The sequence below is a fragment of the Bathymodiolus heckerae thiotrophic gill symbiont genome (assembly GCF_900128515.1).
Lineage (GTDB): Bacteria > Pseudomonadota > Gammaproteobacteria > PS1 > Pseudothioglobaceae > Thioglobus_A.
The window spans coordinates 1-53,416 of the sequence record NZ_FQTP01000003.1 but is presented as its reverse complement, the minus strand read 5'-3'; the positions used below and the strand labels follow the sequence as shown (position 1 = coordinate 53,416).

Here is a 53,416-nt window from a genome sequence, read left to right as displayed (position 1 = left end):
ACAACATTTACGCTCATTTTAGCATCTGTCACAAAAAAGCCAAAATACCTAGAAACAATGTGAATTTTACCAACAACATTCTCAACAGAGAGTTCAGTGCTGCAACACCCAACAGCAAATGGGTCAGTGATACCACCTTTGTTCATACCAAACAAGGCTGGCTGTATTTAGCCACTGTGATTGATTTGTATTCTCGTAGAGTTGTTGGCTGGTCAATGAATCAGAACAACAATACAAAATTAATCATTGACGCATTATCAATGGCAATCAAAAACAAACCAAAACAACAAAAAGTGCTACTACACTCTGACCAAGGCTCAACCTACAGAGCTTATGAATACCTTAAGTTATTCAAAGCAAATAACATCACCCAAAGCATGAGCAGAAAAGGTGAATGCCATGATAACGCAGTCGCTGAGAGTTTTTTTTAACACCCTAAAAACAGAGTTAATCAATCAGAAAATTTATCAAACTAGGAAACAAGCAAGCAGTGCTATCTTTGAATATATTGAAGTGTTTTATAACAAAATTAGGCGACATTCAACGATTGATTATTACTCGCCTAATGATTATGAAAAGAGGTTTTATCGCAACAATATTCCCTAACTTAACATTAAGCCTTTAAGGCTTAAGTTAGGGCTTGGAACAAGTTCCAAGTTGGGGCTTTGCTCCTTCGTAGCCTGACCTTGGGTGCAAACCTCAAAAAAGATTATTGATACAGAAAAATAATGCGTAAAATATTAGTTTGGTGTCCAGTCAAGTGGGGGAGCTTCAGTTTTGAAAAGGGGTGTAAAAAACGCAACTTCGATATCAGTAAAAAAGCCGAAGAATTTAAAAAAGTGACTGAAAAATACCAAAAGCGAAAAACTGATGATTTATTGGATGCTAGTTATAAAATGAGCAAAACTTTTGGTAAAAATTGCTGTGTGAATAGACTGTTTTATTTTGAATTTTATGCAGTAGAAATTTTTGGAAAAACTAAAATGGGGCAAAAGTTATTGTATGCAAAATAAGGTGAAGATAGGACAAAGATGAAAGAAATTGCCACCTCTATCAAACCAGCAATTATCAACCTGATCAAAAGCCAAAATATTGATTCGGTGGTTTTTGTGCCACCAACTGTACCAAGGCAAATTCAATTTATGAAAATACTAGAATTTGAGTTGGCGCTTAGTCTTGCAAAGGTTGATGTTCTTAAGGTTATTGGCGATGTTAGAGTGCCACAAAAAACCTTAAAAAAAATCGAAGATAGAATAGAAAATGCACAAAATACTTTTGTTGTTAAAAATAAAGCAAAATTTGAAACAACACTAATTATCGATGATGCGGTTGGCTCTGGCGCCAGTATCAATCAAATTGCTTGTAAATTAACACAAGCAAAGCACACGCAAAGCGTTGTTGGTTTTGCGGTTACAGGTAGTTTGAATGATTTTGAAGTTATTTCTGAAGTTTAGACTTGCCTAGAAGTTAACAATATTTCTAAAGATTTATAAAATCTAAGCACTTTTCAAGATTCGCCGCTTCAAGTCTTAATCCTTCTGTCTCATTTCTAAGCCAAGTACTTTGGCGTTTGCATAGTTGACGAGTGGCAATGATTGAGCGTTTAATCATTTCTGGCTCGTCTATTTCTCCATTTAAGAATTGCCACGCCTGACGATAGCCAACGCAGCGAATTGAGGGTAAATCTTGATGAAGATTTTTATTTTCTTTTAGGGCTTTAACTTCATTTATAAACCCTTGATCTATCATGACGTGAAAGCGAGCTTCTATGCGTTGATGAAGCAAAGCGCGATCAGGCATAAGAATGATTTTTTTAATATGACAATTAAGCCCGCCTTGTTTTTTCCCTTGTAGTTCGGTTAAAGTTTTACCGCCAATGTTAAATACTTCTAAAGCGCGCGTTATCCGTTGGGCATCATTTGGATGAATTCTTTTAGCGACCACTGGGTCAATTTTTTCAAGCTCTTGATGTAATACCTCTGACCCTTTTTCTTTAAGTAGCTGATTAAATTTCTCTCTAGATTCTGTGGTTGATTCAGGTAAGTCAGATAAGCCGTGCTCTAAGGCATTAAAGTAAAATGAAGTGCCACCAACTAAAATAGGTAGCTCATTATTAGCAAAGGCCAGATCAATTTGTTTATTGGCATCGTTAACAAAATTTTGTGCTGAGTATGAATCTTTAGGATTGCAAATATTAATCAAATGATGCGGATGATCAAGTAATGTTTGAGTATCGGGCTTTGCCGTGCCAATATCCATTTGTTTATAAATTAAGGCAGAATCAACACTGATTAATCTGGCGTTAATATGCTGACTAATTTCAATGGCTAAATCAGTCTTTCCAGAGGCGGTAGGACCCATTAAAAAAAGTACAGTATTGGCAGGGGGGTTTGACACAAAGATCCTTGTATTAGTAAGCATTTATCATAACTACCTAGATTATAATGTCAACATTCAAAATAGTTAGAAAATAAAGTCATGTTTATAGTAGAAAATCAAGCAAGCGGCAGCCACTTTAAAATTGAAGAGGGTGAGACCATCTTAGATGGTGCTATGAGTAATGGTATTGGCTTTCCATATGGATGTCGAAATGGGTTTTGTGGCAAATGTAAGGCTACCTTAATAGAGGGTGAAGTCGCCTATGAAGAAGGTGTCCCACCAGGATTAAGCGCCGAAGAAGCTGCTGATAATATGATCCTTCCTTGTAAGTGCTTTGCTAAGACGGATTTGTCAATTGTAGTGACTGAGTTGGAGAGTGTTGCTGATATTGAAGTTAAAACATTACCTTGCAAAGTGAGTAAGATTGAGCATCTTAATGCAGATGTTGCTAAAGTTATTTTAAAGATTCCTGGTAGTGAGTCAATGCAGTATTTGGCAGGACAATATCTTGATTTAATTCATCCTGATTTTGAGCCAAGGGCATTCTCTATTGCTAACGCACCACATAATACTGGCATTATCGAGCTTCATGTGCGTTTAATTTCTGGTGGTAAATTCACAAATTTTGTCTTTAATGAATTACAAGAAAAATCTTTGCTAAAAATAGAAGGCCCTAAGGGTAGTTTTTATTTAAGAGAAAGTAGTGACAAGCCCATGATTATGGTGGCTGGTGGCACAGGATTCGGCCCAGTTAAGGCAATGGTTGAACATGCGCTTGAATCTGACAGTCAAAGAAAAATCCACATTTATTGGGGTGTTAGAAGTGAGCAAGATTTATATATGAACTTACCAAATGAATGGGCTGAAGAATTTGATCATATAGGTTTTACACCGGTATTATCAATACCAGATGATACTTGGAAGGGTCGAACAGGCTATGTTCATGAAGCTGTTTTAGCGGATTTTAAAACGCTAACGAATTATGAAGTGTATGCTTGTGGCCCTCCACAAATGGTAAGATCAGCCGCTAATACTTTTGTTAAAAAAGGTATGTTTGAAAATAATTTTTACAACGATAGTTTTGATTTTGCCTATCAAGCGAGTGAATCATGAGTACACCATCCTCAATGCAACAACATTTAACTGAACAGCTTGAAGTGGCGTTATCACCAAGTTATCTGGAAGTTATTAATGAATCTGCTAATCATTCTGGTCCTGCAATAGAGTCTCACTTTAAGTTGATTGTAGTGAGTGATTATTTCAATGATTTAGCCTTAATTGCAAGGCATCGTTTTATTAACCAGTTATTTAAGGAAGAGTTGAGTCATATTCATGCTTTAGCAATGCATACGTATACAGTTGATGAATGGAGGGCTAAAGGCGGGGTGCCAGCTTCTCCTCAATGTGCAGGCGGATCAAAATCTTAAGATTTAGCAAGTACTTATTCTTTTCTATTTTTTTGCTGCTAGGCGCTTGTAGCACTCAAAGTAATGCCAACTCTTTCCAGTTAAAAGATACTAATCATCAGTCATCATCATTCAAACCGACAGCTGAAATTGAGAAAGATCTATGGCGTTATATTGTTAATCGATCAAGATTAAGCGCCACTAATGACAAGCAGTTATATTGGCATATAGACTGGTTTAAAAAGCATCCTGATTATTTAACGCGTATTACAAAGCGCGCTGATCCGTATCTGTATTTAGTGGTTCAAGAGGTTGAGCGCGCAGGACTGCCATTGGAAATAGCACTGCTACCTATCGTTGAATCGGCATATTATCCCTTCTCTTATTCGCATGGTACTGCTTCAGGGCTCTGGCAATTTATCCCTTCAACCGGAAAGCTTTATGGCTTAAGGGATAATTGGTGGTATGACGGGCGTCGAGATGTATTGGCATCAACTAAGGCGGCTGTTAAGTATCTTAAAAATTTAAATAAGTTATTTAAGGGTGATTGGTTGCTCGCCATTGCTGCCTATAATTCTGGCCCTAGCCGTGTTCAAAAAGCAATTAAAGCCAATAAAGCCCAAGGCAAGCCAACAGATTTTTGGCATTTAAAACTACCAAAAGAAACCAAGGGTTATGTACCAAGATTGTTGGCAGTCACTGAACTAATTCGAAATCCAGAAAAATATGGTCAAAAAATTACCCCAGTGGCTAGTCAACTTTCTGTTAAGTCAATTAAGCTAAAAACTCAGTTTGATCTTGCACTAATTGCTGAATGGTCTGAGCTTGAAATAGAAAAATTATATACTTTGAATCCAGGTTTGAAACGCTGGGCTACCCCTAGTCAGGGTTCGTATACAATGCTTTTGCCGAATAAAAATATGGCTTTATTTAAGCAGGCAATGAAAGATAACCCAAATATTGAAAGACTTAAGTGGGTTCGTTATCAAGTTAAATCTGGCGATAGCTTAAGTTTGATTGCACAAAAACATGCGACTATTGCTAGTCAAATTAGTAGCGTTAATCATCTTGATGATAATTTGATTAAAGTGGGCGATTATTTGATTGTGCCTATTGCACAAAAGAACAGTAATGAATATTCATTGTCAGAATCTCAACGTGAAAAATCACGCCTCAATTCAAATCGATCAGATCGTAAGGTTATCCATAGTGTGATATCTGGTGATAGCTTATGGTTAATAGCTAGAAACTATCAAGTGAGTATTAATAGCTTAGTTAAATGGAACCACTTAAAGCGCTCAGAGTCTTTAAAGCTTGGCAAGAAATTGGTTATATGGCAGCCTAAAGCTAAAGCGACTAAAGATTTGTCATTGATAACAACACTGGGTATTAATATTGATAGAAAAGTTTCTTACCGAGTAAGAAGTGGCGATAATTTGTCCGTTATTGCTGCGAAGTTTGGCGTTAGTGTGTTGCAAATTAAACAATGGAATAAACTCACTAATAAGACGCTACAGTCTGGGCAAAAATTAACCATTATGGTTAACGTTATGAATATAAATATGAAATAAATCTTATGAATGCACTCCCTATTAATAAAATAATTTTAGCAAGCTTTGCTTTTGCACTTACTCACTGGAAAAAAATTGTCGAAATTTCAATTCTTCCAATAGCAGTATCATTGCCATTTTTATTTATCCTTCCACAGGTGTTTGAATTGATGGAGGTTGTATATAAAGGTGGTCAGGTGGCTGATATCGTTTTGCCAGAAAGTATGCTTCTTTATTTAGTATTGTTTTTGTATGGCTATTTAAGCTTGTCAATCAACTTGTACCGTTTGGTGATTTTGGGCGATCAAAGTGTTTCTATCAAAACCCCTATTTTTAATCTAAATCAGATTGGCCGCTTTATTGGATTAACTTTGATTGTGGGCTTTGTAACAACAGTTCCGGTAATGGTAACCGGTATTGGTTTCTTGCAATTAATTGCTTATTTTTTAATCATTCCAGTTACCTTGAATTTTGTTAATATCGCCATTCAACAACCTTCTAAATATAGATGGAATTTAAATTTTGTTACTCAGGCTAATTTATTTTTATTGCAAGCTATTATTCCCGCCTTAATCGGCATGATAGTTACAGTCTTATTTAGTGCAATTGGCTTGCCTGATTTCTTTGTATGGGCAGTAAAAGTTATTGTGTTTTACTGGAGCTTGGTTAATTTAGCTATGTGTTATCAGTTAATCACAGCTAATACTTCAGAGTAAATCCCTTTGAATAGCGCATATCGTAGCTAGCTTTATTAAGTTTGTTAAGTGAGATTTTCTTTCTTAGTTTGGCATAAATTTTTATAAAATTATTCAAACGTTGCTGCTGTTGGTTGTAGCCTAATATCACGCTAATATTGGGATCAATAATTAAGCTATCAATATTACTCCTGATAAATTTTCGGATTTTCATTTTGTTTAGTGTTTGCTGGTAAGTCAGATAATCATTGAATAATAAATTACTTTCGTTTGGCTTGTAAGCAGAGTGCAGCTCGACAGCGCTAGAGCCTGTTTGATTTTGCTGATGATAAAACAAGTTACTTGGTGTAATTAGTATTCCTTGTGTGGTGATATAGCCTTGACAATTATTATTTGACTGATTTTTTTCACAAGCAATATTTTGCCAATGAGTGGCAACTTTATGAGTGCTAATATTGATATCAATCGTGTCCCAAAATAAGCGTTTAACTTGAACCTTTTTAACCCAAGAATGACTTTCTAATTCATTTTTAATATTGCGTAAATCCAATTGGTGTAGTTTATTGACCATTGGTTTAATTTGCTCTTCTAAGGTTTTTTGATCAACCAATAGGGTGTTGTCAATTGTCCAATTTACTGAAACTTTGAGCAATTCACTAGGGTTGTAATGATAAACATTCCAGCCGATAATTGAAAGTGCAAGTAGTAGTGAAAACGGCTTAAACCAGCGCTTTATTTGTTGGGCGGTAGAGAGTTTTCGTTTGTTTACTTTTTTAAATTTCATCAATAATGCACTTAACCAGTTGGTCAAAATTTATACCATTACTCTTCGCTGCCATTGGTACTAGAGAGTGAGCAGTCATGCCTGGAACAGTATTAATTTCCAATAAATAAGGCTGATTATCTTCACCCACAATAAAATCAATTCGCCCCCATCCATTTGCGTTAATAGCATTAAAAGCCTTAAGTGCTATTTCCTGTAAGTGCAACTCTTTAGGTATGCTTAAGCCACACGGGCACAGATATTGAGTGGTGTTAGAATGATATTTAGATTCATAGTTATAGAAATCTTGGTCAGTAACAATTTTAATAACAGACAAAGGCGTGTCACCCAAAATAGTAACTGTATATTCATCTCCTTCTATCCATTGCTCAACTAATACCTGATCGTCATACTTCCAGGCTAATTCTAATGCCTGATTTAAATCAGAAGCTTGAGTGACTTTACTAATGCCAATACTAGAGCCTTCGCAAACTGGCTTTACCGCCCAAGGTAGGGCGAAGTTTATAATTGGTGTGGGCGCTTTAGTAGCTATCAATACAGAAGGAGCCAGTGGGAGTTTGGAATTTTTCCAAATCTCCTTGCTTAGGTATTTATTCATACCATTAGCACTTGAATGAGAATTAGAGCCTGTGTAGGCTATATTTCGAGCCTCAAGTTGCTTTTGAATAGTGCCATCTTCACCACCACGACCATGTAATACAATAAAGGCTAAGTCAAATGTTTTATCCCAAAGTTCAGTTAGGTTTTCGCCTTGCCAGTCAAATTTAAAACAATCAATTTTTTGTTTTATTAGCGATTGATAAACGGCTTCACCACTAATTAAAGAGACTTCTCGTTCAGCGGAGTTACCTCCCATTAGTACAGCAATCATATAATTTTAAGTTCGGTTTCTAAATTAATATTTGAATTTGATTTTACGACTTGTTGAATGTGTAGAATCAAATTTTCAATATCACTAGCGCTAGCATGATTATGATTGATAATAAAATTAGCATGTTTTTTAGAAATACAAGCGCCCCCAATACAAAAACCTTTAAGATTCGATTGCTCAATTAACTCAGCTGCATAATGCTTTTCTGGATTTTTAAAAACACTGCCACAGCTTGGTAATCCAATGGGTTGGGTGGCATTCCTTGCGCTTAATAATTGCTGGATATCTTGGTTTGATGAGGTGCTATTGAATCTTAGTTTTACTGAAAGGAAGTATTCATCAGCATGTTTGGCTATGACTTTTCGATAGCTAATATCAAAATCTTGGGCTTGGCGCTCAAAAATTTCTCCTGTGCTATTAATGGTTTTTACGCTATCAACAAACTGCCAGAATTCAGAACCAAAAGCACCAGCATTCATTGCTAAAGCACCACCAACAGTGCCCGGAATGGCGCTTAAAAATTCTGCACCATGAAGGTTATTTTTTAGCGAAAGTCTTGATAGTTTTGCTAGTGTTGCACCTGCATCTACGTTAATACCTCTATCCTCTATAACTATAGAGTTGATCTGAGTGAGCTTAATGACAACACCCTTAAATCCTTGATCTCGAATTAAGAGGTTACTCCCCAATCCAATAAATAAAATAGACAGCTCGTTTTTCGTTAAAAATTCAGTAAGATCTTTAATACTATTAGGTATGAAAAAAACCTGTGCTAAGCCTCCAGCTCGTAAAGAACAGTGTGAGGACATTGACTCGTTATGGCTTAACATGTTGGTTGTTAGCGATAATGAGTTTTTAACAGCTCAGGCAATACATGAATATCACCTGCACCTAAAGTTAATAACACATCGTCTTGATTAATCAAGTTCGGCAGTACGTTTAATATCTCTTGCGTATCTTTGATAACAACTGGATTTAAAGTTGATCTTTTTCTAATGGCTTCTGCCAAAGTTGAGCTGCTAATTTGTGCAATGGGTTGTTCACTAGCAGGATAGATGTCCAATAAAATTAAGCTATCTACGCCGGACAAGGCTCGAGCAAAATCATCAAAAAGATCACGAGTTCGTGAATAACGATGTGGCTGAAAAACAACCACTAAACGCTTGTTGGGATAGGTATTTCTAAGTGAGTCGAAAATAGCAGAAATTTCAACAGGGTGATGTCCATAATCATCAAATAATTCAACTGATTGATTGTTAATGGTTAGCTGTTGATGGTAATCAAGCCTTCTAGCCACGCCTGAAAAATCATTTAGTGCTGACTGAATAATATCGATATTAATATCTAATTCACAGCAAATACCAATTGCTGCTAAGGTATTGAGAATATTGTGTCGACCAATTAGGTTTAATTGAATTTTAAAGGGTTGGCTGTACTTGCTTTTATTATGTGAGCAAGTCACCTCGAAGTGCATTTGCATACCCGTTTGTTTAACATTGATAGCACGTATGTCAGCTTTCGAATTAAATCCATAGCTAACAACTGGTCGATGAATATCATTCACAAGTTCATTTACACCTGCATCATCTGTACAAAGAATACAGGCACCATAAAAAGGCAGGTTGGAAGTAAAACTAACAAAAGCATCTTTTAATTGTTGGTGGTCATTGTTGTAGGTGGCCATGTGATCTTCGTCAACATTGGTGATGACGCTAAGCATGGGTTGCAAATGTAGGAATGATGCATCTGACTCATCCGCTTCAGCAATTAAATAATCACTTTCACCAAGTTTTGCATTAACACCATTTGAATTTAAAATGCCACCAATAATATAGGTTGGATCAAGCTTTGCCTGATTAAGAATGTGGGCAATAATGCTGGTAGTTGTTGTTTTTCCATGGGTGCCAGCAATGGCGATACCAAAACGAAAACGCATAATTTCTGCTAGCATTTCGGCTCTTGGAACAATCGGTAGGTGTAGTTGTTTGGCCTTAACAAGTTCTACATTAAGCGGACCAATGGCACTTGAAACAACCACAGCCTGTGCATTTTTAATATTATCTTGATGGTGTTGAAGGTTTATTTCACAGCCCATTTTTGATAGTCTATCAGTAGCGCCACTTTGACTAACGTCTGAACCTGAAATTTGATAACCCAAGTTGTGCAAGACTTCAGCAATACCACTCATGCCAGATCCGCCAATACCAATAAAATGAATTTTACTAATTCTAGATTTGGAAACTTGCCTTAAATTTTTCATGATTGGGTTGCGCTGATAATGCACAATACTTGAATGCCCTCACCTCTACCAAAAGCAGTCAATCCTTCGCCTGTTGTAGCGGTAATGCCAATATCACTATTTGATACATTTAATAGCGAAGCAAGGTTATTTTTCATATTCTCAATTTTTGGAGATATTTTTGGCACTAAGCACTCAATGGAAATAGCCACATGCTGTATGTCCCAGTCTTGCAATTCTGCCAAGGCTAGTTTTAAATATTCACGGCTATCGGTGACGCCTTGTTGGCATAATTCATCTGCCTTGGCGCCTAATATATTAACCCCGGTGAGTGAAGATATTGCATTAGTTAATGCATGTAACAGTACATCGCCATCACTATTTGCCCCAAGACCCTGTGTATAATTGAAATCAATTCCTGCTAATAATAACGGTTTTTTATTATTTTCAAAAGCGTGAGAGTCTTGCCCTAGTCCGGTTTTAAATTTCATGTGAGTTGGTAGTTAGGTAAAAGTTTGCCAGTGCTAAATCTTCTGGATTGGTAATTTTAAGATTGCGCCTGGAAGATTCAACCAATAATGATTGTAAACCTATGTGTTCAATTGCACTAGCTTCATCGGTTATATTGATTTTATGCTCGCAAGCTGATGTTAATGCATTTAATAATACACCAAATCGATACATTTGCGGTGTTTGTGCTTGCCATAAGTTACTTCTATCAATAGTTGCAGTGGTCAATGTATCATCAGCTTGTTTAATGGTGTCTACAACTCTGGTGGCTAATAGTCCACCAGTCGGGCTATCTTTAAGTTGTTGAATTAGTTGGTTAACATCAGCGGGGTCAATACAAGGGCGTGCAGCATCGTGTATCAAAACCCAATCAGAGTCTTTAGCAAAAGGCTTTAAGGTGTTTAAAGCATTAATTACAGAATGATATCGCTCTTGACCGCCAATAGCAAGCGCCAATAGTTTTTGATGTTGAGAAAATTGAGAGTCTTTAAAATGTGAATCATGCTTGGATAATGCGATAACACAGCCTTTTATTTTCTCAATATTGAGTAACGTTTTTAAAGTTTGATCTAGTACGGTTAGGCCATTATCAAGTGCTAAATATTGCTTGGGAGTGTCTGCTTTCATGCGTGATCCAATACCACTAGCAGGTACAATAAGATAGCAATAATCAGTTGACATAAGGCTTAATAATTAGATAGATTGGTTTTATTATACCAAGCTTAAGGCGCGCTAAAAATGCTCAATAATAAGATGGTTAGTTTTGTTCAGAAACACGGATTTGATAATATTTTTCACCTGCTTTGATCAGTCCAAATTTTTGTCTCGCCATGGATTCTAAAATTTCTAATTTTTGATCAGACTTGGCCGCTAGCTCTAATTTTAGGTGCTGGTTTCCTTGATTAAGCTGTCGGTTTTCAGTAATATTTTGCTGAAGTAAAGCTTGTTTGTTATAAATATCAATAGGGAAGTTGTTGCTAATAAAATTTTGACGAATTAAACTTGTTAAGATAATAATCAAAACAATACCAATCCAATAGCGATAAAAAAAGCCAAATAAATTATTTGGCTTTTTGTTACGCTTGTTAGATAAGCGTAAATAAGATTGTATATTCAAGCTATAAATTAACCATCAGCAAGATTTTTACCGTCTTTGACATCTTGAGAAAACATCCAAATTGAGCCACCAATAATGTAGATTGTTGATGCGATTACACCAAAAGCAGCAATATATTCAGCAGTTCCAGAAATCATACCGATATAAGAAAGGATAATTAAAGCAAGTGGCGCTACTAGACTGATAGCTAAAGTGCTGATCATTAAAATATTACCTTTTACACCGCTGTTATTAACTGTTGAACTCATACCACTCTCCCACACTCATAAAATTTATTAAAAATATTATATCACAGATTTTTTTTACTTTATTGACGTAAATCAATTTTTTATCAATAAGGTATTTGAAAGTTTATCGTGCCAGGAGAGCTTATCCTTATTAAATAATTGAGTTAAGAATCCTAATCCAAAAAATATAAAAGAAATCAATCCAAAACTGGCTCGAATAAAAGCTTGCTGATAAGTAATATTTTTTTGATTATGCTGAATTACTTGAAACTTCCAAGCTTTCATGCCGATGGTTTGACGACCTTTTACCCAAGAGACAATAAAATATAAATAAACACTAGGTAGAGTGATTAGATAGAAAAAAGCATCACCCATATTTTCAAATAAAGCATTGGCCGCTAGGCCAGCAAAAAATGCTACCGAAAAAGCGATAAAAATATCATAAACAACAGCGCCTAATCGACGCACTAAAGAGACGTTAGATGTCATAATTTTAGAGTGCCCTTGATTAAAATATTTGGGTTGATAACGGTTTGATTAAGATATACACCAAAATGTAGATGCGGCCCTGTAGCTCTACCAGTTTGGCCAATAGTGCCGATAATATCACCCTGTTTAACAATTTGTCCAAGCTTTGCTATGCGTTCATTCATATGAATATAAACACTAATTAATCCTTGTCCATGGTCGATAAAAATAGCGTTACCATTAAAGAAAAATTCATCACTGACAATCACCTTTCCAGTAGCAGAAGCTTGAATAACTGTACCAATTTTTCCAGCATAGTCTAGACCGGTATGAGGGCGTCTTGGCTCGCCATTGTAAAATCGTTTAAAGCCAAAAGGACTAGTGGTAATCCCAGAAATGGGGCGAATAAAACTTTGGTTGTTAAATTCTTGAGTTGAAAAAGTTCTGCGTGCTATGGATAAAATTGGACGCTCGCGTTTAATTCTATCCATATGTGCAAGATTTGGATTGACGTATTTTTTCTTATTGCCGGTTAGGGTGATGTGCTGCTCTTGGTAAGTGTAGTCTTTGACAGTAAAGTCTATTTTTCGTTCGGAAAAATCTTTAATTATTATTTGCTTCTTGCCAATCTTTGCCAATAGTGGAATACCTACCAAGGCCTGCCAATGAGAGTCTTTGATGCGTTGTGTATACACCGGAACATTGCCATAAGAAGCTTTTGGATTGGCATGATTTGTATGAAAATCAATCACTGCAATACCACCAGGAATGGCAATATTACTAACACTAAGGCTGGCTAGCGCAGGAAATGTTAAAAATAGCAATACTAATAAATTAATTTTTTTCAATTTTTTCTACCTTGGAATGAATAATACCGCCATTCAAACGAGTGCTAATTATCTGATTTGTTTTTATCTTATCGATTGATGATAATACTTGATTCTTGACATTTGTGGTAATGCTATAACCTCTAGAAAGGGTATTTAGTGGTGATAAAAGATTAAGTGTGTTAGCACGCACGCCCAGTGTATTTTGATATTGAACAATCATTTGTACACTTGCATTTTTTAGTCGAGCGTTGAGTAAATTTAGCACATCGGTATTATGGCTAATAACACTATGTATGTGCTGATAAAGTCGATCAACAGAAAGTTTATTCAACTCAATTGAATGTTGAATATGTTCTTTAGGTGAATGTTGTTTTAAAGTTGCATGTAAAGTTGTTAGTGCTGACTTGTAATTTATCACTTGTTGGTTGGCACTCAAAGCAAGTCGGTGTGATAAATAATCCAACTGCTGGGAAAGTATATTAATGGTTTTGTTCGGTGTTGATATTCTCAGTTTTAACTGATCAAGTCGCGCTTGTTTTTGTTGCTGATTTTGTTGCGTGTATTGCTGCAACAATCCAAATAGTTTTTTTAAGTTCGATAACAATTCTAATCGATCAGGTGTTACCAACATCGCAGCAGCACTTGGCGTTGGTGCACGAGCATCAGCGACAAAATCTGCAATAGTGGTATCTGTCTCATGGCCAATTGCACTAATAATAGGTGTTTTGGTGTTAAAAATAACTCGAGCTAAAGACTCTTCGTTAAAAGCCCACAAATCCTCTATGGAGCCACCACCACGTGCCAAAATTAACACATCACAACGATTAGATCGATCAGCTGCTTCAATAGCATGAGCAAGTTTTATAGCTGATCCTTCACCCTGAACCACAGAGTCAAATAATAATATTTCAGCAAAAGGATAGCGCTTATATAGAACTCTAATAATATCTTGAATAACCGCACCCGAGGATGAAGAGATAACACCAATAGTATTAACCACTGATGGCAAAAGTTTTTTATGTTCAGTGTCAAACAGGCCTTCATCAGATAATTTATTTTTTAGCTGTTCAAAGGCTAAATTAAGATTACCAACGCCAACGGGTTCAATATGTTGAATGATTAATTGAAAATCACCCCGCGCTTCATATAGTGTTGGCGCAGCACGGACTAATATTTCCATGCCATTTTCTAGTGTAAATTTAATATTGCGTTGATTCAGCCTAAACAGTGCGCAGCGTATTTGACCGCGATTATCCTTAAGTGAAAAATACCAATGTCCAGAAGTGGGGCGAGCTAAATTAGAGATTTCACCCTGGAGCCAACAGCTAGGAATATTATCCTCAACGGTTTTATTGCACAGTGACAAAAAATCAGAGACTGTGTAGATTTCATCTAAATTAAACATTGATTATTGCTTGAGTAGGGCGAACACAGCGCCTGTGCCGCCGTCTTTATCAGGGCAAGAATTAAATGCCATCACTTGCGGGTGTTGGCTTAAAAAACTAACCACTTGAGTTTTTAAAATACTCATACTATTGTCAGAGTGATAACCCTTGCCATGAATAATATGAATAAATTCCTCATGTTGGTGATGATACATAAACTGACTCATAGATTCGCAAGCCTCCACTACAGTCTGGCCATGAAGATCAAGTGTTGGCGCAAAATCAATAGTACCATGTTTCATTTTTTTAATCAGCTTAGGAGAAAGGCCATTTTTAGCATGAGCAACTATTTTAGATCCACTTAAGCGCGCTTCAGTGATGTAACTATAGGCGGTAAATGCTGCTCGACTAATTCTTTGGTTGGTTTGCTGTTGACCATCTTTATCGATTGGCGCGCTAGTATCAACGCTATCTCTAAATAGCCGTTTATCTTCGTCGTTGATCATGATTGTTTGTGCATTAAAAAAGCCCTCAAAAGAGGGCTTAATTATAGCAATGTTAACTAAAAGTTTTACAGAGCTTTGATTTGTGCGTTTAAACGAGATTTCTTTCTAGCAGCTTGATTCTTATTCATTAAGCCTTTGCTTACTGACTGGTCCATCATTTTTTGCATCACTGCAAAACCACCTTGCGCCTCTTCTTTGTTGCCAGTTTCTAATGCGTAAGTTACCTTCTTGATAAACGTACGAACTTTAGCACGAATTTGTGAGTTATGCTTGTTACGTTTTGTTGATTGTCTTGCGCGTTTTTTTGAACCTGCTGAATTAGCCATCTTGATTTTAAGAGTTAAATTATTAAAGGCGTAATTATAAAGTCTTAGTTGCTAAAAGTCTAGGGGTAATTTGAAATTTAAATTAGCCATTGACACAATCCAATGCATCGATTGCATTTAATATTTTGCGTTTATTGAAAATCAAGTGCCAAGTTTTACCGCCTTGGGATTTCCACAGTGAAACGGCGCGTATACCTGATAGTAAAAGAGCTCTAATATGATTAGCAGTACGATGATTAGATAAATGTAGTTGTTCGCCTTTAACCATAATTCTTGGATTTAGTTTGCCCAGCGTGGTTTTGTAAAGCTCACCTAGTCTAGCAATTGAATTACTATGAGTTATTTCAAAGAATTCTTGTTTGTTTAAAGCGTTAATTTCAGCAGTAATGGTATCTAGCAAGGCTGGATTTTTCATTAACTTTTTCTCAAGGTTAATTAATGATAAAGCGTAAAAAACCACAGTCTGAATAGACTTAGTTTGTTTTCCCAGTGCAATTCGTAAAGCAGCCATGCCAATAGATAATTTCGCATGAGAATCAAACACCTCAGAGACGTTAACGCTTGAAGATACAATGCTTTTTAAGCTTGCTGTTGAACAATCTGTATCACAATCGCCATTTGAAGCAAGTTGATCAACTAGTGTGGCGCTTTGTAAAACGCCAGTAAGTGCTAGAGTTTGGTTGTTTATTTTATTCATTACTTCGTTTTTCAATAATTGCACCACCTAGACAAATATCATTTTGATAGAAAACAATGGATTGCCCTGGGGTAACAGCCCTTTGTGATTTGGTAAAAATAATCTTAATACTATCACCATCCTTAGTGATTTTACAATCTTGAGAGGCTTGTCGATAGCGAATTTTGGCTTGGCAATCTAATGGGAAATCTGGCTCGTTACCGATCCAGTGATTATTTGAGGTGCTTAAACTATTGTGATATAGTAGTGGATGATCGCCTTGTACAACTAGTAGCTCGTTACTATCAATTCTTTTATCGGCAACAAACCAAGGCTCTGGAAAATCGCTAAAACCACCACCAATCTCCAGGCCTTTTCTTTGACCAATAGTATAAAAAGCCAAGCCTTGATGATGTTTAATGAACTGACCTTGTTCATCAATAATATCACCTTGATTTTTTGGTAAATAGGTTTCTAAAAATTCAGAGAAATTACGCTCGCCAATAAAGCAAATGCCAGTTGAGTCTTTTTTATCGGCAGTGATTAAGTCGTACTGATTGGCAATTTCTCTAACGCGAGTTTTGCTAATATTACCAAGTGGGAATAGACTTTTACTCAGTTGGTATTGACCCAGCAAATACAAAAAATAACTCTGATCTTTATCGTTGTCTAAACCAGTTTTTAGCTGATACTGGTTGTTATTATGTGTAATTCTGGCATAGTGGCCAGTGGCAATTTTGTCGGCGCCAAGCGAAAGTGCATATTCAAGAAACACTTTAAATTTGATTTTTTGATTGCATAGAACATCTGGATTTGGAGTCCTGCCTTTTTTATGCTCTTGTAAGAAATCTTCAAAAACATCTTCCCAATAATCTGCTGAGAAGTTTTTAGTGTGTAACTTAACACCTAATTTATCAGCAACTTTTTGCGCATCTGTAAGATCTTGTTCTGCAGTGCAATAGCCATCATTATCGTCTTCATCCCAGTTTTTCATAAACAGGGCTTCCACTTCATAGCCTTGTTCTAATAGCATCAAGGTTGCAACGGATGAGTCAACACCTCCTGACAATCCGACGATTATTTTTTCTGACTTATTCAAAGATTTCGTACGCTTGAACGATACGCTGAACTAATTTGTGTCGAACCACATCTCTAGAATGAAAATGACAGAATGAAATTTTTGGCTCGTTTTCTAACACTTTCATCGCATGCAGCAAGCCTGATTGACTTGGTCGTGCTAAATCAATTTGGGTGACGTCACCAGTAATTACCATTTTTGAGCTAAAACCCAGTCGCGTTAAGAACATTTTCATTTGTTCGGTGGTAGTGTTTTGCGCTTCATCTAGAATGATAAATGCTTCGTTTAAGGTTCGACCACGCATAAAAGCAAGCGGCGCTACTTCAATGACATTTTTATCAAGTAATTTTGTGACTTTGTCAAAGCCCATCATTTCATATAAAGCATCATAAATTGGACGTAAATAAGGGTCTATTTTTTCACTAAGATCACCTGGTAAAAAACCAAGTTTTTCACCGGCTTCAACCGCAGGTCGAACTAATACAATACGACGTACATCAGATTTTTCTAGCGCTTCAACAGCGCGCGCTACTGCAAGGTAGGTTTTTCCTGTACCTGCAGGGCCAATCCCAAACGTACAATCTTGATCTTTAATGGCTTTTACGTAAAGTTGTTGGTTGAGTGAACGTACATGGATAAACTTACGTTTAGTTTTAATATTAACTGATTCATTTGGTTGGTCATCCTGGGTATAGGCTTTAATGCTCATTTCTACATCGTGAATACTTATAGATTGAGACCTAGCGAGAACGCATAAATCTTTAAGTATTCGTGCAGCCAGATGTTGGCTTTCACCACGAATAACAAATTCCTCAGCTTTGTTATTAATCTCTACATCTAAACTTCTAGCAATAACCTCTAGGTTTCGATCAAAAGAGCCACAAATGCATGCTAACTGATCAGAGCTATCTATCTCTAAGGTTAATTGCATCAGCGTTAATTAATATTTGTAAAATGAAGTTCACCCATAAGCGAATTGCCACGTGCAGCTGTAATTTTGACATCAACAATTTGACCAATTAGTAATTCGTCACCCTTGAAGTGAGTATTGCGCATATTCTCTGTACGACCAAACATATTGTCGTCTTTTCTGGCTTTATTTTCTACCAGTACTTTTTGAATACTACCTACCATGGACTTTGAAATTATCTCAGTAGAAGTGTTAATAGTTTCTTGAACGCACTTTAATCGTTGTTTTTTAGTTGCCATACTGACATCGTCTGGATAGCTAGAAGCAGGTGTACCAGGACGTGCTGAATAGATAAAGCTAAAAGATTTATCAAATCCAATATTATTAATTAGGCTCATGGTATCTTCAAAATCTTGATCAGTTTCACCTGGAAAACCAATGATAAAATCAGACGATATAGAAATATCAGGGCGAATTTTACGTAATTTTCTAATCTTAGATTTATACTCAATAGCCATATGGCCACGCTTCATTAGGCCTAGGATTTTGTCAGAACCGCTTTGAATAGGTAAGTGTAAATGTGACACCAGTTCGGGTACCTCAGCATAAGCTTGAATTAAGCTGTCTGAAAATTCAACTGGATGAGAAGTGGTGTAACGAATGCGATCAATGCCATCAATTTGTGCAACAATATTAATTAATAAAGCTAAATCAGCATGTTCACCATCATCCATTAGCCCTAGATAAGCGTTTACATTTTGACCCAATAAATTAACCTCGCGAACGCCTTGGCTTGCCAAAATTTCTACTTCTTTAATAACATCATTAAATGGTCGAGAAACTTCTTCACCGCGCGTATATGGAACTACGCAGAATGTACAGTACTTACTACAACCTTCCATAATAGAAACAAAGGCGCTAACACCATTTGACTCAGGCGCTGGCAGGTGGTCGAATTTTTCAATTTCAGGAAAAGAAATATCAATACTGGTTTTTTTATCACCCAATACCTCATTAACCATAGTGGGTAAGCGATGCAAAGTTTGTGGGCCAAAAATAATATCTACATAGGGGGCGCGTTTAAGAATAAGCTCGCCTTCTTGTGAAGCGACACAACCGCCAACGCCAATAATTAATTTTGGATTTTTTTCTTTGAGTTTGCGCCAACGACCTAATTGATGAAACAATTTTTCTTGTGCTTTTTCACGAATAGAGCAGGTATTGAGTAATAATACGTCAGCCTCTTCCGGCTTGTCAGTTAAAGACAGATTGTGAGAATGCTTAAGCACATTAACCATTTGGTCGGAATCGTACTTATTCATTTGACAACCGAAAGTGCGGATGTGTAATTTATTCATAATGGAGTTTTTGACTATTAAGATTCAGCGGTTTTCTGAATGTGCAATGTTTGTGTTGGGAAGGCTATTTCAGCATTATGCTTATCAATAATATTAGCCACTTCAAGTAAGATTTCTTGCTTTATTTTTTGATACTCGCCTTTTCCAGTGGTATTGGTAAAAGCATAAATATTGAAATCAATCGATGAAGCGTTAAAGTAATTAAAGTACACACGTAGAGCTTGAGTTTTATCAATATCCTTATGTGTTTTAAGCATGCTTTCAACGTCAGCAACAATCTCCGGCATTTGCTTAATATCATCATAACGAATGCCAACCACTTCTTTAATGCGACGATTGGTCATGCGCGATGGGGTTTCAATTGGAATAGAGGCAAAGATTGAATTTGGGATGTAAACCGGATTTTTACTAAAGGTGCGAATGCGAGTCATGCGCCAGCCGATCTTCTCAACTGTTCCTTCAAACTCACTTGAACGAATCCAATCACCTGTTGAAAAAGGCTTATCCATTTGAATCATCAGTCCACCAAAAATATTTGAGAGCATGTCTTTAGCGGCAAAGCCCATCACAATACCACCTACACCACCAAAGGTGAGCAAGCTTGAAATTGAAAATCCTAGATGTTGTGCAATGCCTAGTAAAATGGCTACAACTACTAGGATTTTAAAGAGTCGTGTGAATAGGCGTACAGAGTCGTTATTTACACTATTATCTGCCTCAACCAAATAGTTTTCAACACCTGATATAACGCGCACTACACCCCAGGTGATGATAAATATTGGCGTAATATCAATGTATTCTACAACGGTTGTAAGTGCGGTAATTTGATCTTTAAAAGCACTGATAGAAAAATACAACCAACCAAACCAAATCAGTACTTTTAGCGGTGCAGAGATGGCTTTGACTAAGTGGTCATCTAGTTGATTTTTGGTTTTTCCAGCGTGCTTGGCAACTTGACTTATGATAAACCCTAAGACAATATGAGCAACTAGCGCTACGGCAAATAAAATACCAGCAGCCTGGTAAGGAGTCATGTTCTGTAAAAATTCATTCATAATCAATATTTTAGCGCTTATTTAAGATATTTGAGTGGATTAATTGCTTGATTAAATTTCTTCATTTCAAAGTAAAAAGGCTGGCTAGTTGTACTGGCAATTACTTCACCTTTTTTAACCTGATCGCCTAAGTTAACTCGAAGAGCCTGAGTTTGAGTGTAAGTTGAGTTAAATCCTAGTGGATGACGCATAATAATCATTTGACCGTAGCTTTTCATTTTGTCACCAATATAGATAATTTTTCCGTCCCGAATAGCGCGAATTTCTTGTCCATTATGGGTGTTAAACGCCAAACCAGAGTGCTTTTTAGAGTAAGTTTGACTTACCTTTGCATTAACTGGAATATGCCAATTTGAGGATTTTTTTTGACTTTTAGCGCTTGGCTTTCTAGATTTTTGACTAGTTTTTGCAACTGTACTGTCAGTCACTCGTCGACTTTTGTGCGTAATTGTAGATTTATTATTTAAGCGTTGATGGTTAATATTTTCGAGATGAGAGGATTTTTCAATCACAATCACGGCTTGTTTGGGTGATTGAGAATAACAACCTGTTAATGACAAAATAACAGTAATACTGAGAAATTTAACCCACATACCAAACTCCAAAAATAACCATAACAATAAGTCCGTAACCCAAGCGATCAATATATTTTTTCAACCATTGGTCGCAAGCACCACCATAAGCCTTAACCAGTCCAGCAACTAAATAATACCTTGCGCCACGAGCAATCAGGGAGATAGCAATAAAAGGCAATAACGGCATCGCCATACTACCTGCGCTAATGGTGGCCAGTTTGTACGGAATAGGGCTAAAGGCAGCAATACCAACAACCCAAATACCATACTCATCAAAAAAACCTTTAATCAAATCAATAGATTCTGGCTTTAAAAGCTCATAGCTCAGTAAGAAGTTTAATAAAATATCGCCGAGTAAATAGCCAGACAATCCACCCAATACAGAAAAAACCGTAGCAATTAAGGCGAATGAATAAGCTTTATCGGGTTGTTTTAACGCCATTGGCGCTAATAAAATATCGGGTGGTGGATAAGGTAGTACGCTAGATTCCAAAAAACTTACCCCAGATAGCCAGTAAACAGCAAATTTACTTTGCGCCCAATCTAGTGTTTTTTGGTAGATCTTGGAAAAAATTTGCATGCAGGATTAACTATCTTTTAACATTGGGAAGCCTAGTGCCTCGCGTGAGTCAAGATAAATTTTTGCTACTTTTTGACTCATACCGCGTACGCGTCGAATAAAACGAGCTCGATCAGTCACACTAATGGCGTGGCGTGCATCGAGTAAGTTAAATAAATGCGAGGCTTTCATGACTTGTTCATAAGCTGGATAAGGCAAGGCTTTTTCAATTAATTGTTCATTCATAGCTTCAGCTTCATCAAACTGTTTGAATAGTACATAGGTATCAGCAATTTCAAAGTTATATTTTGACTGCTCCACTTCATTTTGATGAAATACATCGCCATAACTCACACCCTGCGTCCAAACCAAATCAAACACACTGTCCACGCCTTGTAAGTACATGGCTAAACGCTCAAGACCATACGTTAGTTCACCGGCAACTGGTTTGCAAGCTAGACCGCCAACTTGTTGGAAATAAGTAAATTGTGATACTTCCATACCGTTTAGCCAAATCTCCCAACCCAAGCCCCAAGCACCTAAAGTCGGTGACTCCCAGTTGTCTTCAACAAAGCGTACATCATGCTTGGTTAAATCAATACCAATTTCGGTTAAAGACTCTAAGTATAAATCTTGAATATTCTTAGGCGAAGGTTTTAGGATTACCTGAAATTGATAATAATGTTGCAGGCGGTTTGGGTTTTCACCATAGCGACCATCAGTAGGGCGGCGTGAGGGCTGAACGTAGGCTGCATTCCAAGGCTCAGGGCCAATGGCTCGCAAGAAGGTGGCAGGGTGGAAGGTTCCAGCACCCATTTCCATGTCAAACGGCTGTAATAATGTACAGCCCTTGGAGGCCCAAAAAGTTTGTAATTTTAAAATTAAATTTTGAAAAGATGCTGTGGCGTCTAAGTCTGAAATTGACATATTTAATCAATACAAATGAAATAAATTTTACCTTTATTTCATTTGTACAAGCCCTGCATTATTAGAGTATTTTTAATCAACAAAATTATTATCTACTAAAAACTTCCTGCCTTTATTTGTTAGAGTATATGGTGCCGACCAGTATATCATTTGAATGTATTTGTTATTTTCTAATTTTTCTATATAAACCTTAGCTTTGGTTTTTGAATTGATTGGGAGTTTTTCGAGAATTTTAGAAATTAACGGTTCTTCTTCAATTTTTCCATATTTTGAAATAATGAGTAAAACATCAATTAAATCCTTCTCTAATCCTAACTCTTCATCCGTTTCTTTAATTTTTTTTATTTTCGTCTTCTGTTTATTATTTTTATTTAATAATGCTTTAAGATCTTCTATTTCAGCATCTTTTCCCTCTAAATCACTTTCATACTCAAATTTTACTTCTTTAATATTTCTTCTAATATTGATAGATTGTTCTTTTGTTAGCAAGGTGTTGTTTTCAATTTCTTGTTTAAGGTTTACTAATTCTTCTTGCCTCTTTTTGTGAAATTTATAAACAGGAGTTGAGAGATAAGGCAATATAAAAATGACACCAAGTGTTGTCAAAAGAGGAAAGACAAGTGTCGAATCCCAATACCAATTATTTTGAAAAAAAGTTTTATCAATGTAAATGATTTTTTCACCAATCTTCATTGACGAGAAAACCACTAAAATAAATTGATAATTCCATGCACACCATGAAACAAAGAAGTAGCCAAATAAAGGACTGGTCGCTTTGTCGTAAAGGTTTAATTTAATGGAGTTTATTAATTCATTCATATTTTTTAGTTTTTAAATTATTCAAGACAATGTTACTTATGTTTGGTTATATTAGTCTGTATTATTTTTGTATAAATTTGGCAATTAATCAAAATGACACAAAAAATGCGAGATAAATCTCGCATTTTTAATCTTAACTTAAAGTTGGTTAGTACTTATAAGACTCTGGCTTATATGGGCCTTCTTTCGGTACATTGATGTATTTAGCTTGTACGTCTGTTAGTGTTGTTAATACACCGCCAAAACCGCCAACCATTCCAGCTGCAACTTCTTCATCAAGTTTTTTAGGTAGAACCTCTACGTAAATATCGCCACCGTTGTCAGCAAATTTTTCATCAAATAAATGCATTTGTGCTAATACTTGGTTAGCAAATGATCCATCCATAATACGACTTGGATGTCCCGTTGCATTGCCTAAGTTAACTAAACGACCTTCAGATAATAAGATTAAATAATCAGATTTGTCATCACTTCTAAAGACGCGGTGAACTTGCGGCTTAACCTCGTCCCAACGCCAGTTGTCACGCATAAATTGTGTATCGATTTCATTGTCAAAGTGGCCGATATTACAAACCACTGAACCTTTTTTCAGCATTTGTAGCATGGCAGAATCACAAACGTTAAAGTTACCTGTAGTGGTGACGATAAGATCAGTAGTAGCTAATAAGCGCTGATTAATATCAGTGGTTTTTCCTGTATTAAAGCCTTTTTTGTAAGGAGAAACAATCTCAAACCCATCCATGCAAGCTTGCATGGCGCAGATTGGATCAATTTCAGAGATTTTAACAATCATGCCTTCTTGACGAAGTGATTGAGCAGAGCCTTTGCCCACATCACCGTAACCAATAACCAATGCTTTTTTGCCCGACATTAGCATGTCAGTACCACGCTTAATTGCATCGTTTAATGAGTGACGACAACCATATTTGTTGTCATTTTTTGACTTGGTTACTGAGTCATTAACGTTGATTGCAGGTACTTTCAACGTGCCTTCTTCCATCATTTCAAGTAGGCGGTGAACACCAGTTGTGGTCTCTTCACTAATGCCATGAATATCGTTTAACATTTCAGGGTATTTTTCATGCAGCATTTGGGTTAAATCACCACCATCATCAAGCACCATGTTGGCATTCCAAGGCTTGCCATTGTCTAAAATAGTCTGCTCAATACACCATAAGAATTCTTCTTCAGTCTCACCTTTCCAGGCAAATGTTGGAATGTCTGCTGCAACCATTGCTGCTGCTGCATGATCTTGTGTTGAGAAAATATTACAACTTGACCAGCGAACTTGTGCACCTAAATCAACCAATGTTTCCATTAGTACTGCCGTTTGAATAGTCATGTGAATACAACCCAAGATGCGTGCATCTTTAAGTGGTTGCTCGTTGCGGTATTTGTCACGCAGTGTCATTAGTGCTGGCATTTCAGCTTCTGCTAACTCTACTTCTTTACGGCCAAATTCAGCCAAATTCATATCAGCTACTTTATAGTCGTTGTTATCAATTGTCGGATTACTCATTTTTTCTCCTTTAGAAAATTTAAAAAAATGAGCGTCGTTTTGTTTTGATAGCCAAGCCTGATGGATATCAAATCCATGCAACGCTCCTTGGCAGTTTGGCTATTATACCAAACTTGATTTATATAATTTTATTTCAATAAATGCACTCGGTCAGTTTTTTCCCAAGTGATGTCAGCTTCGGTACGACCAAAATGTCCGTAACTTGCAGTTTTTTGATAAATTGGACGCTTAAGATCAAGCATTGCGATTAAACCTTTAGGGCGCAAGTCAAAATGCTCACGTACAAGCGCTTCAATTGCTTCAATTGAAATTGTACCAGTGCCGAAAGTTTCTACACTAATTGAAGTTGGCTCAGCCACACCAATGGCGTAAGACACTTGCACTTCACAACGTTGCGCCAAACCTGCAGCAACAATATTTTTAGCCACATAGCGAGTTGCGTACGCAGCAGAGCGATCAACTTTTGAAGGATCTTTGCCTGAAAAAGCACCGCCACCATGACGCGCCATGCCGCCATAAGTATCAACAATAATTTTTCGACCAGTAAGACCTGCATCACCCACAGGGCCACCAATCACAAAATTACCTGTTGGATTGATGTGAAATTTGGTTGAATCTGTTAGCCATTTGCTAGGCAATACTGGCTTAATAACCTCTTCTAAAATCGCCTCGCGTAAATCATCTAAAGAAATATCTTCATCATGCTGAGTTGATAATACCACTGCATCAATGCCGACGATTTTATGACCTTCATAAATACAAGATACTTGAGATTTTGCATCTGGGCGTAACCAAGGTAATGCGCCGTTTTTCATTAGTTCTGCTTGTTTGGCAACCAAACGATGAGCGTATAAAATTGGTGCAGGCATGTAAACATCAGTAGCGTTACACGCATAACCAAACATCAGACCTTGATCACCCGCACCTTGTTCGTGGTTTGTAAATTCATCAACACCCATAGCGATGTCTTGTGATTGCTCACCCAGAAGGTTGATTAAATCGCAAGTATGGCCATTAAAGCCGTATTCTTCTTTGTCGTAGCCAATGCCAATAATGGTTTCACGTACGATTTTTTCATAATCAATCTTAGCACCCGTGGTGATTTCACCGGCTAATACAACGTGATTATCTTTAACTAAAGTTTCAACAGCAACGCGAGAGTTTTTGTCTTGCGTTAGTGCAGCATCTAAAATTGCATCAGAAATTTGATCGCAAACTTTATCAGGATGTCCTGCTGAAACAGATTCGGAAGTAAATATCATTTTTTGCTCTCCTTGTGAATGTTAAAAACCATTTTTAAGAAGGGTTTCCAGTGAAGGAGGACGCCTACTTTAGCTTAATTTAACTACTCTAGGTAGTAACGCTAGCAATCGGGATAAATCAGCGTTTGACGGTATTATAACAAAAGTTAGTATTTATTCTAGACTTATTTTTAGAGCAATGGCGCTGACGAATGGCGCACTTATTAAGCTCAAGACTAAAAACATGGCTAGAAAATATAGCTGCCCATCAATCGTTAAACCGAATTGCGCCTGAGATACAGCACTTGAAGCGAAGATTAAAATCGGGATATAAAGGGGCAAAATTAATAATGACAATAGCATGCCGGAGTTTTTAATACCGACAACAAGTGAAGCGCCAATACTACCAATAAGACTCAAACTTGGGGTTGCAAGCAGTAAGGTGATCATCAATATTTTAATGCCTTCATCATCCAAAAATAGAAAAAGCCCTAATAAAGGTGATAGCAAAATAATTGGGATGCCAGTCAGTAACCAATGTGCAAAGATTTTGGATAATATTAGTAAGGGTAGTGAATGATGTGATGTGATCATTTGCTCCAGTATGCCATTTTCAAAATCATGATGAAATAATGCGTTAAGCGACAATAACACCGCAAGCATGCTTGCTACCCAAATAATTCCTGCTGCAATTTGTGATAATACAGCCGCTTCTGGACTGATAGCTAAAGGGAATAAGGAAACAGAAATGATAAAAAATAATAAAGGATTAAGTACGCTAGAAGGGTTGCGCAGGGCAACGCGTAGATCACGCTTGAGTGTTTGTAGGTAAATATTCATAATGCCAACACTCGTTGATTAGCCAAAGCTGAATCTTGATGGGTGGTAAATAAGCACAAGCCGCCATTATTACAGTGCTTTTCAATGCGACTTTCTACGATTTTTACGCCAGTAGGGTCAAGTGCAGTAAAAGGCTCGTCTAATAGCCATATCTTAGCCTTGGAAACGAATAATCCAGCCAAAATGACGCGACGCTTTTGCCCCGCAGAAAGATTGGCGCAGTATTCATCTTTATAACCTTTAAGACCGATATCACCCAATGCTTGAATCAGCTGCTGTTGATCAGTACTTTTATTTAAAGCGCTTAGAAATTCTAAATTTTCAAGGCTACTAAGCTCGCCACTAAGGGCTGCTTGATGGCCTAGATAAAAAACCTCTTGTCGGTATTCTTCGGATTTAACTGAGTGCTGATTCCAGCTAATTTCACCATGTTCACGAGCGCTAACGCCAGCTAGAATTTTTAATAATGATGTTTTGCCACTGCCGTTAGTGCCAGTAATATGCAGCACTTCACCGACATTTACCTGGAAAGATAAGTTGCTAAAGAGTTGGTTGTAGCCTCTTTGGCAACTTAAGTCATTAATAACAAGTGATGACATGATCGGTTAATGTCTACCAGAATTTGTACCAAGGACTATCTGTCTCTGCAGACACTTCTTTGGTAGCTGGTTGAGTTTTTTGAACAGGCTCTTTTATTTTAATTTCTTGAGAATTGACTGATTTGATAGTACTTTTTTGATCAGCTTTTTGTTGTTTGGCTTGTACTAGTTCAATCTTTTTTTTTAACGCATCAGCTTGAGCCTTTTCTGCAGCAATTTTTTCATTGGCAATTCTTTGCTCTTCTGCAGCCTGTGCTTTTTCTTTGGCTTGCTTGACCGCTTCTATTGAGGCTTTTTCTTCGGCGATGCGTTTATCTTCTAATTCTTTTTCTTTATCGGTTAACGCAGGCAAGCTATCAATTCCTGAGGTTTTAATATCAGCCAGCTTATTATTGTTAAACGTTAGTGCTAGGCGATAGTGAATATCATCTTTTTCATGTAGCGTTGAATGATTGATATAGTCCCACTGATTATTATGAAACGGATCAACGATACTTGGTGAACCGATTAAATCTTTTACTTGTGCTTGAGACATGCCAACTTTAAGTTGATTAATTTTAAAGCGATCTAAAACTGAGCCTTGATTAATATCATCCTTATAAAATGTCGGTAATAATAAATCGGGAAGGATATCTGGCATGTCTGGAAGTTCAGGCATGCTAGGCATAGAAGGCGAACATGCAGATATAAATGGTAATGAGAATGAGAATACAATCAAAGTTAGTTTGTTCATTTGTAATTAATTGGTTAAAATGATTAAGAATTATTTAACTGATTTTACCTCAAGGATGAGAATATGGATGCTCAAGATTTAAAAACTGCAGGCCTGAAAGTAACCCTGCCTAGACTTAAAATTTTAGAGATTTTAGAGAAGGCTGAAAAACACCATATGAGTGCTGAAGATATTTACCGAGCACTGGTAATGCAAGGTGAAGAGGTTGGTGTAGCAACAATTTATCGAGTATTAACTCAGTTTGAAGAAGCAGGTATGATCAATAAGCTTAATTTTGATAACGGTCAAAGTGTGTATGAGTTGTCGAATGCAGAACACCATGATCATTTATTGTGTATTAAATGTGGCAAGATTGATGAATTTAATGATGAAGTGATTGAGCAGCATCAGCATGACATTGCAACAAAATACGGCTATCAATTAACAGATCATTGCTTATATTTATATGGCCTGTGTAAAGATTGTCAATAATTAAACAGTACTAATCATGGATGATTTTATTGTTAGAGCGCTGATTGCAGCGCTCGGAATTTCCGTTATTGCGGGCTCGTTGGGTTGTTTTGTGATTTGGAAGCGTATGAGTTATTTTTCTGAGTCTATTTCCCATTCAGCTTTGTTGGGTGTTTCTTTAGGATTGGCAACTGGCTTAGGTATTCATACTGGCTTAGTGGTTATTGGTGTAATTTTTGCAGGACTAATTGTTGTTTTACAGCAAAGAAAAATCTTATCAAATGATGCTATATTGGGTATATTTTCTCATCTAGCATTATCACTAGGTATTGTAGTCTTGAGCATTGTAGGTGGCGCGAATACAGATTATTTCTCGCTGTTATTTGGTGATATTTTATCAATCACCAATCTAGATATTATTTGGATTTATACCGTGTTGATTATTGTAGTAGGTTTGTTGATGGTATTTTGGCAGCGCTTATTATTGCTTACATTGAACGAAGAATTAGCCGTTTCTCAAGGGCTTAATCGTACAGCTTATCAGTTATTATTTATGTTGATGATCGCACTAACTGTATCGGTTTCTGTACAAATTGTTGGTGTGTTGTTAATTACTTCGTTGTTAATTATCCCACCAGCAGTTGCTAGAATGTTTGCACACACACCAACAAGTATGGCTCTACAGTCAATTGGTATCTCTATTGCGGCCGTACTAATGGGTTTGAGTGCGTCAATATTTTATGATTTGGCCACAGGCCCAATGATTGTTATTGCCTTGGGCGTATTATTTGTAATCTCGCAATTACTACCAAGAAGAGTAAGCTAATTAAGCCAATGCATCGTTTAGTTCAGTTAGCTGGTTGGTTTGCTGCTCGACAACCAGTGGTTCGATAATTGCTTCTAAATCACCTTCCATAATTTCTGCCAACTTATACAAAGTTAGATTGATTCGATGGTCAGTAATGCGTCCTTGCGGATAATTATAAGTACGAATCCTTTGAGAGCGGTCACCACTACCAACAAGCTCTTTACGGGTTGATGCTTGTTCTTTATGTTGGATTTGTTGCTGTGCATCCAAAATTCTGGATGCAAGTACAGACATTGCCTGAGCCTTATTTTTGTGTTGTGAACGACCATCTTGACACTCAACTACTGTACCCGTAGGAATATGGGTAACACGAACGGCAGAGTCGGTTTTATTAACGTGCTGACCACCTGCGCCACTAGCTCTAAAAGTATCAACACGAACGTCACTCATATTAATATTAACTTCTTCAATATTTTCAACTTCTGGCATTACTGCAACTGTGCAAGCTGAAGTATGTACACGACCTTGAGATTCAGTTTCTGGTACACGTTGAACTCGGTGAGCGCCTGATTCAAATTTTAGTTTTGAATAAACATCGGTACCACTAATGCGTGCAATAATCTCTTTGTAACCACCATGATCACCCGCATTTGAACTCATGATTTCCACCCGCCATTTTTGTTTTTCTACGTAGCGAGAATACATTCTAAACAAGTCACCAGAAAAAATAGAGGCCTCATCACCACCGGCACCTGCACGTATTTCGACAATAATATTGCGTGAGTCATTAGGGTCTTTAGGTAGTAAAGATTTTTTAAGATCAAGATCTAGACGCTCTAAATTTTGTTTAGCATCGCCAATCTCTTCTTTAGCCATTGCCTTAATTTCAGCATCATCCTCTTCAAGCATCATCTTGGCATCTTCAAGATTCTCTACCGTTAACAAGTATTCTTGATACTGGTCATTGACTGGTGTTAGTTGTGAATATTCAATAGATAGCTCTCTAAATTTTTTTGCATCACTAGCAACATCTGGATCACTGAGCATGGCGCCAACTTCCTCAAGACGCATGGACATTTGTTCTAATTTGGTAAGAATGGATTCGTTCATTATTTTTTAATATTTGGAATACAGCCTTTGCACTGGTCTAAATCAGTGTGAGAAGTTTGTTTAATGTTTTTAAAAGTAGTATGAAGTATTTTATTGGTTAATTGATCGCCTAATTTCTTAATAATTTGCTCGCTGTCACCACCATTTTTAAGACGTTTTAAAGCATCTTCTACTGCATCTTCTTTAATCTGATTGGCGTTACTTCGATAACTCTGAACCAGCTGCTCATTTGGCAAAATAGACAGCCATTTGTTAAAAACTTGCGATTGTTTAATGATAATCTCTTGTGCTAACACTTTCTCTTTTTCGCGCGAGCCAATATTGTCGCTCACTACTTGCTCTAAGTCGTCAATAGTATAAAGATAAACATCATTCAGCTGACCAACTTCAGGCTCGATGTCTCTTGGGATGGCAATATCAAGTATAAACATTGGTTTATGCTTGCGCTGCTTGAGTGCGCTTTCAATTAAGCCTTTGCCAATAATGGGTACCGACGCAGCTGTTGATGAAATAATAATATCGGCCTGGTGAATAACGCTTGAAAATTGCTTGAGACTGACTGACTGTGCTCCGTACTGTTCGGCAATTTTTTTGGCATTTTCAATGGTTCTATTGGCAACGATCATATTTCGAACACCTTTTTGATTGAGGTGTTGAGCACAGAGCTCAATCATTTCTCCGGCACCAATTAGTAGAACTGTTTGTTCTGATAAATCAGAAAAAATCTTTTCACTAAGTTTGACAGCGCAATAGGCAATAGACACAGGTGACAATCCAATTTGAGTATCTGTACGAACTTTTTTAGCAGTTGAAAAAGCATGTTGAAATAGCTTTTCTAATTTTTTATTCAAAGTTCCAGCTTGTTTGGCAGCGTGGTATGCGTCTTTTAATTGGCCTAAAATTTGTGGCTCACCTAGTACTAATGAGTCTAATCCACAAGCAACATTGCAGATATGTGATAACGCATCATCTGTTTCAAAATAAACCAAATAAGGGTCGACTTCTGCTCTAGGAATATCGTGTGTTTTTGCAAGGTAGTTGCTTAAAATTTCTTTAGCATTGTCATCATTGACAACTGTATAAATTTCTGAACGATTACAAGTAGACAAAATAACGCAAGCTTCAATACCATCGATGGTATTTAATTTTTGTAACTCTTCGGTTAGTCGGTTGGGTGAAAATGCGACACGCTCACGCACTGCAACTGGCGCTTTTGCGTGGTTAACACTTAAAATAGCAATGCGTGACATAAACCCAAATAACAAATATAAATAAGCGCTTGATTATACCTAAGTAGAGCTTTTTTAGGCACTAGCTATTGAGCTTAATGTTAGAATGTGTCCACTTATGAAACGGCTTTTAACACTATTTTTTTTACTCATTCTACAAGGTTGTGCTACCCAGCCAATTTACCCACAACAGGTGATAATATCTAGCGATATTCCTAGTGAGTGGCAGCTAAAGGGTCGTATCGGTGTTGTTACACAGGACAAGGCTCAAAATTTTAGTTTTAAAATTAAGTTTCAACAACAGGCGTTTGATTTAGCGTTAACTGGAGCTTTGGGCTTAGGTCAGGTTAATATTATTTCACAAGTGGGTGGCTTGTACATTGATGGAAATATATCATCATTGAGTTTAAAGCAATGGATGGATCAAGAACTAGGCTGGCACTTCCCTTTACAAAAACTTGCAGATATAGTATTTCTGCATCAGCTAAATATTGACGATAACTGGCAGGTTATTATTAGTAAATATGGGCCATATAGAGAAACAAGTGTGGCTAAAGTAGTTAGGTTGACACATCAAAGAAAACCCATAAAAGTCAAACTCTTATTGAAAGAAATAACCCCTATTTTGGATTAACCCTTAAGTTAAAATGATTGAAAAATTCATTAAATTAGCATGATAGAAGAAGATTCTTTAGTAGGCGGAACAGATCAGGGTAGCGAAGATATTGTTATAACTTCTGTTCGTCCGGATACCTTGTCTGAATATATTGGACAAGACGATGTCAAATCTCAAATGGCACTTTTTATTGAGGCGGCTAAAAAGCGTGGTGATGCACTTGACCATTGCTTAATTTACGGTCCGCCAGGGCTTGGAAAAACCACGCTAGCCAATGTTATTGCCAATCAAATGGGTGCAGGATTAAAACAGACATCTGGCCCAGTTCTAGAGCGTTCGGGTGATTTAGCCGCAATTTTAACGAAATTAGAGCCTTATGATGTCTTGTTTATTGATGAAATTCATCGTCTTAATCCAGTGGTTGAAGAGATTCTTTACCCAGCTTTAGAAGATTTTAAGCTTGATATTATGGTTGGAGAGGGTGTAGCTGCACACTCAGTTCAACTTAAGCTTCCACCCTTTACTTTGATTGGTGCAACTACGCGCGCCGGCATGCTAACCTCACCACTGCGTGATCGTTTTGGCATTGTTCAGCGTTTGGAATTTTATAATAATAAAGACTTGCAAGTGATTGTTGAGCGCTCTGCCAAAATATTAAGCATTGAAATTGAATCAAGTGGTGCGTACGAGATAGCCAGGCGTTCACGTGGCACCCCAAGAATTGCCAACCGTTTGTTGCGTCGTGTTAGAGATTTTGCTGATATAAAAACAGATGGCATTATTCATCAGCAAATTGCCAATGAAGCATTGAGTATTTTGAAGGTGGATGCACTAGGATTAGAGCAACTTGATCGTGATTATTTGTCAATTATGATTCATAAATTTTCAGGTGGACCTGTTGGTCTTGATACTTTGGCGACTGCCATTGGTGAAGAACGAGGCACTTTAGAAGATATGGTTGAGTCATATTTAATTCAGCAGGGCTTTATACATCGCACCCCTCGTGGGCGAAGTGCAACTAAGTTGGCTTATGAGCATTTAGGTGTAGCAACATCCTCTAATCACCAAGATTTGTTTTAATGAGTGATTTACAGGTTAGGATTTATTACGAAGATACCGATAGTGGTGGCGTGGTTTATTATGCCAATTATCTAAAATTTATTGAGCGTGGTCGAAGTGAGTTTTTACGCGAGATGGGCTTTGAACAGGACCAATTAATCATTCAGCAAAATATTATTTTTGCGGTTAAATCTATTCAGGCAGATTACTTATCACCTGCTCGTTTTAACGATTTAATTAGTATTCATACCGAAGTGGAAAAAACTCGACATGCTAGCTTGATTTTTTCGCAGAAAATCAAGGATCTTAAGCAAAATAAGGTATTATTTAAAGCACAAATTACCGTTGCCTGTTTGAATGCACAAAGTTTTAAGCCAAGTGCAATTCCAAGCAACATTCTGGAGAAAATAAATGGACAATAGTTTATCAATTTTAAGCCTAATTCTTAGCGCTGGTTTTGTCGTGCAAGTGGTTATGTTTATCCTAGTGTTAATGAGTATCTATTCTTGGACGATTATCATGTCTAAAAAGAAGGTGCTGATGGATGCTAATAAAGATGTTAAGCGTTTTCATAATAACTTTTTAGCAGATACAGATCTGGCTTTATTACATGGTCAAATTCCTGATCAAGTGTCTAATCACACCCCTATGGAGCATATTTTTGACGCCGGTTATGGTGAATTCACCCACTCCACTTCGGCTTCAAATCAAGCTTTGGTAATGAACTCTGAGCGTGCTTATCGTTCAATGAACACAGCGGTTAATAATGAAGTAGATCGCTTGGATCATGGTTTAAGTGTGCTAGCAATGATTGCTTCATCAAGTCCTTATATCGGTTTGTTTGGTACAGTATGGGGAATCATGCATTCTTTTATTGGCCTTGCTTCTGTTAAGCAAGCAACGATTTCAATTGTAGCGCCGGGTATTGCTGAAGCACTGATTGCTACAGCATTTGGTCTATTTGCAGCGATTCCAGCAACCATTGCTTACAATCGATTAATTACACAAGTGGGCGAGATTAATAACAAATACACGTCTTTTGTGGAAGAGTTGTTTGTTACTTTCCAAAGACAAAAATAAGCTTGACTCATGATTGAATTACCACAACGTCGCCGACCTAGTGTTGATGCAAGCATCAACATTGTGCCGTATATCGATGTCATGTTGGTATTGTTAGTTATCTTTATGATGACAACGCCAATTATTGAACAAGGTATTGAAGTGGATTTACCAACGGCAGATGCCCAAATGGTTGATTTTACTGAACAGCAGCCAACCATTATCACCATCAACAAAGATGGTGAATATTTTATTAATTCACTAAATGAAGATGATTCTGATGTTGCTCAGGGTGAGAGGTTGCCACTTGGTATTATTGCTGGACGTGTCAGTGCTCGATTAGAAATCTATCCAAGTATGAAAGTATTTGTACGAGGTGATGCAAATGTAGCCTACGGCTCTGTTGTATCACTGATGTCATTCTTACAAAAGCAGGGCGTTGATAAGGTTGGTATTGTTACTGAATCGGCTGAAAACTAATGAAAGCCGATTTAATTAAAAAAATCAAACTACCAAAAATCGCAAAAAAACATCCGTTTGCTTTTTGGGCGGCAATTGTATTACACGTGGCTTTGGTTATCGGCTTGGTATTTACCAATGTTCAGCGCTGGGAAATTCCAAAGCAGTCAGCAAAATCTTCTAGTACCGCAGTGCCTAAAGCAGTAACCATCGACCTAACTGAAATAAAAAGAGAAAAGCAGCGTCTGATTGATATCAAACAAAAGCGTGAAAAGCGTTTGGTAGAGCTTAAGCGTGCAGAAAAACGCGTTGAAAACGAACGCTATAAAGAGCAACAGCGTCTTAAAAAATTAAAAGCCAAAACCAAAAAAGAAAAACAAGCTAAGGCGAAAGCCGAAAAAAGTAGAAAAATAGCTGAGAAAAAAATCCAGCAAGCATTAAAGACAAAGAAAGTTGCTGAGAAAAAAGCAAAAGAAGCAGTGAAGAAGAAAAAACTAGCTGAAAAGAAGGCTAAAGAAGCACAAAGAAAAGCCGATGCTGCTGAAAAGAATAAGAAAAAAATTGAAAATCAGCGCCAAGCCGAAGCTAATAAGTTTGAAAAAGAGCAAGATAACCGCTCTTTAAAGAAAGAAATTCAAGCTGAGGAAGATCAAGAAAGATCTATTGCTCAAGAAGACATATTAAATGAGTTAAAAGCAAACTACATTAATCAAATTGCTTCAAGAGTGAAAGAAAAATGGCGCCCCAAAAAAAGTGCAAAGGATCATTGGGGGTGTGATGTTTACATCCTGCAAGATCTAAACGGTAAAGTGCAAAGTGTTAACATACAATCTTGCAATATTAGCAATAGCGCAGAAGAGAGAGTTTTTAAAGAAACTATTGAGCGCGCAGTTTATAAAGCTTCACCTTTACCGCATGCGCCTGATAAAAGCGTATTTGATCGTGAAATATTATTCCACTTTAGAGTAAATTAATGCTGCCAAATAAAACCAATATCGATGAAATTAGCATTGATTTAAACGATGATGAAAAAAACCAGCTAACTTTTCAGCTTTGTCAGATTTTAGAAAATTGGAAGCTTGAAGATGCTCAGCAGCTAAATGTTTTAGATCTTGAAGAAGTGCTAAAGCCAAGACATCTATACATGTATCGCCGTGGCGATAAAGCATTTGAGTTTGATAATGATATGGTCAAACGCGCAAAAATGATTCTAGGTATCGATGAATCATTAGGTACAACATTTCCAACCAATAAAGAATATGCGAGTGTCTGGTTAAAGCGTAATGTTAAAAAATTCAAACACAAAACCCCTTTAGAACTTATGCTTAGCGGTGAATCGGGCATGACTCGTGTTTGGCATTTTCTTGATTGCACACAAGGGTGGCGTAGTTGAATAAAATTGAAGTTATTACTCAGACAGAAGCCTTATACACATTAAGGGTTTTAACCAATAATACCGATGTATTGGTTGAAGAAATCAATCTACTTGCTAGAAATAATAAAGCACAATTTCAACATGCACCGGTTATCTTGGAAATTGAGAGTCGTAATTTTCAGGCTAATGATTTAGCTGTGCTGATTGAAATTTTGGCGCAAAATGAAATGGTTGCTGTGGGTATTCGCTCACGCAAGCAAGAATTGATTGATTTTGCTAAATTTTCTGGTTTGGCGGTTTTTGGAAAATCATTATCGCCTAGTAGCAAAAGCAAAATTAAAGTTCAGGAAATTCAGCGGCCAGCAGTTGATGCGCCCAATCCACATCAAGATAAAACTTATCAAGCGCCAAAAATTATTACCAACAAGGTCTATTCATTTCAGCAAGTGATTGCAAGCGATAGAGATTTGGTTTTATTAGAAAGGGTTAAGTCAGGTGCTGATATTATGTCTTTTGGCTCTATATCAGCTTATAAAGAGGTTCAAGGTAGTTTATTTGCCGGCATTCAAGGTGACGACAAAGCTACGATTTTTGTACAAAAATTTAATGCAGAATTGGTGTCTATTGCTGGTGTATACAAAAAATTTGATGTAGTGCCAACAAAACTTTACACTCGTTCCGTTATAATCGATTTGGTTAATGACCAACTTCGATTCCAAATTATTTAATATTAACTATTATGAAAACACAAGATTTTTTATTGGAGCTTGGTACAGAAGAGCTGCCACCTAAGTTATTACCAAAACTCTCACAAGCATTAACAGATAATATTGTTAATGAGCTAAAAAGCTTAAAGTTGAGTTTTTCATCTGTTGAATCATTTGCAACGCCGCGTCGTTTGGCAGTATTAGTGCATGACTTAGAGTTGCAGCAAGAAGATCAAATTATTGAGCGTAAAGGCCCATCGGTTAGTGCGCCAGATCAAGCGGTTGATGGCTTTGCAAAATCATGTGGTGTATCAAAATCTGATCTACAACAAAAGTCTTTTGGTAAAGCAGATTATTACTTTTTTAGTAAAGAGCAAAAAGGTCTAGAAACTAAAGGTCTGTTGCAGGTGGTTGTAGATACGGCTATCAAAAATATTCCAATTGCTCGACCGATGCGCTGGGGAAGCTCAGATATGCAGTTTGTGCGACCTACCCATTGGCTAGTGATGTTACTGGGTGGTGAAATTGTTGAAGCAACTATTACGGGTTTGACTGCGGGCAACACAACTCGTGGATTACGATTTACAGGCAAGCAAAAGTTTACCATTGATCAGGCGAAAGATTATCGTCAAACAATGATGGATCAAGCGCAGATTGAAGTTGATTTTAATCTTAGAAAAGAAATGATTCGCCAGCAAGTCACAAAAGTGGCTAATGACAATAAAGCAACAGCCGTAATCGATGAAGCACTTTTAAGTGAAGTGTGCGCGCTTGTTGAGTATCCATGTGCTTTTTCAGGCGGCTTTAGTGAATCATTTTTAGTTGTGCCAGAAGAAGCGTTAATTTCAGCAATGAAATCTCATCAAAAATATTTCCATATGCTTGATTCAGATGGCAAATTATTGCCGAGTTTTATCTCGGTTGCTAATATTGAATCCAGTGAAATTTCAGTTATCATCGATGGCAACGAGCGTGTTATTCATCCAAGATTGGCTGATTCAGAATTTTTCTGGGATCAAGATAAATGTCAAACTTTAGAGTCTCGTTTAGAAAAACTTGACCGAGTGCTATTTATGAAATCATTAGGCTCAATGGGTGATAAGGCCAAGCGTATTGAAGAGTTATCTGGTTCTATTGCCAGCATGATGGGTGCTAATGAAATAGATTCAAAACGTGCAGGCTTATTATGTAAAACTGATTTAGTGTCTGAAATGGTGGGTGAGTTTGCTGATCTACAGGGTGTAATGGGTGGATACTATGCATTAAATGATGGCGAGAGCTCTGCAGTTGCAACTGCTATTAGTGAGCACTATCACCCAAGATTTTCAGGCGATACATTGCCGTCAACACCAGAAGGTTTGGTTGTTGCCATTGCTGATAAGCTAGATACAATTACAGGAATTTATGGTATTGGCCAAGGCCCTACAGGCTCTAAAGATCCGTATGCTTTGCGACGAATGGCACTAGGTTTATTGAGAATTATGGTGGAGAGTAAGCTTAAGCTAAATCTTAAAGCATTAATCTCAGCCTCGTTGTCAGCTCATTCAACTGATGTGAATAAAGATTGTGCACCAGTAATTTACACTTTTATGATGGATCGTTTACGCGCTTATTACAAAGAACAAAAACTCAGTGCCAAAGCGTTTGAGGCGGTATTAGCAGTTCAGCCAGAATCACCATTTGATTTCCATCTTCGCGTGGAAGCGTTGGACATTTTTACCAAGGATGAGGCTTCAGCCAGCTTGATTGAAGCTAACAAGCGTATTGCTAATATGCTTAAAGATCATCAAAACCTATCTACAAAGGTTAGTTTGTCAATTTTGGTAGAGCCGGCTGAAAAGGCTTTATTTGAGGCAGCAACACTAGTGGAAGCCAAGCTTACCAAGTCAACAAACTATATTGATAATATGCAGCAGTTGATCGCGCTTAAAGTTAGTATTGATACTTTCTTTGATGAGGTAATGGTCAATGCAAAAGACGAGCAGCTTAAGGCAGCACGTTTGAATCTTATTAATTGGATAAGGTCTTTGTTTTTGTCAGTAGCAGATGTTTCTCACTTAAGCTAGATTTTAAATTTATGAAAGCGTTAATTCAGCGTGTATCAAGCGCAAAAGTCGAAGTAGATTCAGCCACTGTTGGCGAGATTAACCAAGGCTTATTGGTATTTATCGGCATTGAGAAAAACGATGAAAAGCCGAAAATTGATAAGATGATCAAGCGCTTATTAAGCTACCGTGTGTTTTACGATGAAGATGGTAAGATGGATTTATCCGTCACAGATGTCGATGGTGGTATTTTAGTGGTCTCTCAGTTTACCCTTACAGCAGATACTAATTCTGGCACTCGCCCTGGATTTTCAACAGCAAAACTACCTGCTGAAGCAAATATACTTTATGAGTATTTTTTAACTCAAATCTCCCAGCAGCATGGTAATATTCAAAGTGGTAAATTTGGTGCAGATATGCAAGTCTCATTAACTAATGATGGCCCGGTTACTTTTCTATTGACATGCTAGACTATGTATTAAACCTGATTAGCCAATATGAGGACCTATTGGTAATGGTGGGTGTTATTTCTGCCATTATTTTTGTTGTCACTCTATTGTTAACACCTTATTTGTTGGGTTTGATTCCTGAAGATTATTTTTCTTGTGAAAATCCACACAAGTTAGAGATTAAACATGTTGGACATGTTGTTATTGTTGTAGTAAAAACTTTAATTGGCTTGGTATTGTTTTTAGCCGGAATTATTATGTTAGTTACGCCTGGACAGGGTGTTATCTCAATTTTATTAGGACTATTTCTAATGGAATTTCCAGGAAAACGAAAATTAGAACTTAAATTAATTAATCATAATCCAACTTATAAAGCACTTACTTGGTTGCGCAATAAGGCTGACAAACCTCCCTTTACTCGATGAAAGAAAGACACATAGTTGCCTATACTATATTAGGCGGATTTCTAGCTTTTTTGGCTATTTTCTTGTTTACACGCGATATACAAATGCCTAAAAATCAGGCTATGCCATGGCAAAGTTATGTTGATGAGCACAAAACAGTGGTCTTTAATCTAACCATGGGCAAAAGTCGCTTTATTGATGCGGCAAGTTATTTTGGTACAGAGATTGAAGCTTCATTATTTGAAGATGAAGCTTCAGAGCCTGAGTTGGAAGTATTTTTTACTGGCACCAAAATAGGTGGCATTAGTGCCAAAATTATTTTAAATTTGGTTTTGGATAATCAGATTATTGACATACTATCAAACAATATTGATGAATCTATGCGTATGCCATCTGGGGTAACAAAGACAACATTTACTGCCAAAGGTGAGCGCGCCATGTCTCATCTTAAAATTAGAGCTTTGACCTTTATTCCAGGCGCCAATTTAGAAGAAACCATGATTGAGAATTTATTTGGCAAGCCAGATACAATTGAACTTGCTGATGAAGGTGTTTCTTATTGGCACTACCCACAAAAAGGCTTACGCATTATTGTTGATGCTGAGCATAAAGAGGTTCTTGAGTTTTACAATCAATAGGGTGTTAGTATGAAAATGTATGGAATCAAAAATTGTGACACCATTAAAAAGGCAAGAAAGTTTTTAAACGCACATAACATCAAGTTTGAATTTATTGATTTTCGCGATCAGCCTTTAGATGAATCTACACTTCAGAGCTTTGTTAATACGCTTGGTTGGGATAGCTTGATTAATAAGCGTTCAACCACTTATCGAAATCTAACCGATACTCAAAAGCATAATATCACTTTAGAGCTAACGTTAAAAAACCCAACCCTTATTAAGCGACCTGTATTGGTAACAGGTGCCAGTATAAGAGTTGGGTTTAGCGAAAAAAGCTATTCAGATCTTATTTAGCCTTTAGCTTTCTGCTCTTCAATTTCTTTATGAACTTCAGCCATATCTAACTCTTTAGCCTTATTGAGAACTGTTTCTAAATCAGCTTCAGCCATTGCACCCGGCTGAGAAAAGATAGCGATTTGATCTCTGAAAATCATTAATGTTGGGATTGAACGAATTTGAAATTTACCCGCTAATTCCTGCTCATCTTCAGTGTTGATTTTAGCAAAAGTAACGCCTTCAATTTTTTCACTCATGGCTTCATAAGTTGGTGCAAATGATTTACAAGGACCACACCATGGCGCCCAAAAATCCAAAATAACAATATCATTATTTTGTATAGTATCATCAAAATTATCTTTATTTAGCTCTAAAACTGCCATGGTAATTCCTTATTAAATAGTCAAAAAACTAAGTATATCACACAACACTTATATATTCTAGAAAAAGCCAGTAACTGGTAAAATATTTTTTATGAAAATTCTTGGTGTTGACCCAGGTTCAAGAATAACCGGTTTTGGTTTGATTGAAGCGAACAAATTAAAGTTTACCTATTTGGCGAGCGGCTGCGTTCGTACTAAGGGTGAGTTAACAGACCGTATTACTACTATTTTTTTAGAAATCGATCAAGTGATTAAAAAATATCAGCCCGATGTGGTTGTTATTGAGCGTGCTTTTATGCGTCCTGATCGACCCAACCCAGATGCGGCAATCAAGCTTGGCCATGCACGTGGTGCGATTATTTCTGCTGCTGGTATGAATGGCATTGCCATGGTTGAATACAGCCCAAATCAAATTAAAAAAGCAGTGGTGGGCAAGGGTCATGCTAGTAAAGATCAAGTGTCTTATATGGTGTGTGAATCTTTAAAACTCAATAAAGCGCCACAAGAAGATGCGGCAGATGCATTAGCAGGTGCTATGTGCCATGCTTATCATTGCCTTTAGTCGTTGCCAAAATAAACTTTAATATGGCCAAATACCACTAGATTTTCAACCGTTTGTTTTAGCTTGATCAGAATCTCTTGATGACTTTTATCATCAACTAAACAACTTAAAGGTAGGTAAAAATCAACATGAATTTTTCCATCTAAATAATGCAGTTGGATCCTATCAATCTCACCATCACATTTATTATTAAACAAGGCTTTGGTTAAAATTCCTAAGGCTTCGGCGCGTTCTGGTAGATTTTTGAAAGGTGCAATCATTTCATCATCTTCAGGATCAATGTGTACGGTTACATCGGTTAGATTCTCAAGGCACTCTTTAGCCACGCGCTCTACACTAACGCTAATCATATGGCCTTCACTCACACTTAAAAAAGGATCGACTTGCACATGTACGTCAGCTGAAATAGTATGGCCAATTTTACGCGTACGTAACGAATGCACATTATTTACCCCACTAATTTGACCCAAGGCATAACGCAGTTTTTCAATTTGATCAGTGTCAATAGAAGTATCGACCAATTCTTTGGTAGCGTTAGTGCCGAGCTCCCAAGCAATGTAGGTAACCATTAAGCCCACAACAATAGCAGCAACCGCATCTAGATAAATAAAGCCGAGGGTTGTGCCTAAAACGCCTGCAAATACCACCACTGAGGATAGCGCGTCAGATCGATGATGCCAAGCATTGGCCTTAAGCATGTCAGAGTTGTAAGTTTTAGCTATCTTTAAGGTATACCAATATAGCATTTCTTTGGTAAAAATAGAAATACCCGCAACACCTAATAATAAATTAATGTGAGTTAAAGCTGCTGGGTTGTTGAGTCGATCAAAACCATCAAAAATAATCCCCACGCCAACCAGTGCCAATATAACCGCCAAACCTAGCGTGGCAACTGTTTCGAATTTTTGATGTCCATACGGGTGATCTTCATCCGCATCTTCTTGGGAATGTTTGGCTGCATACAGCACAATGCCATCAGAAAGTAGATCAGAAAATGAGTGAATACCATCCGCAATTAAAGCGCCAGAATTGCCAATAACACCTGCAATTATTTTTAATATTGCTAATGATAAATCAACAATAGCGCCAATAATGGTTATTTTTTGAGTTGCTTTGGTGCGACTAGTAGGGTTCACGGTTTCAAAAATCATCAGTAATAATGCTTGTATTTTATGTCATTTATCCTTAAATAACCGTTAAATCACAAAACCTTTATTTAAGATCAAGTGGAGATAATGATTTTCTTTGAGATATATTTTGAGCAATATAAGTGTATATTAAAGTTGAACTTGCATGCTTATGGCCCAATAGTTTTTGCACAGTTTTAATATCAATTTGATTTTGCAAAAGACGAACTGCATAAGAATGTCTAAAGGTTTGGGCGGTTACTTTAGGCGTTATATTGGTTTTTTTAGTTGCTGCCGAGATGTTGTAATTCAGTGTATTACTAATAATAGACATTCTGATAAGTAAGCCATCCTGATTATTGCAAAGTTGCTTCATTGGAAATAGGTAACTATTATTAACATCAGTTTTACTAAAAAATTTACTTTTACTATCCTTGGCATGCATTTTAGAAACAAAGTATATTTGATTATTTAACTCACCAGAAATCTTAGTTGGAATGGACAGGGTTCTAAAGTATTTTTGATTGGATACGGTTAGGCGATTATTTACTTGATCAATATCCTTAACTTTAAGATTTAATGCCTCACTTGATCTAAGTCCACAGCCATAAAGTAAATAAACCAATAATTGATACGAGCCCTTTAAGTGGCAAACAATAGAATCAATCTGCTCTTTGGTTAAAGTATCTGGCAGATTTTCATGATTTGACAGTCTTAGTTCAGAAACAAATGCTTTGCTAATTGGCAGTTTAAGGATTTTATTGTAGAAGAATACAATGGCATTTAGGGCTTGATTGTAAGTTGAGGTTTTAAGATTTTTTAAAGATAAGCTGGATACATATTCAGAGATGTGTTTAATGCTGTATTGATCAAATTCTATCTGATGATATTTCATAAAACGTTCAATCCATGATTGGTACACCCTAATAGTCGCTTCACTATAATGATTCTCATTTAACTTTTGGATGATTTCTTGTTTGTTAATGAGTTGCATTTAGGTTTTTATATCTATAAAAAATGGTGAAATATCATTAATATTTGATAAAAATCAAGTGATTGTATTTACAAACTAAATCCTGAGAGCTATAGTGGGATGTTTATAGATTATGCAAATGCAATTTCAGGCGCCAAGCTTGGAATTGTTAGGGTTTGAATTTGAAGTGGATTTGATTGGTTAAGCATTTTTTTAGCGCAATCTTTACATCGGCCACAACAAGTTCCAACTTTAAGTTGCTTGGATAAATCATTCATCGAGCAGGCACCATTGTCGATAGCTGTTTGAATGTCTCTGTCGGTAACGGCGTTGCAAATGCAAATGTACATGATTATTAAATGTAACTCGTACAATGTTACGTGGCCAGCTTGAAGATACTGAAGAAGATCACACTTACTGGTTAGAAAAGCAATTAGGCTTAATTGAAAAAGTAGGTTTACAAAACTACATTCAATCTCAAATGTGATACCTAAATTTAGCTGTTAACTCAGTTAGGGATTAAGAAATAGCACGCTTTTGCGTGCTATTTTTTGTCTAAATTTTACCAAATTTTACAAATGGACTGTAATTAATGGCTTTTATCGGCTCTAAAGTGTCAAAAAGACACTAATTATCAGGTTTTTAGGTCTATTTAGCCCTTAAAATCAGACCCAACTGACTTAGTTTCAAAAATTTAGCAAATTTTTAAAATCAGATTAAAACACTGTTGTTATCCACTTTTTATATAAATTCAGTGAAAAATATTGATTGATATTTCCTATAAAACATAATATTTGAATAAATAGCTTGCAATTACAAATGAGAATCAGTATCATTTGCATCTAAGAACTTTGGAAAAGGTTGCTTACAAGAATTGTAGATAAATTTGAGGGGAATAAAGAAATGATAAGCGTAGCAATCCAGAGGGAAAAAGGATATTTAATATTAACAAAAAATCAAGTAGCTGAATATTTGGGCAAATATTCGAATTAGCACACAAGGTTAGAAACTGATTGTAAATCCCTCTTCTTAAGTCATTATAACGATCAGTTTCAACAAAAGCCTCCGGAGTTTAGTCCCCTTTGGAGCACTTATTACAACAGGTTAGACATTGGTATTAATATTTGAAATTTGAGTGGAGCCTCCTTTTCATGATAATAACAAATTTTAATACTGATGCTGTCTTATAAGACTCTCTCCTTATAGGGCAAACTTTTTAAAAAGAGAAATGAACATATTGCCGGTCTGGTTTTCACTCTCTCAAACTTTAAAGCAGACTGGTGATACTGGCTGTCCTCTTGCCTAAAGGGGTACTTATTTTAACTGGAGATATAACCATGACAATCGAAAAAAAGCACGTTATACAGGCCATACACATCATGAAACAACTACAAGCCAAAGCACCAGTAGCAATTAACACATCGAGTGACGGATGTGATGGTTGTTGCGGTGAGTGTGGCGGGCAATCTAAAAAGTAAGGCTGATGTATAACTTTTGGCAACAAACTAAATTGAGTTACTTGCGTCATCATAACCAAGTTAGTTTTGATTCAATGAGGCGGTTTAATTTACCAAAACAAATGATCAAGCAAATTTTGCTTGAGGAGGTTAAGCAAGAATCTATTGAAAATTTACAGTAATTAGGAGAAATTTATGGGATTTGACAAAATATATTTAAACTCACCGACTAGAGAAATTGAACTGTCAATGGTCAATAGTATTGCACAATTCTTGCGTGGATTTAACGATTCTTTACTGGTGGAAAATGAATTAGACATGGAAGAAATTCGCTTGCTTGACAATATCTTTAGATATTAGATTATGCAGATTGATATTAATGAGATGATTCCCCATATTGAAGTTAGAGGGGTTCAACGAAAGTTAATATCATCTTGTTTTATTTGCGAGTTTATGAATATTCATAGACGCCTGATTCAAAACCTTGTGCGTCACAATAAGATCAAAATGTATAACGGCTTGCTGGACTATCATGAGCTTTTACGACTATTCCCTAACTTTCAGAAAATAAATCTTATATAAGACTTTAGTGATATTTCACATAAAACTATAATATTTAATTGATAACGCAAATGATAATAGGTATCATTTACATAACTTGAAAATTTATCCAAATAAAGAACAAAAGGTAAATTTAAAGGCGATGTGAAAACATCAGAAAAAAGTCGCCGCAACTCTACTGGAATAGGGCTGCGGCGTTTCTTAACACAATATATGGGAATACACTATGAAAAGAGATAACATTATAGCGCTAAGCGCATTAGCTGTGGGCGTAACAACACAAACATTTGCAGGTACAGAAATGGACACATTAAAAGACCGTATTACAGCACTAGAAACAGCTGCATCAGCAACGACTATTAGTGGTGAGTTAGCTGCTAGTTATACAAGCACAGGAAAAACTGCCTGGGATGATACAAAGGTTACAATTTCGCATGTTGTAAACGATCAGTTTGATGGTTCGGCAACTATCAAGAGAAATGCTGATGATACAATTTCACTTGATGAATCAATAATTAACTACAATAATGAAAACTTTACTGTATCAGTAGGTAGAACTGGAACGCCATTTGGTGGCTTCTCTACAAGTATGATCACAGACCCTTTAACTAAAACTGATGGAACAACTGATTTAGGAGACCTGGGGACTCATGATATGATAATTCTATCAACTACATTGGGTAGTGTTGAAATTACAGCCTATACTTACAAAGCTACTGACAATGATAGTGGTGTAACACTGAGCTATGCTAACGACATGTTTAGCGTTGGTTATGATCATTTTAACGATGGTACGGCAGCGTACAGCAGTTCAAATGCAGTTCGTGCAGGTTTTGATATGGGTAATGGTTTAAGTCTTGCTTATGAAAAAGTAACTGTTGATCAAGGCTCAAGCGCTGATCACTCCGCAACTCATTTTGAGGCAAACTATGCACACGCTGTTGCCGGTATGGATGCAAACTTAGCAGTTGCTAAGAGTGATCAAAATGTTGCAGCTGGCGATAGTGACCAAACTGGCTTTACTTATAGTGTAGCCCCTGCTGAAGGTGTAACGTTTGCCGTTGAGCGTAATAAAGTTAAAGGCGTATCAGCAGTTAATACAGCAAAACTAACCTATGAATTTTAATAAGTCGCTCGCTTATGGCGAGCGTTTTTCACAACAACAAGGAGTAACAATGAAAGCACAAAAAAGATTTGCAGTTTCGGCTGCCCTAACGGTTGCAATGGCGGTAACGACTGCACAAGCATTCTGGGGTAATAACGAAGCTAATCCACTATTAACAACCTATGCAGATATTGCAACAGCAAACTACACAGATGCATTAAACGATGCCAAAACACTGCAGACAAGTTTAAAAGGTTTTACGAACAATCCAACATCGGCTTCAATGGCTAACGCTAAAGCAGCTTGGTTAAACGCTCGTGAGTCTTATGGAACAACAGAAGCATTTAGACTGTCTAATGGTCCAATTGATGTAGAAGAGGGCTGGCATACGTCATATGGCGCTCCTGAAGGTCAACTTAATGCATGGCCTCTAGATGAGAACATGATTGACTACACAACTGATGCTAAAGGTAATACAACTTCTGGCAATATTATTGATACAGCTGGTATGTTTAACCCAGGCGGTGAAAACCCAACTGCTGTAAATGTATCTACTATCACTTCTGATGCACTTGCTGCATTGAATGAAAATGGTGGAGATGCTAACGTTGCAACAGGCTATCACGCAATTGAATTCTTACTGTGGGGTCAAGACCAAGATTACGCTAACTTTATGAAAGACAGCGTAACCAATGGCGCATTGGTTGCTGGTCAAAGAACGGTTGCTGATTACACAACGGCTAAAAATGCTGATCGTCGTAAGCAATACTTAAATGCAGCATCTGCATTAATCGTATCTGATCTTGAGGCAATGGTTGCTGCATGGGCTGATGGAGATGACACAAACTATAAAGCGGCATTGTTAGGTAACAACTCTGATAGCTCTAAAAACATTGATGAGAAGACGGCTTTATCGCAAATATTCTCTGGTTTAGGTGTGTTTATTAAATCCGAACTTGCTAATGAGCGTATTGCTGTAGCAGTGTTAACACCTTCTGAAGAAGATGAGCATAGTTGTTTTTCTGATAATACACATAGAGACATTACACAGAACTACCAAGGCTTTAAAAACTTAATCTTTGGTACGTACAATGGTGTTGACTTTGGTGCTGCACCGATTGATGCAATGAAAGATAAGTCTACTTTAATGGCATTGATTAAATCTGCAGATACAAAAGTAAATCAAATGAATGCTTTGGCGCAAACATCTCGTCATTTTGATCATCAGATTCGTCCTAACGATTCACAAGCTAAGCAAATTAAAAAGCTTAAGAATGAGTTAAGATCAATTGGCGATCAAATGATTTATGTTTCTCGTGCAAATGGTATTGATTTAACGGTTGGTGATGTAACTGACGGTGAAGAAACTAAACTATAAATGAAAGCTTTAAATTAGTAATTAACCCTTGTCACTAACCGCAGTGGTGACAAGGGTTTTTTATTTTAAAAGTATATTTCTAAAATAAAAAAAATGTTATTCCGGACTGTTTTATGAAAATTAGTAATGCAATATTGCTATTTACTTGGCTATTTAGTGGCCACGCCTTATCGTTAAGCAAAAATATTGATCAATCTTTTTTAACGCCAATTAAGGACCTTAATAATAATCAAATTGATCAATTTATATTGGGCAAAAGTTTCTTTAGAATTCCCTGGGTTGAGTCTCCAACAGCAACTACCGCGCGTGATGGATTGGGCCCGCTATTTAATTCCAACACTTGTGTTAATTGCCATAGTAAAAATGGCCGTGGTAAGGTTTATGACCACGCAAATGTGGTTGATCGCTCACATGTGGTTAGGCTTTCAATTCCTCATAACGACACCCAAGCACATAAAGAAACTATAAAAAAACAAGGCTTTATTGCCGAGCCAACTTATGGTTCTCAAGTCAGTGTTAACGGTGTTTCCGGTGTTCCATTTGAAGCTAAGATGGAAGTAAGTTATACCAATATTAATATTAGCTATCCAGATGGCAGTGCCACCACTATTCAAAAACCAAGCTTAAGCTTAACCAACTTGGGCTATGGTGCACTACATTCGCAAACAATTACCACTTCACGTATTGCACCTGCATTGGTTGGTTTAGGGTTGCTTGAGCAAATAACGGATAAGCAAATTCTGGCCAATGAAGACATTGAAGATATTAATGGTGATGGTATTTCTGGCAAGGCTAATCGCGTTTGGTCACAAGAAACCAATAGAGAGGAAATTGGCCGCTACACTTGGAAGGCTTCAGCGCCAACGGTTAGACATCAAAGTGCTAATGCTGCGGTGAATGACATGGGGCTTACCAACCCTCTTCATTCAAATGAAAACTGTACAACAAAACAGGTTAAGTGTTTAAAGGCTCCTAGGGGCGATTATTTTGAGTTTGATCTAACTGAGCCAAGGCTTAATGCTATTACTTTTTATTTAACTCATTTGGTATTGCCAAGCTCAACAAAGCCAGCTAATAAAGGCAAGCGTTTGTTTGAATCTACAGGCTGCAGTAGTTGTCACACGCCAAGTTATAAACTTTCTTCAGGAAAGATTATTAATCCTTATAGTGATTTATTACTTCATGACATGGGCAGGGGGCTAGCCGATGGCAGGCAAGAATTCTTAGCTTTAGGTTCTGAATGGCGAACGCCGCCTTTATGGAAGACTTATCGAGTGAGCAAGATTCTTGGTAAGCAAAAGAATTTCTTGCATGATGGACGTGCAAGAAGTGTTGAAGAAGCGGTTCTTTGGCATGGTGGAGAGGCAGGTAAAGCAAAAGCTTTGTTTATGAATCTGAATCAAAATAAGCGCTCAGAGTTGTTAAAATTTGTTAATAATTTATAAGGATTAAATATGAAAAAAATTATCATCGTATTAAGTTTGTTTTTGTCTATTAATGCGTCTGCAGTTAATAAGGATTTTTTTAATAATGTTATTATTGCCAATGTTAATCAGTCAATTGATAGTAGTACCAATCTGATTATTTTGATTGAGCAGGGTGACCAGCAGGCAGCAAAAATAAGCTTTTCAAATTTAGTTAGAGATTGGAAAAAAGTAGAGGCAACTTATTTATTAGGCGATCTTAATGAAGACTATCTTGATACGCCAAGATATATTGATATTTTTCATGGTAACAACGAAGATATTAAACCCCAGTTGGATCTGATTATTGAAAGTGATGATGACTTATCTTATGCGATTTATAAGCATTCGCATAAAACGATTAACGCCCTGGAGTATATTTTATTTAGTAAAGATATTTCAACTCCACGAGTTAAAGCCATTGCGCTTATCATGGCCAAATCTATTTCTAGTTACTTAACAGAAATTTTGGATGGCTATCAAACTCATCAAACTCAGTTTTTAAAGAATGAACAATATGCCAGCGCAATTTTGTTAAATGCATTAGTTGCAGGCACCTATAAACTTAAAGAGTGGCGTATTGGTGATGTGGCAGGTTTGAGTAAAAAGTACAAAGGTGAGCCGAACAATCATCGTGCAGAATACGCACTAAGTGGTAATAGCATTTTGGCAATTAAATCAATTTTAGCAACTCATCAACAAGTAATTAATTCTAATAAATATAAAGATTTTGGCGATATTGCTCGTGAGTTTGGCGCAAATAAAGAAATAGATACAGCCATCAGAAATCTTAAAAAATCCATTGCTAGCGCAAATAAAATACAAGATGAAAATTTTGTTGGCATTCAAGGTCAAGCGCTTTACAATGCTACCAATGCACTCATGAAATCTTATTACATCTCTTTAATGGATAGACTGGGCTTTGTTTCTAAAGTTTTAGATGCTGACGGAGATTAACCCGCTTGAGTATTTACTCAGTCCTAACAAACGAATTTATTGGATTTTTCTATTAAGTTCGCTGTTAATTGCATTGGCCTATTTATGGATTAATCCAAGAGATAGGCGCATTAATTTTTCCAAAAAACTTTGGTTACATCCAAGCGCAATGCTAGATTATGGCTATTTTGTGTTTATGGCTTTTTTCAAAGTGTTGGTTATTTTGCCAATTTTGTTCGGTGCAAAAGAAGTGGCACTTTGGGTTAATTCTGTCTTATTGGATCAATATGGATTTACCCGATTAGAAGGTTTTTCATATACGCAAATCATGCTTATGTTCACCATTAGCTTATTTGTAATTAGTGACTTTACGCGCTATTGGCTACATAGGTGGCTACATGCCTCACCTATTTTGTGGGAGCTTCATAAGGTTCATCACAGTGCTAAAGTTTTAAATCCATTAACTTTTTATCGCGTACATCCTATTGAATCTTTACTCTTTGGTCTGAGGTACGCCCTTAGTATTGGAGTAGTAACTGGCATATTTATTTTCTTTTTCGGAGCGTTAATCAATATCTACGATATTTTAGGAGTAAATATTTTGGCGTTTGTATTTTCACTTGTTGGATCCAACCTTAGGCATTCGCATATTCGCTTAGGATTTGGTGAAAAATTTGAGAAATTTCTAATATCACCTTATCAGCATCAAATTCACCACTCAAAACATCATGTAGATACCAATTTTGGCGGGTTTTTGGCCATTTGGGACTGGATTTTTGGCACTTTGACGCTTTCCAAAGGGGTAGAGTGTTTAAAGCTAGGTATTAAGACTAGTGAAATGAAAAATTTTAGAAATATTCAAAATTTACTATTTTTCCCTATATTTTCAATCTTTAATAAATTTAAACGTCTTTTTAAAGTACTTTCTTGATATGAATCAATGAATTTACATTTAAGAATGATTATCATTTGCATTAATTATAAATAACACTTAAAAATATGAAATTACTCGCTTTACTGCTCCCAATTCTATTGTTATCTGCATGCTCAGATAATACTCAAGATACAAAGGTTCAAAAGGCCACATTAGGCCAGTCTTTATTTTTTGATACGATTCTCTCGCAAAATAACACCCAGTCTTGTGCACAATGCCACAATCCAGCACATGGTTTTATTGATGACCGAGATAACGGTGTAGCAGGCATGGCATCTCTAGGTGATGATGGTAAGAGTATTGGTGATCGTAATTCACCAACAGCAGCTTATGCTATGTTTTCTCCAGAATTTCATTTCAATAAAAAAACTAAGCAGTGGATCGGTGGGCAATTTTACGATGGTCGTGAGTCAAATCTAGCAGGACAAGCAGGTGGCCCGCCAACCAATCCAGTAGAGATGGGCATGCCTAGTAAGCAAGCTCTGACCGATCGATTGAAATTTCATCCTGTGTATAGCAAGCAATTTAAGGATATTTTTGGAGATGATATTTTCAATAATTCTGATAAAGCTTATGGTGCAATGGCACAAAGTATTGCAGAATTTGAAAAAACAGACACTTTTGCTCCGTTTGATTCAAAATATGATCGCTACTTAAAAGGTCAGTATGAGCTTACAGATCTAGAGGATTTAGGTCGTTCATTGTTCTTTTCTAACAACAACACCAACTGCGCTGCCTGCCACCAATTAAAAAGTCGTGATGATGCCAAAGGTGAGACATTTACTAACTATGAATATCATAATATCGGCGTACCCATTAATATAGCTTTACGCCAAAAAAATGGCGTAGATGCTGCGACTATAGATCATGGTTTATTGTCCAATTCACAAATTAGTTCAAATGAACATGATGGCAAGATAAAAGTTCCAACGCTTAGAAATATTACCGTCACTGGGCCTTATATGCACAATGGTGTGTTTGCTGAATTATCAACAGTTATTGAGTTTTACGATAAATATATTAATAAAGACCGTATAAACAATCCAGAAACCAACAAACCTTGGGCAGATGCTGAAGTGCCAAATACGGTCAATAATGATGAGTTGAAAAAAGGTAAGAAGTTAAGCGATCGAAAGGTGCGGGCTTTAGTGGCTTTTTTGAATATATTGACTGATAAGCGCTATGAGCACTTGGTTAATAATGTCGAATAAAGTATTATCATCATTGAATGTAGGTCAGCTGGCTGTCATTAGTCAAATAAATGCCAGTAATCAGAAAAAAATCAAATTATTAGGTCTAGGTATTAATACCGGTGCATCGATTTCAATTCTTAGAAATCGTAGTGGTGATATGGTGATTGCCATGGGCAATGCTAGGATTAGTTTAGGAAAAACATTGGCCACTTTAATCGAGGTGAAAGAATTATGAGTTTTGATAAAGTCGCCTTAATTGGTAATCCTAATGCTGGAAAAACAACGCTATTTAATTTGTTAACTGGCGCCAAGCAGCGCACAGGAAATTGGCCCGGTGTAACGGTTGATCGTAAAGAGGGTGATTTTAACAACCAAGGTAAAATCTACCAAATTGTTGATTTGCCAGGTGTGTATTCTATTGATGACAAAAACCCCT

68 protein-coding genes, 1 pseudogene and 1 riboswitch are annotated in these 53,416 nt (G+C 36.8%); of the genes and pseudogenes, 35 read left to right on the top strand and 34 right to left on the bottom strand.

Features of this window, described 5'->3' with window-relative positions; translation table 11 throughout:
- The 4 genes from BTHERMOSOX_RS00990 to BTHERMOSOX_RS00975 form a co-directional block, all read left to right on the top strand.
- Positions 1-431 (top strand): IS3 family transposase (locus BTHERMOSOX_RS00990; RefSeq protein WP_138118551.1); only part of this gene is annotated, 431 nt, incomplete at its 5' end.
- Positions 400-606 carry an IS3 family transposase gene (locus BTHERMOSOX_RS00985; RefSeq protein ID WP_138118550.1) on the top strand — a complete coding sequence of 69 codons (207 nt, stop codon included), beginning with the start codon at positions 400-402 and terminating at the stop codon, positions 604-606. The genes BTHERMOSOX_RS00990 and BTHERMOSOX_RS00985, both read left to right, overlap by 32 nt.
- 122 nt (positions 607-728) lie before the next feature.
- Positions 729-1,013, top strand: coding sequence for a hypothetical protein (locus tag BTHERMOSOX_RS00980; protein ID WP_138118549.1), 285 nt, complete (start codon positions 729-731; stop codon positions 1,011-1,013).
- Positions 1,014-1,031: 18 nt separating this feature from the next.
- The gene (locus tag BTHERMOSOX_RS00975; protein ID WP_138118548.1) at positions 1,032-1,454 is read left to right on the top strand and encodes a hypothetical protein; all 423 of its coding nucleotides are present in this window, start codon (positions 1,032-1,034) and stop codon (positions 1,452-1,454) included.
- A gap of 25 nt (positions 1,455-1,479) precedes the next feature.
- On the opposite strand, the gene miaA is transcribed toward BTHERMOSOX_RS00975, so the two are convergent.
- Positions 1,480-2,361, bottom strand: a complete 882-nt coding sequence (gene miaA, locus BTHERMOSOX_RS00970) for a tRNA (adenosine(37)-N6)-dimethylallyltransferase MiaA (RefSeq protein WP_212744623.1) — start codon at positions 2,359-2,361, stop codon at positions 1,480-1,482.
- 117 nt (positions 2,362-2,478) lie between these two features.
- On the opposite strand from miaA, the gene BTHERMOSOX_RS00965 reads away from it, so the two are divergent.
- From BTHERMOSOX_RS00965 to BTHERMOSOX_RS00950, 4 genes are read left to right on the top strand one after another with little or no spacing between them, the layout of a single operon-like run.
- The gene (locus tag BTHERMOSOX_RS00965; RefSeq protein WP_138118546.1) at positions 2,479-3,492 is read left to right on the top strand and encodes a CDP-6-deoxy-delta-3,4-glucoseen reductase; all 1,014 of its coding nucleotides are present in this window, start codon (positions 2,479-2,481) and stop codon (positions 3,490-3,492) included.
- On the top strand, positions 3,489-3,806 hold the full coding sequence (locus BTHERMOSOX_RS00960) for a BolA family protein (RefSeq protein WP_249360565.1): 318 nt from the start codon (positions 3,489-3,491) through the stop codon (positions 3,804-3,806). The genes BTHERMOSOX_RS00965 and BTHERMOSOX_RS00960 overlap by 4 nt, the downstream gene beginning before the upstream one ends.
- Entirely contained in the window at positions 3,782-5,356 is a 1,575-nt protein-coding gene (locus tag BTHERMOSOX_RS00955; RefSeq protein WP_138118545.1) for a LysM peptidoglycan-binding domain-containing protein, read from the top strand. The genes BTHERMOSOX_RS00960 and BTHERMOSOX_RS00955 overlap by 25 nt, the downstream gene beginning before the upstream one ends.
- A 5-nt stretch (positions 5,357-5,361) precedes the next feature.
- Positions 5,362-6,051, top strand: coding sequence for a hypothetical protein (locus BTHERMOSOX_RS00950; RefSeq protein WP_138118544.1), 690 nt, complete (start codon positions 5,362-5,364; stop codon positions 6,049-6,051).
- On the opposite strand, the gene BTHERMOSOX_RS00945 is transcribed toward BTHERMOSOX_RS00950, so the two are convergent.
- The 27 genes from BTHERMOSOX_RS00945 to BTHERMOSOX_RS00815 form a co-directional block, all read right to left on the bottom strand.
- Positions 6,035-6,814, bottom strand: a complete 780-nt coding sequence (locus tag BTHERMOSOX_RS00945; protein ID WP_138118543.1) for a cell division protein FtsQ/DivIB — start codon at positions 6,812-6,814, stop codon at positions 6,035-6,037. The two genes, BTHERMOSOX_RS00950 and BTHERMOSOX_RS00945, sit on opposite strands and share 17 nt — an antisense overlap.
- Positions 6,804-7,685, bottom strand: a complete 882-nt coding sequence (locus BTHERMOSOX_RS00940; RefSeq protein ID WP_138118542.1) for a D-alanine--D-alanine ligase — start codon at positions 7,683-7,685, stop codon at positions 6,804-6,806. Before BTHERMOSOX_RS00940 ends, BTHERMOSOX_RS00945 begins: the two co-directional genes overlap by 11 nt.
- Positions 7,682-8,515 (bottom strand): UDP-N-acetylmuramate dehydrogenase, encoded by an 834-nt coding sequence (gene murB / locus BTHERMOSOX_RS00935; RefSeq protein WP_138118541.1) that lies wholly within the window; start codon positions 8,513-8,515, stop codon positions 7,682-7,684. The genes BTHERMOSOX_RS00940 and murB overlap by 4 nt, the downstream gene beginning before the upstream one ends.
- Before the next feature lie 8 nt (positions 8,516-8,523).
- Positions 8,524-9,945: a UDP-N-acetylmuramate--L-alanine ligase gene (gene murC / locus BTHERMOSOX_RS00930; RefSeq protein ID WP_138118540.1), complete on the bottom strand. Its 1,422-nt coding sequence runs from the start codon at positions 9,943-9,945 to the stop codon at positions 8,524-8,526.
- A complete protein-coding gene (gene ispF / locus BTHERMOSOX_RS00925) occupies positions 9,942-10,415 on the bottom strand; it encodes a 2-C-methyl-D-erythritol 2,4-cyclodiphosphate synthase (RefSeq protein WP_138118539.1) in 474 nt (157 codons plus the stop codon). The genes murC and ispF overlap by 4 nt, the downstream gene beginning before the upstream one ends.
- Positions 10,405-11,115: a 2-C-methyl-D-erythritol 4-phosphate cytidylyltransferase gene (gene ispD / locus BTHERMOSOX_RS00920; protein ID WP_138118538.1), complete on the bottom strand. Its 711-nt coding sequence runs from the start codon at positions 11,113-11,115 to the stop codon at positions 10,405-10,407. Before ispD ends, ispF begins: the two co-directional genes overlap by 11 nt.
- Before the next feature lie 76 nt (positions 11,116-11,191).
- The gene (locus BTHERMOSOX_RS00915; RefSeq protein WP_138118537.1) at positions 11,192-11,551 is read right to left on the bottom strand and encodes a cell division protein FtsB; all 360 of its coding nucleotides are present in this window, start codon (positions 11,549-11,551) and stop codon (positions 11,192-11,194) included.
- An 8-nt stretch (positions 11,552-11,559) separates the two neighbouring features.
- Positions 11,560-11,799, bottom strand: coding sequence for a hypothetical protein (locus tag BTHERMOSOX_RS00910; RefSeq protein ID WP_138118536.1), 240 nt, complete (start codon positions 11,797-11,799; stop codon positions 11,560-11,562).
- A 72-nt stretch (positions 11,800-11,871) separates the two neighbouring features.
- Positions 11,872-12,267, bottom strand: a complete 396-nt coding sequence (locus BTHERMOSOX_RS00905) for an RDD family protein (RefSeq protein WP_138118535.1) — start codon at positions 12,265-12,267, stop codon at positions 11,872-11,874.
- The gene (locus BTHERMOSOX_RS00900) at positions 12,264-13,094 is read right to left on the bottom strand and encodes a peptidoglycan DD-metalloendopeptidase family protein (RefSeq protein ID WP_138118534.1); all 831 of its coding nucleotides are present in this window, start codon (positions 13,092-13,094) and stop codon (positions 12,264-12,266) included. Before BTHERMOSOX_RS00900 ends, BTHERMOSOX_RS00905 begins: the two co-directional genes overlap by 4 nt.
- Positions 13,081-14,481 (bottom strand): exodeoxyribonuclease VII large subunit, encoded by a 1,401-nt coding sequence (gene xseA / locus BTHERMOSOX_RS00895; protein WP_138118533.1) that lies wholly within the window; start codon positions 14,479-14,481, stop codon positions 13,081-13,083. Before xseA ends, BTHERMOSOX_RS00900 begins: the two co-directional genes overlap by 14 nt.
- A 3-nt stretch (positions 14,482-14,484) precedes the next feature.
- Positions 14,485-14,967 (bottom strand): Smr/MutS family protein, encoded by a 483-nt coding sequence (locus BTHERMOSOX_RS00890; protein WP_138118532.1) that lies wholly within the window; start codon positions 14,965-14,967, stop codon positions 14,485-14,487.
- 65 nt (positions 14,968-15,032) lie between these two features.
- Positions 15,033-15,293, bottom strand: a complete 261-nt coding sequence (gene rpsT / locus BTHERMOSOX_RS00885) for a 30S ribosomal protein S20 (protein ID WP_138118531.1) — start codon at positions 15,291-15,293, stop codon at positions 15,033-15,035.
- Between the two features lie 82 nt (positions 15,294-15,375).
- Positions 15,376-15,990, bottom strand: a complete 615-nt coding sequence (gene hflD, locus BTHERMOSOX_RS00880) for a high frequency lysogenization protein HflD (protein ID WP_138118530.1) — start codon at positions 15,988-15,990, stop codon at positions 15,376-15,378.
- Entirely contained in the window at positions 15,983-17,068 is a 1,086-nt protein-coding gene (mnmA, locus tag BTHERMOSOX_RS00875) for a tRNA 2-thiouridine(34) synthase MnmA (RefSeq protein WP_138118529.1), read from the bottom strand. The genes hflD and mnmA overlap by 8 nt, the downstream gene beginning before the upstream one ends.
- Positions 17,061-17,978 carry a PhoH family protein gene (locus BTHERMOSOX_RS00870; RefSeq protein ID WP_138118528.1) on the bottom strand — a complete coding sequence of 306 codons (918 nt, stop codon included), beginning with the start codon at positions 17,976-17,978 and terminating at the stop codon, positions 17,061-17,063. The genes mnmA and BTHERMOSOX_RS00870 overlap by 8 nt, the downstream gene beginning before the upstream one ends.
- Positions 17,979-17,983: 5 nt before the next feature.
- Positions 17,984-19,318, bottom strand: coding sequence for a tRNA (N6-isopentenyl adenosine(37)-C2)-methylthiotransferase MiaB (miaB, locus tag BTHERMOSOX_RS00865; protein ID WP_138118527.1), 1,335 nt, complete (start codon positions 19,316-19,318; stop codon positions 17,984-17,986).
- 14 nt (positions 19,319-19,332) lie between these two features.
- Positions 19,333-20,370, bottom strand: a complete 1,038-nt coding sequence (locus BTHERMOSOX_RS00860) for a mechanosensitive ion channel family protein (RefSeq protein ID WP_138118526.1) — start codon at positions 20,368-20,370, stop codon at positions 19,333-19,335.
- A 17-nt stretch (positions 20,371-20,387) separates the two neighbouring features.
- Positions 20,388-20,963: a murein hydrolase activator EnvC family protein gene (locus BTHERMOSOX_RS00855; protein WP_138118525.1), complete on the bottom strand. Its 576-nt coding sequence runs from the start codon at positions 20,961-20,963 to the stop codon at positions 20,388-20,390.
- On the bottom strand, positions 20,953-21,525 hold the full coding sequence (locus tag BTHERMOSOX_RS00850) for a YqaA family protein (protein WP_138118524.1): 573 nt from the start codon (positions 21,523-21,525) through the stop codon (positions 20,953-20,955). The genes BTHERMOSOX_RS00855 and BTHERMOSOX_RS00850 overlap by 11 nt, the downstream gene beginning before the upstream one ends.
- Before the next feature lie 6 nt (positions 21,526-21,531).
- Positions 21,532-22,431, bottom strand: a complete 900-nt coding sequence (glyQ, locus tag BTHERMOSOX_RS00845; protein WP_138118523.1) for a glycine--tRNA ligase subunit alpha — start codon at positions 22,429-22,431, stop codon at positions 21,532-21,534.
- Between the two features lie 72 nt (positions 22,432-22,503).
- A complete protein-coding gene (locus BTHERMOSOX_RS00840; protein WP_138118522.1) occupies positions 22,504-23,250 on the bottom strand; it encodes an ATP synthase subunit B family protein in 747 nt (248 codons plus the stop codon).
- Between the two features lie 148 nt (positions 23,251-23,398).
- A complete protein-coding gene (ahcY, locus tag BTHERMOSOX_RS00835) occupies positions 23,399-24,769 on the bottom strand; it encodes an adenosylhomocysteinase (protein WP_138118521.1) in 1,371 nt (456 codons plus the stop codon).
- A 22-nt stretch (positions 24,770-24,791) separates the two neighbouring features.
- Positions 24,792-24,862: riboswitch (S-adenosyl-L-homocysteine riboswitch) on the bottom strand.
- Between the two features lie 35 nt (positions 24,863-24,897).
- Positions 24,898-26,031, bottom strand: a complete 1,134-nt coding sequence (metK, locus tag BTHERMOSOX_RS00830; protein WP_138118520.1) for a methionine adenosyltransferase — start codon at positions 26,029-26,031, stop codon at positions 24,898-24,900.
- Between the two features lie 153 nt (positions 26,032-26,184).
- Positions 26,185-26,850 carry a heme exporter protein CcmB gene (gene ccmB, locus BTHERMOSOX_RS00825; RefSeq protein WP_138118519.1) on the bottom strand — a complete coding sequence of 222 codons (666 nt, stop codon included), beginning with the start codon at positions 26,848-26,850 and terminating at the stop codon, positions 26,185-26,187.
- On the bottom strand, positions 26,847-27,449 hold the full coding sequence (ccmA, locus tag BTHERMOSOX_RS00820; protein ID WP_138118518.1) for a cytochrome c biogenesis heme-transporting ATPase CcmA: 603 nt from the start codon (positions 27,447-27,449) through the stop codon (positions 26,847-26,849). Before ccmA ends, ccmB begins: the two co-directional genes overlap by 4 nt.
- Before the next feature lie 13 nt (positions 27,450-27,462).
- Positions 27,463-28,182, bottom strand: a complete 720-nt coding sequence (locus BTHERMOSOX_RS00815) for an outer membrane protein assembly factor BamE (RefSeq protein ID WP_138118517.1) — start codon at positions 28,180-28,182, stop codon at positions 27,463-27,465.
- A gap of 63 nt (positions 28,183-28,245) precedes the next feature.
- Between BTHERMOSOX_RS00815 and fur the strand changes: the two genes are divergently transcribed.
- Positions 28,246-28,653, top strand: a complete 408-nt coding sequence (gene fur, locus BTHERMOSOX_RS00810; RefSeq protein ID WP_138118516.1) for a ferric iron uptake transcriptional regulator — start codon at positions 28,246-28,248, stop codon at positions 28,651-28,653.
- A gap of 16 nt (positions 28,654-28,669) precedes the next feature.
- Positions 28,670-29,458, top strand: coding sequence for a metal ABC transporter permease (locus BTHERMOSOX_RS00805; RefSeq protein ID WP_138118515.1), 789 nt, complete (start codon positions 28,670-28,672; stop codon positions 29,456-29,458).
- On the opposite strand, the gene prfA is transcribed toward BTHERMOSOX_RS00805, so the two are convergent.
- Positions 29,459-30,550 (bottom strand): peptide chain release factor 1, encoded by a 1,092-nt coding sequence (prfA, locus tag BTHERMOSOX_RS00800; protein ID WP_138118514.1) that lies wholly within the window; start codon positions 30,548-30,550, stop codon positions 29,459-29,461.
- The gene (gene hemA / locus BTHERMOSOX_RS00795) at positions 30,550-31,800 is read right to left on the bottom strand and encodes a glutamyl-tRNA reductase (protein ID WP_138118513.1); all 1,251 of its coding nucleotides are present in this window, start codon (positions 31,798-31,800) and stop codon (positions 30,550-30,552) included. The genes prfA and hemA overlap by 1 nt, the downstream gene beginning before the upstream one ends.
- 97 nt (positions 31,801-31,897) lie before the next feature.
- On the opposite strand from hemA, the gene BTHERMOSOX_RS00790 reads away from it, so the two are divergent.
- The 13 genes from BTHERMOSOX_RS00790 (at position 31,898) to BTHERMOSOX_RS00730 (ending at position 40,926) form a co-directional block, all read left to right on the top strand.
- Complete coding sequence (locus BTHERMOSOX_RS00790) at positions 31,898-32,413, top strand: lipoprotein insertase outer membrane protein LolB (protein WP_171004608.1); 516 nt, start codon at positions 31,898-31,900, stop codon at positions 32,411-32,413.
- Between the two features lie 39 nt (positions 32,414-32,452).
- Positions 32,453-33,475 carry a Holliday junction branch migration DNA helicase RuvB gene (ruvB, locus tag BTHERMOSOX_RS00785; RefSeq protein WP_138118511.1) on the top strand — a complete coding sequence of 341 codons (1,023 nt, stop codon included), beginning with the start codon at positions 32,453-32,455 and terminating at the stop codon, positions 33,473-33,475.
- The gene (gene ybgC / locus BTHERMOSOX_RS00780) at positions 33,475-33,876 is read left to right on the top strand and encodes a tol-pal system-associated acyl-CoA thioesterase (RefSeq protein WP_138118510.1); all 402 of its coding nucleotides are present in this window, start codon (positions 33,475-33,477) and stop codon (positions 33,874-33,876) included. The genes ruvB and ybgC overlap by 1 nt, the downstream gene beginning before the upstream one ends.
- Positions 33,866-34,534: a protein TolQ gene (gene tolQ, locus BTHERMOSOX_RS00775; RefSeq protein ID WP_138118509.1), complete on the top strand. Its 669-nt coding sequence runs from the start codon at positions 33,866-33,868 to the stop codon at positions 34,532-34,534. The genes ybgC and tolQ overlap by 11 nt, the downstream gene beginning before the upstream one ends.
- 9 nt (positions 34,535-34,543) lie before the next feature.
- Positions 34,544-34,993 carry a protein TolR gene (tolR, locus tag BTHERMOSOX_RS00770; protein WP_138118508.1) on the top strand — a complete coding sequence of 150 codons (450 nt, stop codon included), beginning with the start codon at positions 34,544-34,546 and terminating at the stop codon, positions 34,991-34,993.
- Positions 34,993-35,946, top strand: a complete 954-nt coding sequence (locus BTHERMOSOX_RS00765; RefSeq protein WP_138118507.1) for a cell envelope integrity protein TolA — start codon at positions 34,993-34,995, stop codon at positions 35,944-35,946. The genes tolR and BTHERMOSOX_RS00765 overlap by 1 nt, the downstream gene beginning before the upstream one ends.
- Positions 35,946-36,365 carry an antitoxin Xre/MbcA/ParS toxin-binding domain-containing protein gene (locus tag BTHERMOSOX_RS00760; protein ID WP_138118506.1) on the top strand — a complete coding sequence of 140 codons (420 nt, stop codon included), beginning with the start codon at positions 35,946-35,948 and terminating at the stop codon, positions 36,363-36,365. The genes BTHERMOSOX_RS00765 and BTHERMOSOX_RS00760 overlap by 1 nt, the downstream gene beginning before the upstream one ends.
- Positions 36,362-37,075 (top strand): septum site-determining protein MinC, encoded by a 714-nt coding sequence (gene minC, locus BTHERMOSOX_RS00755; RefSeq protein ID WP_138118505.1) that lies wholly within the window; start codon positions 36,362-36,364, stop codon positions 37,073-37,075. The genes BTHERMOSOX_RS00760 and minC overlap by 4 nt, the downstream gene beginning before the upstream one ends.
- Before the next feature lie 11 nt (positions 37,076-37,086).
- Positions 37,087-39,120 carry a glycine--tRNA ligase subunit beta gene (gene glyS / locus BTHERMOSOX_RS00750; protein WP_138118504.1) on the top strand — a complete coding sequence of 678 codons (2,034 nt, stop codon included), beginning with the start codon at positions 37,087-37,089 and terminating at the stop codon, positions 39,118-39,120.
- Between the two features lie 11 nt (positions 39,121-39,131).
- Entirely contained in the window at positions 39,132-39,569 is a 438-nt protein-coding gene (gene dtd, locus BTHERMOSOX_RS00745; protein ID WP_138118503.1) for a D-aminoacyl-tRNA deacylase, read from the top strand.
- A complete protein-coding gene (locus BTHERMOSOX_RS00740; RefSeq protein WP_138118502.1) occupies positions 39,563-39,973 on the top strand; it encodes a PGPGW domain-containing protein in 411 nt (136 codons plus the stop codon). Before dtd ends, BTHERMOSOX_RS00740 begins: the two co-directional genes overlap by 7 nt.
- Before the next feature lie 83 nt (positions 39,974-40,056).
- Positions 40,057-40,590 (top strand): hypothetical protein, encoded by a 534-nt coding sequence (locus tag BTHERMOSOX_RS00735; RefSeq protein ID WP_249360564.1) that lies wholly within the window; start codon positions 40,057-40,059, stop codon positions 40,588-40,590.
- A 9-nt stretch (positions 40,591-40,599) separates the two neighbouring features.
- Positions 40,600-40,926: an arsenate reductase gene (locus BTHERMOSOX_RS00730; RefSeq protein ID WP_346654935.1), complete on the top strand. Its 327-nt coding sequence runs from the start codon at positions 40,600-40,602 to the stop codon at positions 40,924-40,926.
- Here the strand turns inward: BTHERMOSOX_RS00730 and trxA are convergent.
- A complete protein-coding gene (trxA, locus tag BTHERMOSOX_RS00725) occupies positions 40,923-41,291 on the bottom strand; it encodes a thioredoxin (RefSeq protein ID WP_138118500.1) in 369 nt (122 codons plus the stop codon). The genes BTHERMOSOX_RS00730 and trxA overlap by 4 nt on opposite strands.
- 91 nt (positions 41,292-41,382) lie before the next feature.
- On the opposite strand from trxA, the gene ruvC reads away from it, so the two are divergent.
- Positions 41,383-41,853 (top strand): crossover junction endodeoxyribonuclease RuvC, encoded by a 471-nt coding sequence (ruvC, locus tag BTHERMOSOX_RS00720; RefSeq protein ID WP_138118499.1) that lies wholly within the window; start codon positions 41,383-41,385, stop codon positions 41,851-41,853.
- Here the strand turns inward: ruvC and BTHERMOSOX_RS00715 are convergent.
- From BTHERMOSOX_RS00715 to BTHERMOSOX_RS00705, 3 genes are all read right to left on the bottom strand, one after another.
- Positions 41,850-43,004 (bottom strand): cation diffusion facilitator family transporter, encoded by a 1,155-nt coding sequence (locus tag BTHERMOSOX_RS00715; protein WP_249360563.1) that lies wholly within the window; start codon positions 43,002-43,004, stop codon positions 41,850-41,852. The two genes, ruvC and BTHERMOSOX_RS00715, sit on opposite strands and share 4 nt — an antisense overlap.
- A 61-nt stretch (positions 43,005-43,065) precedes the next feature.
- Entirely contained in the window at positions 43,066-43,974 is a 909-nt protein-coding gene (locus BTHERMOSOX_RS00710) for a tyrosine-type recombinase/integrase (protein ID WP_138118498.1), read from the bottom strand.
- A gap of 110 nt (positions 43,975-44,084) precedes the next feature.
- Complete coding sequence (locus BTHERMOSOX_RS00705; protein WP_138118497.1) at positions 44,085-44,303, bottom strand: (2Fe-2S)-binding protein; 219 nt, start codon at positions 44,301-44,303, stop codon at positions 44,085-44,087.
- Between the two features lie 11 nt (positions 44,304-44,314).
- Between BTHERMOSOX_RS00705 and BTHERMOSOX_RS00700 the strand changes: the two are divergent.
- The 11 genes and pseudogenes from BTHERMOSOX_RS00700 to BTHERMOSOX_RS00650 form a co-directional block, all read left to right on the top strand.
- Positions 44,315-44,440 (top strand): annotated as a pseudogene (locus BTHERMOSOX_RS00700) (bacterioferritin); the annotation flags it as partial.
- 850 nt (positions 44,441-45,290) lie between these two features.
- Positions 45,291-45,431, top strand: coding sequence for a hypothetical protein (locus tag BTHERMOSOX_RS00695; protein ID WP_212744622.1), 141 nt, complete (start codon positions 45,291-45,293; stop codon positions 45,429-45,431).
- Between the two features lie 174 nt (positions 45,432-45,605).
- Complete coding sequence (locus tag BTHERMOSOX_RS00690; protein WP_171004607.1) at positions 45,606-45,770, top strand: hypothetical protein; 165 nt, start codon at positions 45,606-45,608, stop codon at positions 45,768-45,770.
- Between the two features lie 427 nt (positions 45,771-46,197).
- A complete protein-coding gene (locus BTHERMOSOX_RS00685) occupies positions 46,198-47,097 on the top strand; it encodes a hypothetical protein (RefSeq protein ID WP_138118496.1) in 900 nt (299 codons plus the stop codon).
- On the top strand, positions 47,087-48,454 hold the full coding sequence (locus tag BTHERMOSOX_RS00680) for an imelysin family protein (protein ID WP_249360562.1): 1,368 nt from the start codon (positions 47,087-47,089) through the stop codon (positions 48,452-48,454). The genes BTHERMOSOX_RS00685 and BTHERMOSOX_RS00680 overlap by 11 nt, the downstream gene beginning before the upstream one ends.
- A 113-nt stretch (positions 48,455-48,567) precedes the next feature.
- The gene (locus BTHERMOSOX_RS00675; protein WP_138118495.1) at positions 48,568-49,899 is read left to right on the top strand and encodes a di-heme oxidoreductase family protein; all 1,332 of its coding nucleotides are present in this window, start codon (positions 48,568-48,570) and stop codon (positions 49,897-49,899) included.
- Between the two features lie 9 nt (positions 49,900-49,908).
- Entirely contained in the window at positions 49,909-50,874 is a 966-nt protein-coding gene (locus BTHERMOSOX_RS00670) for an imelysin family protein (protein ID WP_138118494.1), read from the top strand.
- Positions 50,858-51,784 carry a sterol desaturase family protein gene (locus BTHERMOSOX_RS00665; RefSeq protein ID WP_138118493.1) on the top strand — a complete coding sequence of 309 codons (927 nt, stop codon included), beginning with the start codon at positions 50,858-50,860 and terminating at the stop codon, positions 51,782-51,784. Before BTHERMOSOX_RS00670 ends, BTHERMOSOX_RS00665 begins: the two co-directional genes overlap by 17 nt.
- A gap of 68 nt (positions 51,785-51,852) precedes the next feature.
- Positions 51,853-52,998 (top strand): cytochrome-c peroxidase, encoded by a 1,146-nt coding sequence (locus BTHERMOSOX_RS00660; RefSeq protein ID WP_138118492.1) that lies wholly within the window; start codon positions 51,853-51,855, stop codon positions 52,996-52,998.
- Positions 52,988-53,215 (top strand): FeoA family protein, encoded by a 228-nt coding sequence (locus BTHERMOSOX_RS00655; RefSeq protein ID WP_171004606.1) that lies wholly within the window; start codon positions 52,988-52,990, stop codon positions 53,213-53,215. The genes BTHERMOSOX_RS00660 and BTHERMOSOX_RS00655 overlap by 11 nt, the downstream gene beginning before the upstream one ends.
- The coding region (locus BTHERMOSOX_RS00650; protein ID WP_171004605.1) for a FeoB small GTPase domain-containing protein at positions 53,212-53,416 on the top strand (205 nt) is incomplete at its 3' end. The genes BTHERMOSOX_RS00655 and BTHERMOSOX_RS00650, both read left to right, overlap by 4 nt.

What these genes read in the sequence shown, in the direction of transcription:
- BTHERMOSOX_RS00985 (WP_138118550.1), top strand. Translation starts at nt 400, where the DNA reads ATGATAACGCAGTCGCTGAGAGTTTTTTTTAACACCCTAAAAACAGAG.
- BTHERMOSOX_RS00980 (WP_138118549.1), top strand. Translation starts at nt 729, where the DNA reads ATGCGTAAAATATTAGTTTGGTGTCCAGTCAAGTGGGGGAGCTTCAGT.
- BTHERMOSOX_RS00975 (WP_138118548.1), top strand. Translation starts at nt 1,032, where the DNA reads ATGAAAGAAATTGCCACCTCTATCAAACCAGCAATTATCAACCTGATC.
- miaA (WP_212744623.1), bottom strand. Translation starts at nt 2,361, where the DNA reads ATGGGTCCTACCGCCTCTGGAAAGACTGATTTAGCCATTGAAATTAGT.
- BTHERMOSOX_RS00965 (WP_138118546.1), top strand. Translation starts at nt 2,479, where the DNA reads ATGTTTATAGTAGAAAATCAAGCAAGCGGCAGCCACTTTAAAATTGAA.
- BTHERMOSOX_RS00960 (WP_249360565.1), top strand. Translation starts at nt 3,489, where the DNA reads ATGAGTACACCATCCTCAATGCAACAACATTTAACTGAACAGCTTGAA.
- BTHERMOSOX_RS00955 (WP_138118545.1), top strand. Translation starts at nt 3,782, where the DNA reads ATGTGCAGGCGGATCAAAATCTTAAGATTTAGCAAGTACTTATTCTTT.
- BTHERMOSOX_RS00950 (WP_138118544.1), top strand. Translation starts at nt 5,362, where the DNA reads ATGAATGCACTCCCTATTAATAAAATAATTTTAGCAAGCTTTGCTTTT.
- BTHERMOSOX_RS00945 (WP_138118543.1), bottom strand. Translation starts at nt 6,814, where the DNA reads ATGAAATTTAAAAAAGTAAACAAACGAAAACTCTCTACCGCCCAACAA.
- BTHERMOSOX_RS00940 (WP_138118542.1), bottom strand. Translation starts at nt 7,685, where the DNA reads ATGATTGCTGTACTAATGGGAGGTAACTCCGCTGAACGAGAAGTCTCT.
- murB (WP_138118541.1), bottom strand. Translation starts at nt 8,515, where the DNA reads ATGTTAAGCCATAACGAGTCAATGTCCTCACACTGTTCTTTACGAGCT.
- murC (WP_138118540.1), bottom strand. Translation starts at nt 9,945, where the DNA reads ATGAAAAATTTAAGGCAAGTTTCCAAATCTAGAATTAGTAAAATTCAT.
- ispF (WP_138118539.1), bottom strand. Translation starts at nt 10,415, where the DNA reads ATGAAATTTAAAACCGGACTAGGGCAAGACTCTCACGCTTTTGAAAAT.
- ispD (WP_138118538.1), bottom strand. Translation starts at nt 11,115, where the DNA reads ATGTCAACTGATTATTGCTATCTTATTGTACCTGCTAGTGGTATTGGA.
- BTHERMOSOX_RS00910 (WP_138118536.1), bottom strand. Translation starts at nt 11,799, where the DNA reads ATGAGTTCAACAGTTAATAACAGCGGTGTAAAAGGTAATATTTTAATG.
- BTHERMOSOX_RS00905 (WP_138118535.1), bottom strand. Translation starts at nt 12,267, where the DNA reads ATGACATCTAACGTCTCTTTAGTGCGTCGATTAGGCGCTGTTGTTTAT.
- xseA (WP_138118533.1), bottom strand. Translation starts at nt 14,481, where the DNA reads ATGTTTAATTTAGATGAAATCTACACAGTCTCTGATTTTTTGTCACTG.
- BTHERMOSOX_RS00890 (WP_138118532.1), bottom strand. Translation starts at nt 14,967, where the DNA reads ATGATCAACGACGAAGATAAACGGCTATTTAGAGATAGCGTTGATACT.
- rpsT (WP_138118531.1), bottom strand. Translation starts at nt 15,293, where the DNA reads ATGGCTAATTCAGCAGGTTCAAAAAAACGCGCAAGACAATCAACAAAA.
- hflD (WP_138118530.1), bottom strand. Translation starts at nt 15,990, where the DNA reads ATGAATAAAATAAACAACCAAACTCTAGCACTTACTGGCGTTTTACAA.
- BTHERMOSOX_RS00870 (WP_138118528.1), bottom strand. Translation starts at nt 17,978, where the DNA reads ATGCAATTAACCTTAGAGATAGATAGCTCTGATCAGTTAGCATGCATT.
- BTHERMOSOX_RS00860 (WP_138118526.1), bottom strand. Translation starts at nt 20,370, where the DNA reads ATGAATGAATTTTTACAGAACATGACTCCTTACCAGGCTGCTGGTATT.
- BTHERMOSOX_RS00855 (WP_138118525.1), bottom strand. Translation starts at nt 20,963, where the DNA reads ATGTGGGTTAAATTTCTCAGTATTACTGTTATTTTGTCATTAACAGGT.
- BTHERMOSOX_RS00850 (WP_138118524.1), bottom strand. Translation starts at nt 21,525, where the DNA reads ATGCAAATTTTTTCCAAGATCTACCAAAAAACACTAGATTGGGCGCAA.
- glyQ (WP_138118523.1), bottom strand. Translation starts at nt 22,431, where the DNA reads ATGTCAATTTCAGACTTAGACGCCACAGCATCTTTTCAAAATTTAATT.
- BTHERMOSOX_RS00840 (WP_138118522.1), bottom strand. Translation starts at nt 23,250, where the DNA reads ATGAATGAATTAATAAACTCCATTAAATTAAACCTTTACGACAAAGCG.
- ahcY (WP_138118521.1), bottom strand. Translation starts at nt 24,769, where the DNA reads ATGAGTAATCCGACAATTGATAACAACGACTATAAAGTAGCTGATATG.
- metK (WP_138118520.1), bottom strand. Translation starts at nt 26,031, where the DNA reads ATGATATTTACTTCCGAATCTGTTTCAGCAGGACATCCTGATAAAGTT.
- ccmB (WP_138118519.1), bottom strand. Translation starts at nt 26,850, where the DNA reads ATGAATATTTACCTACAAACACTCAAGCGTGATCTACGCGTTGCCCTG.
- ccmA (WP_138118518.1), bottom strand. Translation starts at nt 27,449, where the DNA reads ATGTCATCACTTGTTATTAATGACTTAAGTTGCCAAAGAGGCTACAAC.
- BTHERMOSOX_RS00815 (WP_138118517.1), bottom strand. Translation starts at nt 28,182, where the DNA reads ATGAACAAACTAACTTTGATTGTATTCTCATTCTCATTACCATTTATA.
- fur (WP_138118516.1), top strand. Translation starts at nt 28,246, where the DNA reads ATGGATGCTCAAGATTTAAAAACTGCAGGCCTGAAAGTAACCCTGCCT.
- BTHERMOSOX_RS00805 (WP_138118515.1), top strand. Translation starts at nt 28,670, where the DNA reads ATGGATGATTTTATTGTTAGAGCGCTGATTGCAGCGCTCGGAATTTCC.
- prfA (WP_138118514.1), bottom strand. Translation starts at nt 30,550, where the DNA reads ATGAACGAATCCATTCTTACCAAATTAGAACAAATGTCCATGCGTCTT.
- hemA (WP_138118513.1), bottom strand. Translation starts at nt 31,800, where the DNA reads ATGTCACGCATTGCTATTTTAAGTGTTAACCACGCAAAAGCGCCAGTT.
- BTHERMOSOX_RS00790 (WP_171004608.1), top strand. Translation starts at nt 31,898, where the DNA reads ATGAAACGGCTTTTAACACTATTTTTTTTACTCATTCTACAAGGTTGT.
- ruvB (WP_138118511.1), top strand. Translation starts at nt 32,453, where the DNA reads ATGATAGAAGAAGATTCTTTAGTAGGCGGAACAGATCAGGGTAGCGAA.
- ybgC (WP_138118510.1), top strand. Translation starts at nt 33,475, where the DNA reads ATGAGTGATTTACAGGTTAGGATTTATTACGAAGATACCGATAGTGGT.
- tolQ (WP_138118509.1), top strand. Translation starts at nt 33,866, where the DNA reads ATGGACAATAGTTTATCAATTTTAAGCCTAATTCTTAGCGCTGGTTTT.
- tolR (WP_138118508.1), top strand. Translation starts at nt 34,544, where the DNA reads ATGATTGAATTACCACAACGTCGCCGACCTAGTGTTGATGCAAGCATC.
- BTHERMOSOX_RS00765 (WP_138118507.1), top strand. Translation starts at nt 34,993, where the DNA reads ATGAAAGCCGATTTAATTAAAAAAATCAAACTACCAAAAATCGCAAAA.
- BTHERMOSOX_RS00760 (WP_138118506.1), top strand. Translation starts at nt 35,946, where the DNA reads ATGCTGCCAAATAAAACCAATATCGATGAAATTAGCATTGATTTAAAC.
- glyS (WP_138118504.1), top strand. Translation starts at nt 37,087, where the DNA reads ATGAAAACACAAGATTTTTTATTGGAGCTTGGTACAGAAGAGCTGCCA.
- dtd (WP_138118503.1), top strand. Translation starts at nt 39,132, where the DNA reads ATGAAAGCGTTAATTCAGCGTGTATCAAGCGCAAAAGTCGAAGTAGAT.
- BTHERMOSOX_RS00740 (WP_138118502.1), top strand. Translation starts at nt 39,563, where the DNA reads ATGCTAGACTATGTATTAAACCTGATTAGCCAATATGAGGACCTATTG.
- BTHERMOSOX_RS00735 (WP_249360564.1), top strand. Translation starts at nt 40,057, where the DNA reads ATGCCTAAAAATCAGGCTATGCCATGGCAAAGTTATGTTGATGAGCAC.
- BTHERMOSOX_RS00730 (WP_346654935.1), top strand. Translation starts at nt 40,600, where the DNA reads ATGAAAATGTATGGAATCAAAAATTGTGACACCATTAAAAAGGCAAGA.
- trxA (WP_138118500.1), bottom strand. Translation starts at nt 41,291, where the DNA reads ATGGCAGTTTTAGAGCTAAATAAAGATAATTTTGATGATACTATACAA.
- ruvC (WP_138118499.1), top strand. Translation starts at nt 41,383, where the DNA reads ATGAAAATTCTTGGTGTTGACCCAGGTTCAAGAATAACCGGTTTTGGT.
- BTHERMOSOX_RS00715 (WP_249360563.1), bottom strand. Translation starts at nt 43,004, where the DNA reads ATGATTTTTGAAACCGTGAACCCTACTAGTCGCACCAAAGCAACTCAA.
- BTHERMOSOX_RS00710 (WP_138118498.1), bottom strand. Translation starts at nt 43,974, where the DNA reads ATGCAACTCATTAACAAACAAGAAATCATCCAAAAGTTAAATGAGAAT.
- BTHERMOSOX_RS00705 (WP_138118497.1), bottom strand. Translation starts at nt 44,303, where the DNA reads ATGTACATTTGCATTTGCAACGCCGTTACCGACAGAGACATTCAAACA.
- BTHERMOSOX_RS00695 (WP_212744622.1), top strand. Translation starts at nt 45,291, where the DNA reads ATGACAATCGAAAAAAAGCACGTTATACAGGCCATACACATCATGAAA.
- BTHERMOSOX_RS00690 (WP_171004607.1), top strand. Translation starts at nt 45,606, where the DNA reads ATGGGATTTGACAAAATATATTTAAACTCACCGACTAGAGAAATTGAA.
- BTHERMOSOX_RS00685 (WP_138118496.1), top strand. Translation starts at nt 46,198, where the DNA reads ATGAAAAGAGATAACATTATAGCGCTAAGCGCATTAGCTGTGGGCGTA.
- BTHERMOSOX_RS00680 (WP_249360562.1), top strand. Translation starts at nt 47,087, where the DNA reads ATGAATTTTAATAAGTCGCTCGCTTATGGCGAGCGTTTTTCACAACAA.
- BTHERMOSOX_RS00675 (WP_138118495.1), top strand. Translation starts at nt 48,568, where the DNA reads ATGAAAATTAGTAATGCAATATTGCTATTTACTTGGCTATTTAGTGGC.
- BTHERMOSOX_RS00670 (WP_138118494.1), top strand. Translation starts at nt 49,909, where the DNA reads ATGAAAAAAATTATCATCGTATTAAGTTTGTTTTTGTCTATTAATGCG.
- BTHERMOSOX_RS00665 (WP_138118493.1), top strand. Translation starts at nt 50,858, where the DNA reads ATGCTGACGGAGATTAACCCGCTTGAGTATTTACTCAGTCCTAACAAA.
- BTHERMOSOX_RS00660 (WP_138118492.1), top strand. Translation starts at nt 51,853, where the DNA reads ATGAAATTACTCGCTTTACTGCTCCCAATTCTATTGTTATCTGCATGC.
- BTHERMOSOX_RS00655 (WP_171004606.1), top strand. Translation starts at nt 52,988, where the DNA reads ATGTCGAATAAAGTATTATCATCATTGAATGTAGGTCAGCTGGCTGTC.